Source organism: Paenibacillus pinihumi DSM 23905 = JCM 16419 (genome assembly GCF_000422505.1).
Taxonomy (GTDB): Bacteria; Bacillota; Bacilli; order Paenibacillales; family Paenibacillaceae; genus Paenibacillus_D; species Paenibacillus_D pinihumi.
Map to the genome: position 1 here is coordinate 1,198,691 of NZ_KE383864.1, position 57,671 is coordinate 1,256,361.

General features: G+C 48.2%; 53 protein-coding genes (2 of these 53 running past the window's edge). 13 read left to right on the forward strand and 40 right to left on the reverse strand.

What is annotated here, in order from left to right; translation table 11 throughout:
• Positions 1 to 522: the 3' portion of a zinc-dependent alcohol dehydrogenase family protein gene (locus tag H583_RS0119690; RefSeq protein ID WP_028561977.1), read on the forward strand. Its footprint begins 480 nt before the window's first position; only the last 522 of its 1,002 coding nucleotides appear in the window; its start codon lies off the left edge, out of view; the stop codon is at positions 520 to 522.
• A gap of 79 nt (positions 523 to 601) precedes the next feature.
• Here H583_RS0119690 and H583_RS0119695 read toward each other — a convergent pair whose 3' ends face one another.
• Together H583_RS0119695 and H583_RS35450 are read right to left on the reverse strand one after the other, a co-directional pair.
• Positions 602 to 904, reverse strand: a complete 303-nt coding sequence (locus H583_RS0119695; protein WP_028561978.1) for a YunC family protein — start codon at positions 902 to 904, stop codon at positions 602 to 604.
• Positions 905 to 1,088: 184 nt separating this feature from the next.
• Entirely contained in the window at positions 1,089 to 1,529 is a 441-nt protein-coding gene (locus H583_RS35450) for a phage holin family protein (protein WP_051236662.1), read from the reverse strand.
• A 375-nt stretch (positions 1,530 to 1,904) separates the two neighbouring features.
• On the opposite strand from H583_RS35450, the gene H583_RS0119705 reads away from it, so the two are divergent.
• Complete coding sequence (locus tag H583_RS0119705; RefSeq protein ID WP_028561979.1) at positions 1,905 to 2,417, forward strand: hypothetical protein; 513 nt, start codon at positions 1,905 to 1,907, stop codon at positions 2,415 to 2,417.
• A 152-nt stretch (positions 2,418 to 2,569) separates the two neighbouring features.
• Here H583_RS0119705 and H583_RS33550 read toward each other — a convergent pair whose 3' ends face one another.
• Complete coding sequence (locus tag H583_RS33550) at positions 2,570 to 4,468, reverse strand: putative bifunctional diguanylate cyclase/phosphodiesterase (protein WP_245585943.1); 1,899 nt, start codon at positions 4,466 to 4,468, stop codon at positions 2,570 to 2,572.
• Between the two features lie 218 nt (positions 4,469 to 4,686).
• Positions 4,687 to 5,067 carry a DUF423 domain-containing protein gene (locus tag H583_RS0119715; protein WP_028561980.1) on the reverse strand — a complete coding sequence of 127 codons (381 nt, stop codon included), beginning with the start codon at positions 5,065 to 5,067 and terminating at the stop codon, positions 4,687 to 4,689.
• A 69-nt stretch (positions 5,068 to 5,136) separates the two neighbouring features.
• On the opposite strand from H583_RS0119715, the gene H583_RS0119720 reads away from it, so the two are divergent.
• The gene (locus H583_RS0119720; RefSeq protein WP_028561981.1) at positions 5,137 to 5,541 is read left to right on the forward strand and encodes a hypothetical protein; all 405 of its coding nucleotides are present in this window, start codon (positions 5,137 to 5,139) and stop codon (positions 5,539 to 5,541) included.
• Positions 5,542 to 6,003: 462 nt separating this feature from the next.
• On the opposite strand, the gene H583_RS0119725 is transcribed toward H583_RS0119720, so the two are convergent.
• Both H583_RS0119725 and H583_RS0119730 read right to left on the reverse strand, forming a co-directional pair.
• The gene (locus H583_RS0119725; protein ID WP_028561982.1) at positions 6,004 to 9,099 is read right to left on the reverse strand and encodes an AAA family ATPase; all 3,096 of its coding nucleotides are present in this window, start codon (positions 9,097 to 9,099) and stop codon (positions 6,004 to 6,006) included.
• Positions 9,096 to 10,259 carry an exonuclease SbcCD subunit D gene (locus tag H583_RS0119730; protein WP_028561983.1) on the reverse strand — a complete coding sequence of 388 codons (1,164 nt, stop codon included), beginning with the start codon at positions 10,257 to 10,259 and terminating at the stop codon, positions 9,096 to 9,098. Before H583_RS0119730 ends, H583_RS0119725 begins: the two co-directional genes overlap by 4 nt.
• Positions 10,260 to 10,571: 312 nt before the next feature.
• Between H583_RS0119730 and yhbH the strand changes: the two genes are divergently transcribed.
• Complete coding sequence (gene yhbH / locus H583_RS0119735) at positions 10,572 to 11,720, forward strand: sporulation protein YhbH (RefSeq protein WP_028561984.1); 1,149 nt, start codon at positions 10,572 to 10,574, stop codon at positions 11,718 to 11,720.
• 102 nt (positions 11,721 to 11,822) lie between these two features.
• Here the strand turns inward: yhbH and H583_RS0119740 are convergent, their stop codons facing one another.
• Complete coding sequence (locus H583_RS0119740; RefSeq protein WP_028561985.1) at positions 11,823 to 12,602, reverse strand: class I SAM-dependent methyltransferase; 780 nt, start codon at positions 12,600 to 12,602, stop codon at positions 11,823 to 11,825.
• A 236-nt stretch (positions 12,603 to 12,838) separates the two neighbouring features.
• Here H583_RS0119740 and H583_RS0119745 point away from each other — a divergent pair, with 236 nt between their 5' ends.
• Together H583_RS0119745 and H583_RS0119750 are read left to right on the forward strand one after the other, a co-directional pair.
• A complete protein-coding gene (locus H583_RS0119745; RefSeq protein ID WP_028561986.1) occupies positions 12,839 to 13,747 on the forward strand; it encodes a hypothetical protein in 909 nt (302 codons plus the stop codon).
• Complete coding sequence (locus H583_RS0119750; RefSeq protein ID WP_028561987.1) at positions 13,744 to 14,373, forward strand: hypothetical protein; 630 nt, start codon at positions 13,744 to 13,746, stop codon at positions 14,371 to 14,373. The genes H583_RS0119745 and H583_RS0119750 overlap by 4 nt, the downstream gene beginning before the upstream one ends.
• Before the next feature lie 154 nt (positions 14,374 to 14,527).
• Here the strand turns inward: H583_RS0119750 and H583_RS0119755 are convergent, their stop codons facing one another.
• A complete protein-coding gene (locus tag H583_RS0119755; RefSeq protein WP_028561988.1) occupies positions 14,528 to 15,118 on the reverse strand; it encodes an NADPH-dependent FMN reductase in 591 nt (196 codons plus the stop codon).
• A gap of 19 nt (positions 15,119 to 15,137) precedes the next feature.
• On the reverse strand, positions 15,138 to 15,989 hold the full coding sequence (locus H583_RS0119760) for a VOC family protein (RefSeq protein WP_028561989.1): 852 nt from the start codon (positions 15,987 to 15,989) through the stop codon (positions 15,138 to 15,140).
• A 332-nt stretch (positions 15,990 to 16,321) separates the two neighbouring features.
• Between H583_RS0119760 and H583_RS0119765 the strand changes: the two genes are divergently transcribed.
• Positions 16,322 to 16,897, forward strand: coding sequence for an RNA polymerase sigma factor (locus H583_RS0119765; protein WP_028561990.1), 576 nt, complete (start codon positions 16,322 to 16,324; stop codon positions 16,895 to 16,897).
• Positions 16,894 to 17,664: a DUF4367 domain-containing protein gene (locus tag H583_RS0119770; RefSeq protein ID WP_028561991.1), complete on the forward strand. Its 771-nt coding sequence runs from the start codon at positions 16,894 to 16,896 to the stop codon at positions 17,662 to 17,664. Before H583_RS0119765 ends, H583_RS0119770 begins: the two co-directional genes overlap by 4 nt.
• 122 nt (positions 17,665 to 17,786) lie before the next feature.
• Here H583_RS0119770 and H583_RS0119775 read toward each other — a convergent pair whose 3' ends face one another.
• From H583_RS0119775 to H583_RS35455, 4 genes are all read right to left on the reverse strand, one after another.
• A complete protein-coding gene (locus H583_RS0119775; protein WP_028561992.1) occupies positions 17,787 to 18,260 on the reverse strand; it encodes a hypothetical protein in 474 nt (157 codons plus the stop codon).
• Between the two features lie 29 nt (positions 18,261 to 18,289).
• On the reverse strand, positions 18,290 to 19,477 hold the full coding sequence (locus H583_RS0119780; RefSeq protein ID WP_028561993.1) for a hypothetical protein: 1,188 nt from the start codon (positions 19,475 to 19,477) through the stop codon (positions 18,290 to 18,292).
• A gap of 65 nt (positions 19,478 to 19,542) precedes the next feature.
• Positions 19,543 to 20,280, reverse strand: coding sequence for a C39 family peptidase (locus H583_RS0119785; protein ID WP_051236664.1), 738 nt, complete (start codon positions 20,278 to 20,280; stop codon positions 19,543 to 19,545).
• 478 nt (positions 20,281 to 20,758) lie between these two features.
• Positions 20,759 to 21,841, reverse strand: a complete 1,083-nt coding sequence (locus H583_RS35455) for a glycine-rich domain-containing protein (protein ID WP_028561995.1) — start codon at positions 21,839 to 21,841, stop codon at positions 20,759 to 20,761.
• A 224-nt stretch (positions 21,842 to 22,065) separates the two neighbouring features.
• Here H583_RS35455 and H583_RS0119795 point away from each other — a divergent pair, with 224 nt between their 5' ends.
• Together H583_RS0119795 and H583_RS0119800 are read left to right on the forward strand one after the other, a co-directional pair.
• Positions 22,066 to 22,647 (forward strand): nucleotidyltransferase family protein, encoded by a 582-nt coding sequence (locus H583_RS0119795; protein ID WP_028561996.1) that lies wholly within the window; start codon positions 22,066 to 22,068, stop codon positions 22,645 to 22,647.
• 117 nt (positions 22,648 to 22,764) lie between these two features.
• Positions 22,765 to 24,204, forward strand: coding sequence for a SpoVR family protein (locus tag H583_RS0119800; protein ID WP_028561997.1), 1,440 nt, complete (start codon positions 22,765 to 22,767; stop codon positions 24,202 to 24,204).
• A gap of 159 nt (positions 24,205 to 24,363) precedes the next feature.
• Here the strand turns inward: H583_RS0119800 and H583_RS0119805 are convergent, their stop codons facing one another.
• Both H583_RS0119805 and H583_RS0119810 read right to left on the reverse strand, forming a co-directional pair.
• Positions 24,364 to 25,386, reverse strand: a complete 1,023-nt coding sequence (locus H583_RS0119805; protein WP_342663539.1) for a protoglobin domain-containing protein — start codon at positions 25,384 to 25,386, stop codon at positions 24,364 to 24,366.
• 151 nt (positions 25,387 to 25,537) lie between these two features.
• Entirely contained in the window at positions 25,538 to 27,433 is a 1,896-nt protein-coding gene (locus H583_RS0119810) for a PrkA family serine protein kinase (protein WP_028561999.1), read from the reverse strand.
• Positions 27,434 to 27,966: 533 nt separating this feature from the next.
• On the opposite strand from H583_RS0119810, the gene H583_RS0119815 reads away from it, so the two are divergent.
• Entirely contained in the window at positions 27,967 to 28,710 is a 744-nt protein-coding gene (locus tag H583_RS0119815) for a DUF2161 domain-containing phosphodiesterase (RefSeq protein WP_028562000.1), read from the forward strand.
• Between the two features lie 15 nt (positions 28,711 to 28,725).
• Here H583_RS0119815 and H583_RS33560 read toward each other — a convergent pair whose 3' ends face one another.
• From H583_RS33560 to serC, 4 genes are all read right to left on the reverse strand, one after another.
• Entirely contained in the window at positions 28,726 to 29,976 is a 1,251-nt protein-coding gene (locus H583_RS33560) for an aminotransferase-like domain-containing protein (protein WP_051236666.1), read from the reverse strand.
• Between the two features lie 563 nt (positions 29,977 to 30,539).
• On the reverse strand, positions 30,540 to 30,791 hold the full coding sequence (locus H583_RS0119830; protein WP_028562001.1) for an AbrB/MazE/SpoVT family DNA-binding domain-containing protein: 252 nt from the start codon (positions 30,789 to 30,791) through the stop codon (positions 30,540 to 30,542).
• A gap of 210 nt (positions 30,792 to 31,001) precedes the next feature.
• Entirely contained in the window at positions 31,002 to 31,466 is a 465-nt protein-coding gene (gene trmL / locus H583_RS0119835) for a tRNA (uridine(34)/cytosine(34)/5-carboxymethylaminomethyluridine(34)-2'-O)-methyltransferase TrmL (RefSeq protein WP_028562002.1), read from the reverse strand.
• A 311-nt stretch (positions 31,467 to 31,777) separates the two neighbouring features.
• A complete protein-coding gene (serC, locus tag H583_RS0119840; protein ID WP_028562003.1) occupies positions 31,778 to 32,869 on the reverse strand; it encodes a 3-phosphoserine/phosphohydroxythreonine transaminase in 1,092 nt (363 codons plus the stop codon).
• Between the two features lie 126 nt (positions 32,870 to 32,995).
• Between serC and thpR the strand changes: the two genes are divergently transcribed.
• Positions 32,996 to 33,556, forward strand: a complete 561-nt coding sequence (thpR, locus tag H583_RS33565) for an RNA 2',3'-cyclic phosphodiesterase (protein WP_051236669.1) — start codon at positions 32,996 to 32,998, stop codon at positions 33,554 to 33,556.
• 80 nt (positions 33,557 to 33,636) lie between these two features.
• Here the strand turns inward: thpR and glnA are convergent, their stop codons facing one another.
• The 17 genes from glnA to ytxC all read right to left on the reverse strand — a co-directional run bounded on the left by glnA (position 33,637) and on the right by ytxC (position 52,090).
• The gene (gene glnA, locus H583_RS0119850; protein ID WP_028562004.1) at positions 33,637 to 35,061 is read right to left on the reverse strand and encodes a type I glutamate--ammonia ligase; all 1,425 of its coding nucleotides are present in this window, start codon (positions 35,059 to 35,061) and stop codon (positions 33,637 to 33,639) included.
• Between the two features lie 363 nt (positions 35,062 to 35,424).
• On the reverse strand, positions 35,425 to 36,486 hold the full coding sequence (gene aroF / locus H583_RS0119855; protein ID WP_028562005.1) for a 3-deoxy-7-phosphoheptulonate synthase: 1,062 nt from the start codon (positions 36,484 to 36,486) through the stop codon (positions 35,425 to 35,427).
• Positions 36,487 to 36,673: 187 nt separating this feature from the next.
• Entirely contained in the window at positions 36,674 to 37,624 is a 951-nt protein-coding gene (locus tag H583_RS0119860) for a 4-hydroxy-3-methylbut-2-enyl diphosphate reductase (RefSeq protein WP_028562006.1), read from the reverse strand.
• Between the two features lie 31 nt (positions 37,625 to 37,655).
• A complete protein-coding gene (locus tag H583_RS0119865; RefSeq protein WP_028562007.1) occupies positions 37,656 to 39,152 on the reverse strand; it encodes a sensor histidine kinase in 1,497 nt (498 codons plus the stop codon).
• 4 nt (positions 39,153 to 39,156) lie between these two features.
• A complete protein-coding gene (locus H583_RS0119870; protein WP_028562008.1) occupies positions 39,157 to 39,849 on the reverse strand; it encodes a response regulator transcription factor in 693 nt (230 codons plus the stop codon).
• Positions 39,850 to 39,959: 110 nt separating this feature from the next.
• A complete protein-coding gene (locus H583_RS0119875) occupies positions 39,960 to 41,591 on the reverse strand; it encodes a S1C family serine protease (protein ID WP_028562009.1) in 1,632 nt (543 codons plus the stop codon).
• A 554-nt stretch (positions 41,592 to 42,145) separates the two neighbouring features.
• On the reverse strand, positions 42,146 to 42,664 hold the full coding sequence (locus H583_RS0119880) for a DUF3231 family protein (protein WP_028562010.1): 519 nt from the start codon (positions 42,662 to 42,664) through the stop codon (positions 42,146 to 42,148).
• Positions 42,665 to 43,048: 384 nt separating this feature from the next.
• On the reverse strand, positions 43,049 to 43,462 hold the full coding sequence (locus H583_RS0119885; RefSeq protein ID WP_028562011.1) for a YugN family protein: 414 nt from the start codon (positions 43,460 to 43,462) through the stop codon (positions 43,049 to 43,051).
• Between the two features lie 56 nt (positions 43,463 to 43,518).
• Positions 43,519 to 44,184 carry a response regulator gene (locus H583_RS0119890; protein ID WP_028562012.1) on the reverse strand — a complete coding sequence of 222 codons (666 nt, stop codon included), beginning with the start codon at positions 44,182 to 44,184 and terminating at the stop codon, positions 43,519 to 43,521.
• Complete coding sequence (locus tag H583_RS0119895; RefSeq protein ID WP_028562013.1) at positions 44,171 to 45,217, reverse strand: sensor histidine kinase; 1,047 nt, start codon at positions 45,215 to 45,217, stop codon at positions 44,171 to 44,173. The genes H583_RS0119890 and H583_RS0119895 overlap by 14 nt, the downstream gene beginning before the upstream one ends.
• A gap of 8 nt (positions 45,218 to 45,225) precedes the next feature.
• Complete coding sequence (gene liaF, locus H583_RS0119900; protein WP_028562014.1) at positions 45,226 to 46,221, reverse strand: cell wall-active antibiotics response protein LiaF; 996 nt, start codon at positions 46,219 to 46,221, stop codon at positions 45,226 to 45,228.
• Positions 46,222 to 46,355: 134 nt separating this feature from the next.
• On the reverse strand, positions 46,356 to 47,234 hold the full coding sequence (locus H583_RS0119905; protein WP_081667352.1) for a PhzF family phenazine biosynthesis protein: 879 nt from the start codon (positions 47,232 to 47,234) through the stop codon (positions 46,356 to 46,358).
• Between the two features lie 77 nt (positions 47,235 to 47,311).
• Complete coding sequence (locus H583_RS36710) at positions 47,312 to 47,452, reverse strand: hypothetical protein (RefSeq protein ID WP_154665922.1); 141 nt, start codon at positions 47,450 to 47,452, stop codon at positions 47,312 to 47,314.
• A gap of 82 nt (positions 47,453 to 47,534) precedes the next feature.
• The gene (locus H583_RS0119915; RefSeq protein ID WP_028562016.1) at positions 47,535 to 48,041 is read right to left on the reverse strand and encodes an RNA polymerase sigma factor; all 507 of its coding nucleotides are present in this window, start codon (positions 48,039 to 48,041) and stop codon (positions 47,535 to 47,537) included.
• A 156-nt stretch (positions 48,042 to 48,197) separates the two neighbouring features.
• Complete coding sequence (locus H583_RS33575; protein ID WP_051236725.1) at positions 48,198 to 48,662, reverse strand: 3D domain-containing protein; 465 nt, start codon at positions 48,660 to 48,662, stop codon at positions 48,198 to 48,200.
• Positions 48,663 to 48,809: 147 nt separating this feature from the next.
• Entirely contained in the window at positions 48,810 to 50,747 is a 1,938-nt protein-coding gene (thrS, locus tag H583_RS0119925) for a threonine--tRNA ligase (RefSeq protein ID WP_028562017.1), read from the reverse strand.
• Between the two features lie 377 nt (positions 50,748 to 51,124).
• A complete protein-coding gene (ytxC, locus tag H583_RS33580) occupies positions 51,125 to 52,090 on the reverse strand; it encodes a putative sporulation protein YtxC (protein WP_051236673.1) in 966 nt (321 codons plus the stop codon).
• Between the two features lie 442 nt (positions 52,091 to 52,532).
• On the opposite strand from ytxC, the gene H583_RS0119935 reads away from it, so the two are divergent.
• On the forward strand, positions 52,533 to 53,030 hold the full coding sequence (locus H583_RS0119935) for a hypothetical protein (protein ID WP_154665923.1): 498 nt from the start codon (positions 52,533 to 52,535) through the stop codon (positions 53,028 to 53,030).
• Between the two features lie 344 nt (positions 53,031 to 53,374).
• Here H583_RS0119935 and mqnC read toward each other — a convergent pair whose 3' ends face one another.
• From mqnC to metA, 4 genes are all read right to left on the reverse strand, one after another.
• Positions 53,375 to 54,508 carry a cyclic dehypoxanthinyl futalosine synthase gene (gene mqnC, locus H583_RS0119940; RefSeq protein ID WP_028562019.1) on the reverse strand — a complete coding sequence of 378 codons (1,134 nt, stop codon included), beginning with the start codon at positions 54,506 to 54,508 and terminating at the stop codon, positions 53,375 to 53,377.
• 346 nt (positions 54,509 to 54,854) lie between these two features.
• Positions 54,855 to 56,018 carry an aminotransferase class V-fold PLP-dependent enzyme gene (locus tag H583_RS0119945; RefSeq protein WP_028562020.1) on the reverse strand — a complete coding sequence of 388 codons (1,164 nt, stop codon included), beginning with the start codon at positions 56,016 to 56,018 and terminating at the stop codon, positions 54,855 to 54,857.
• 7 nt (positions 56,019 to 56,025) lie between these two features.
• The gene (locus tag H583_RS0119950; RefSeq protein WP_028562021.1) at positions 56,026 to 57,186 is read right to left on the reverse strand and encodes an aminotransferase class I/II-fold pyridoxal phosphate-dependent enzyme; all 1,161 of its coding nucleotides are present in this window, start codon (positions 57,184 to 57,186) and stop codon (positions 56,026 to 56,028) included.
• 32 nt (positions 57,187 to 57,218) lie between these two features.
• Positions 57,219 to 57,671, reverse strand: partial view of a homoserine O-acetyltransferase MetA gene (gene metA, locus H583_RS0119955; protein WP_028562022.1) — the 3' end only. The gene runs 465 nt beyond the window's last position; 453 of the gene's 918 nt are visible here — the last part of the coding sequence; its start codon lies off the right edge, out of view — the gene reads right to left on this strand; the stop codon is at positions 57,219 to 57,221.

Genomic DNA, 57,671 nt, shown 5'->3' on the forward strand with positions numbered 1-57,671 from the left:
CAGCTTGCCAGTGTACTTGGAATCCGGCTGATTGCAATTGTCCGGCAGCACTCACGGGTGGAAGAGCTGTACCGTCTGGGTGCCTGGAAGGTCATTAGCGAGGAAGCAGGTTCCCATTGCCTTCAGGACATAGTACTGGAATGGACAGAAGGGAGAGGCGCAGACGCCGCTGTTGACTGTATAGGGGGCACCTCCGCTACCTCCCTGTTCTCCTGCATTCGTTCAGGGGGAAGGGCTGCCAGCATTGGCTTGTTGTCGGGGAAACCTTTCACAGATTACCGGCTTGTTCAGAATCGCCGGATTCAGTATTTTGTGTTTCATCTCCGGCACTGGCTGTCAGCAGTCTCAAGTGAAGAATGGCATGCTGTCTTCCGGCAGCTCATTGAACTTGTGCAATCTGGCCGGCTTGTACTGCCATCTGTTAGCCGTTATTATGATCTCGATAATTTCCGGACTGCACTGACTGATGCAGAACGTCCAGGGCATAGCGGAAAAATTGTACTGGTCAGCCGGCTGATTTAAGATTTGGCCGATATATTACAAAACAATAAAAACGGCTGTGCCTCCGACCTGAACAGGATGAAGCACAGCCATATTTGTTTTATACCATCAGCGCCAAGGCTTCATAACCCGGCATTCCCGCCTTAATTCCATACTCCTCTGCGGTAAGCGTTACCGACTCCAGTGGAGCATTGAGCAATTCATCCAATGTCTTCACGCCGACAGCCCTGCCGGCAATAATGCCCCTATCCTTCAAGCGGTCATTAAGCAAACTGACATCCAGAGCGCCGCACATAATGTATCCTTTATCCGTAGACAGGGTGAGCAATGTTGTCTTGGGCAGCTTGACCTCCACTCCCAGTACCGTCATGTTCCCGATTGTATAAGGAACCATTCGAATCATCGGTTGATCTCCCCTTTACACCTGAATAGTCATCGATGCGAATTAAACCTGCTGCGGACAGCCGGGCCTTGAACTGGTGAAGACACCGGATGCATCAGCCATGCTGTCCTTAGCACTATATGCATAGGGACATCTATTCCGTGTGGGTGGGTATCCTGCCTGCCGCCGCTCTCGGGGTGACTGTTTATTTTCGCATGCGCCGATCTTTATCCCCCTCATCTTCACCAAGCGCAGTCTTTGTCCTTACTGCCGAAACAAGCTTGTTCAGAAATCCCAGATTCAGCCCCATCTTGTTGCCATTTTCAATAATGCTGATAAACTCGATCACACAAAAAGCACCTGAAATGCTGTCTGTGATAACTCCTCTGCTTTTCAGCACTGCAATTTCAATGAGCAGCACCGAGCCAATAAGCAGCATTGTATATACTTTCTTCAGCAGGCCCTTGTACCCCTTGGAGCTACGGAGCCCTTCTGTCACATAAGCTGCGATAATCCCGGTAATGAAATCGAGCGCCATCAGCGCCAATAATATTGTAAACACAACTCCGAATAACCCTGTAAAAACAGACACAATCCCGGCAAGAATGCTGCCAATGGTCTTAACAATAACGTCGGCTCTTTCCATAAATGCAACCCCTATAATTCATCTATACCTTCCTTTTCTCTCCGCTGCAATCCCGGCAGGCCGGATTATTATGATAACTGCTTCTAGCTGCTCCCTGCCTCCTTTTTCGTTCCTTTTAGGAACTTTTAATTATATTATACGAACAAATGTTCCTTATGTCCACTATTTTTGCTAGAATCATCTGATCGAAATAACCTGAAATCCAGTATCCAGCCTCTGCACATATGGAGCGGCACTTGTTTCAGAAGGACGGGCAGATTGATGTTCTAAAAAAATTTATCAACACAAACTGGAGAACTGGTTATTTCGGACTATGTGTGAAGTCCGTTTTAGTGATATAGTAGGATTAGTTTTTTTAGAGGAGCGGATATAACCATGACATTATTTCAAGAAAAGGGACCTAATGCCCACTTGTTTAATGTAGACATATTGATTGAAGACGAGACCAATGCCAAGGCATTCGAGAAGCTCCTGCACATTCTGAATGAATCCGGAGCTGCAGATTTCAGAATAAATTCCGGTGTGGAGCTTGGAAAAATGATTGAAAAGCTGACGGAATCCCCAACCGGGCAACCAGTTAAAGCACCTGTACCTGCAACAGAGAAGGATCCTCAGGCCAAGCCTGTCCCTTCCTCCGTGCAATCTGCATCAACAGCCAAAAGAAATACAAGCCAGGAGCAGGACGAGGTCACCACGCGAATTCTGAAGTATATTCAAGAAAATCGCCTCATCCGGCTTAATGTTAATAAAGGACTGGGGAAGCAGCTAAGCATCCCTTGCCGCATTATTAGTCTGGACCAGAGCAATCACATATTGACGGTCTATCACGTTGATGAAAAACAGGTCTATACATTTTCACTCTATGAAATTGATGATTTTATTGAGTAGTAAAAGTAAGGCCCGGCGGTACAACCATTCCCTATAATCACTCTATCGTCCCATGCCGGATAAGCTGGATTCAGACAAAAAAGAGCCGATAGCTGGTGCTGCAAGCACCTGGCTGTTGGCTCTTTTATATAATTGTGGTTTTGTGCTCCTGTTCAATTACGAACAAGAATTTGTGTAATTTGTTCACTCGGCAGTGGAGGGCTCCAAAAGTAGCCCTGAATTTCGTCGCAGGCATGCTGCTTCAGAAAGTTCATCTGTTCTTCCGTCTCTACGCCTTCAGCGATGACCTGCAAATTCAAATTATGAGCCATCGCGATAATGGCGGCCACAATGGCAGCATCTCCCGGGTCCTGCTGGATATCCCTGACGAAGGAACGGTCAATTTTCAGCCTTCCGATAGGCAAGTTTTTCAAATAATTTAGAGAACTGTAACCGGTCCCGAAGTCGTCAATGCTGATGCTTACTCCAAGCCGTGTCAACTCCAGCAAGCATTGTGTCGCATACTGCACATCCATCGTCATCGTCTCGGTAATTTCCAGCTCCAAATATTGCGGAGACAGCCCGGTCTCCCGCAGAATCGTCGCGATCTTGTCCTTCAGATTCTGCTGCATGAACTGCCGGATCGACAGGTTGACGGACACAGGAACAGCCAACAAGCCATCATCCTGCCAGCGCTTGTTCTGCCTGCACGCTTCCTCCAGCACCCATTCGCCGAGCTGCACGATCATCCCGCTCTCCTCAGCCAGCGGAATGAATTGTCCGGGCGGAACCAGCCCGCGGTCCGGATGCTGCCATCTGACCAGCGCCTCCAGCCCGACTACCTTGCCTGTGGACAAGTGATACTGCGGCTGGTAATGGAGAAAAAACTCATTGCGCTGGATGCCCTGCTTCAGCTCATGCTGCAAAGTGAGGCGTTCCAGCGAGGAATTGTTCCAGTCCTCGGAGTAGAGCAAAATGTCGTTGCGTCCCTGCTCCTTGACTCTGCCAAGCGCCATATCGGCCTTCTTGATAATGCTGCCCGCATCGCAGTCTTTGCAGTTGGTCGCCATTCCGATGCTGGCTGTAACATGAAAAGGGAAGCCCTGCATCTCAAAGGGCTCTTCCAGTGTCGTAAGCAGCGCTCTCGCCTTCTCTACTAGCTCCTTCTCCGAATGCAGCGACACGAACATGATGGCGAATTCGTCCCCTTCCATCCGTGCACCCATATCCTCTCCGGAGAGGCCTCTTGTAAACCGCTCCGCCACCTGCAACAGCAGCATATCGCCAAATTCACGCCCGAAAGAATCATTAATCAGCTTGAACTGGTCAATATCCAGGTAGAGCATTCCAATAAACCGGTCCCCGGCCCGCTCCAGCACTTCATTAAAATGCATCATGAACATGCGCCGGTTAGGAAGGCCTGTCATATCGTCGTAATAGGCCATATAGCGAATCCGTTCATTATTGCGCTTGCGGTCACTGATATCTTGTCCGATTGCAAGCGCTCCTGTAACGTTATTTCCTTCCGAAAGCGGAAGAAGAACCAGCTGGATTTCCAGCGGAAAGCCTGTTTTATGTATGATTGTCGTCAAAGTTTGCTGCATGGCTCCCTGTTTAACCAGTTCCAGCTTTTCGAGCACCGACTGCCTGTTTCCGTTATCGAGCAGAGTAAAGAAATCCTCGCCCATCAGTTCCCCTCTCCTGTAACCCATAAGCTGGGAAGAGGCATCGTTGATAGTGACAAAGCGGCCTTCATGGTCTAATACGGCCATTGGGAACGGACTGTACGTGATGATGGACTGGGCAATTTGAGCACTTAAGTCTGAGGCGTAGATTTGGCCGCTTCTGTGAGCATATTGCTGCTTCAGAAGCAAGGCCATGCCAATAAAACCTCCGATACATACTGCGATGGAGGCTCCAGTGGCATACAAAGGGGATAGGAGACGGTCAGCAAAAATGATCCAGCCTGCGACAGCGGCTCCGATTCCAATGACTGCCATCCAGACGGTTCTCGGTGAAAGCCTGTAAACAGCCCGCCGACCATCTCTCGAAGCGATTCCTGTTACCGGCACAAGCGAAACATCCCTTCCTCATTCAGACTTGCAAAACTTCATGCCTAATAATGAACTCCAGGCCAAAAAATTGCTAAATTTTGAGAAACCCTTATTATTTCAATTATAAACGAAATCAGTTATCTGGTCATTGTTATTTTTATATTTTCTGCCTTCATTCTGTCAATTTCGTCATAACTCGCCATAAAACGACAGCAATCTGCGGTTAAACGAAACATTTAGGAAGTTTTGCCCCGTTTGAGCGCAGCTGCGATCAATAATCCCCAGCCGGCAATGAAGGCAACCCCGCCAAGTGGCGTAACGATGCCAAGCTTGGTAAAGCCGGTCAGACTCAGCACATACAGGCTGCCGGAGAAAATTATAATTCCGGCCTGAAGCAGTCTGCCTGCCCAGGCAACCAGCCCTGTATGACCGAGACGGTCAGCCACGGCTCCGATCAGAAGCAGGCCAAGCGCATGATACATCTGATAACGGACGCCAGTCTCATAAACCTCCAGCATTCGTTCTGTTATTTTCCCCTCCAGTCCGTGAGCGCCGAATGCTCCCAATGCTACTCCCAACAGCGCATAAATTGCGCCATAAGCGATAAATTTTGACATCATACAGGTATGCACTTCCTTTTGTTTGGTGTATAATTTTACAAAGCAATTCTCAAAGGAGACTCAACTATGGAACATGAGGAACAGAACCAGCTAAACAACGAGCTTGCCCCCGTCCAAAAGCAGTCCGGTCTCGGAATCGCTTCCTTCATTATCGGACTAATAAGCATCCTTGGGGTAGTGGGAATTGTCCTGCTGCTCGCATCATTCATTCCGGCCATCCTTGAAACTGGCGGCGGCATGCCGGCAATTACACCGGAGAACGCCGGAGAATACATGCCCCTTATTTTCTCTTCTTTGCTGCTGCTGCTTGTCCTCGTTCTCGGCTTCGTTGGCCTTGTACTGGGGATTGTCGGGCTCATCAGGAAGAACCGCCGCAAAACCTTTGCTATTATTGGTGTCGTATTGAATGGTTTGTTGCTTATCGGGTACCTGCTTTTGATCATCACATCCAGATTTTTAACCGGCATGTAGCATGCTTAGCGAACAACAGGACCGTGTCAACGTATTTCGTTCCGGTCCGCCCTGTTCTTGCTCTGCATAGTCCCTGCTTTATTTGCGACTCGCCCTTCCTTCCTCATAAAGGTGAAATTATAAAATAGTGCTCGCCTATTGTCCCCCTAAACCTGAATCCTCGGTTCTTCATCGTATTTCTTGATTTTCATAATTCTTACCCCAAGCCTCTTGACTTCCATTTTTCCAAGCTCTCATCCACCCTCAACCCTTTTGCCTTCTTTTCCACCCTCTGTACCCTCCTTTATTAATTATAGCCCAGAATATGCTAAACCCCAACAGCTCCAAGACGACATTCACAGCTTCTCCACAGAAAAATACCCCCTGCCGTTGGCATCGGTCGCGTGTTCTGTGCTTCCAATGCTCATTTGCTGAGGGGGCGCTTTATTTATTATTGCTTTAGTAAGAATTTTCGGGATAAAACTACCCTTTGAGTTTTAAGCGGGCACGGCTGTAGCCCTCTCTCGTCTTGGTAATTTCCAGTACCGCCGGAGAAGCCTGCTTAAGTTCCGGCACGTGGGATATGACCCCGATCATGCGCCCGGACTGCTGCAATCCAACAAGCGTATGGATCGCCTTGTGCAGCGACTCTTCATCCAGTGAGCCGAAGCCCTCGTCGATGAACATCATCTCAATCGATATGCCGCCCTGATGCGATTGAATAACATCGGTCATGCCAAGTGCCAGACATAATGAAGCATTGAATTTCTCTCCGCCTGACAATGTTTTGACATCCCGGTTTTGACCGGTGTAGGCATCATAAACGTCCAGCCCGAGACCGCTCTGGCGGCCGCGAATTTCCAGCCGGTCACTGCGCTGGAGCGAGAACTGCCCGCCAGTCATCTCATGCAGGCGTTCGTTGGCAGCAAGCAATATCTGCTCCAGAAATTCGATGAGAATGTAGCGCTCAAAAGATATTTTCAGCGAATTATCGCCCTTGAGCATCTGGTAAATATCAAGCAGTTGCTCCAGACTCTGCTCCAGCTCGGCGGTATGTTTCGCGGTATCCGTAATCGCCGCAGCCAGCCGCTTGGAAGACTGTCCATGCTGAACAGCCTCGGCAATTGCTGTTGCCTCTTGATCCTGCTCCTGCTTGAGTCCGGAAATCTGCTGCTCCAGCCCTTCCAGTGCAATTTGCTGCTTTCCTGCAAGTTCAACCTGAAGCTCGGCCAATTGCTGGGCCAAATACGACAGCGTATCCGCGAAAGTTTTCAGTTCTGTCTTGAGCCCGGAGAGTCTCTGCTCAGACAGCTTGGCTTCGGTATAATGCTCTCGTTGATCAAAGCCTGCCTTAAACAGCTCGGCCTCAAATCTTGTTGCCGCATCCAAGCTTGCAGCTTCTGTTTCCTGAACCTGCAGGGTCAACTGCTCACTGCCTGCCCGCTGCTCCGCCGCCGCCGACATTGCCCGGGCGAGGCTATCCTGGGCATGCTTCCATGCGGCGGACAGCTGCGCTTCACGCTCTGCGAGCAGACGGCGCTGCCCTTCAAGCCGTTCCGGAGACGCCAGCTCCTGTGGAATGCGCGCCAATTCCTGCTCCAGCTGCGACTGCAAACGTCCAGCCTCAACTGCGGTACTGCGCTGCTCCGCGTCCTGCCGCCCGCGAAGCGCCTCCAGCCGCTCCAGTTCGTGGTCCAGTTGCTGCGTTTCCTTGCGCAGTTCGCCCAGATGGACTGCCTTCTGCTTCAATTGGTCAGTATCTGCGCGCAGCCGTTTTCCTTCTTCCTCTGCACGTGCCAATTCTGCAGTATCCGGCTTCCGCTCCAACCCAAGCTCTGCGAGGTCCGCATCCTTGCGGGCCAGCCCAAGCTGTGCCGCTGCCGCCTCAGCCTTCGCCTGGCTAAATTCAGATTCCGCCCGGCGCAGCTGCTCCTTCGCATGCTCCAGCAACTCGCGCGAAGGCAGCTCCTGCGCATGCTGCGCCTTGTGTGGGTGGTGTTCGCTGCCGCATACCGGGCACGGCCTGCCATCCTCCAGATGCATCGCGAGAAAACCGGCCTGTCCTTCCAGCCACAGGCTCTCCAGCCGGTCATGGTCTTGCTTGACCTTGAGCAGCGCCTGTTTTTGCTGCGCCTCCAGCCTGCTATGTGCCTGATGCCGCTCGTCCAGCTCCAGCAGCTCCTTGATCAGCTTATACCTCGAACGCGCCTGCTCAAGCAGGGCAAGCTTTGCAGGCAACTCGTCCACCGCCTGCTCCTGCTCCGCAATCAGCACCTGCAGCTCCTTGCGGCGATGACGGAGCGCAGCCTGCTGCTCCTGCGTCCCGGCAAGCCCTGCGGCCGCTGTACGCTCCGCAGCAAGCAGCCGCTCCAGTTCTTTGCGGCACTGCCCGAGCGTCGCCACGATCGGCGTCCACTCCGCAAGCCGCTCCAGCTCGATCGCAGTCTGCCGTCTCAGCGTCTCCTGCTCCTCCTCGCGTTGATACAGCTCCCGCGCCTGCTTCTCGGCGAGCTGTGCAGCTTCAAACTGTTGCTGCCGCAAGGCTGCTTCCTGCCGCTTCTGTGCAAGCTGCGCTGCGAGCCGGACTGCCTGCTCCTCGTACGGCTCAAGCCGTGCCGCCCTCTCTGCTGCTGCAACCCGCAGCTCCTGCTGTGCCATTTCCGCCTGCCGCAGCAGCAGGTCCTTTTGCTGCTCCTGCTTGCGGGCCAACTCCGCAAATCGCGCATTCACCGCAGCAGCCTGTCGGAGCGCCGACTCCTGCTCCTCGAGGCGGCTCGCCCGCTCCTGCTGGCGCTGCTTTCCAGCCTGTGTCAGCTCCTCGTAGTACCCGGTCTCCTGACGAAGGCCTTCAAGCACCTGAAGCGGGCTGTGATGCTCCTGCATCAGTGTTGCTGCCAGCAGGCTGCCCTCGCGCATTGGCAGCGCCTCCTGTGCCTGCTTTGCATACACATGAAGCTGAAGCTGCGCATTTTTATGCTGTTCTCTCAGTTCCCGCGTCTTCAACTGGAAGTCATCCTCCAGCTTCCGGTACAGACCGGTGCGGAACAACCTGCGCAAAATTTCCTCTTTGTTTTCCGTATCTGACGTCAGCAGTTTGCGAAACTCGCCTTGGGGCAGCATGACGATCTGGCTGAACTGATCTTTGTTAAGCCCGAGAATACCCTCCAGACGGCCCCCTACATCTCCCACCGTAAAACGGTCAACAGCAGGCACTTCCTGGCCGCTCGTCAACTCGTACAGTTCAATTTTGCCTCCGGTCTCGCTCTTATTGGAACCCTTCCGGTGCGGCATCTGGCGGAATACACGGAAGATCCGGCTTCCCGCCTGGAACATGAAGTCTACAGCGGTATGCTGCTCCTCTGCAGCAAAGTGGCTGCGCAGCATCCGCGGCTCCGAGCGGTCCTCGCCGCTCGCCGAGCCGTAGAGCGCATAGCAGATCGCATCAAATATCGTCGTCTTCCCTGCACCCGTGTTGCCTGAAATAACGAACAGCCGATGTTGTCCCAACTCGCGAAAATCGATCGTCTCTGTATCCCGGTATGGCCCAAAGGCCGTCATTGTCAGCAGCAGCGGCTTCATACGGCACCTCCGTCCTCACGCAGCACCCGGTCATACGCCTCGGCAAAGAGCTGCTTTTTCCCACTGCCAAGCTTCATGCCCTTAACCTCCTCATAGAAGGCTTCAAACAGTTCTACAGGGTCCGCCTTGCGACGCCCTACGGAAGCAGTCCGCTCCTGTTGCGCAGCAGCAGCCTCAGCCTGCGCCCGGCGTTCTACATGAAGCGCATTCGGGTAGAATGCACGTACCTTCTCCATCGGGAACAGCACCGGATTATCGCTGATCAGCGTTACAAATACATAATCTTCGCAGCGGGAATGCGTCTCCAGCTCTTCCAGCGTGACCGCAACCCGGCGCATGTCACGCCGCGCTGCAAGCTCCCTCTTCTCCACCTGAACCGCCCCGTCAGCCGCTATATGTACCATATAATAGCCCTTGTTATGATTTTCTTCGGATATCGAATATTTCAATGGCGACCCCGCATAGCGGATATCCTCCCTGGACACATAGTGTGCCTGATGGAGATGGCCCAGCGCCGTATAATGAAACGGATGAAAATATTCCGCCCGCACATGCTCAGCTCCCCCAATTGACAGCGGCCGCTCTGATTCGCTTGTATTGCTCTGCGGTTCCCCCCCCGGCGTAACAAAGGCATGCCCGACCAGCACATGCCGGGCCGCGGGATCCAGCTTCTCTGTAATTCGGTCAAGAACAGCCTTCATCGCCTCATCATGCGTACGAATCGACTCATCCTCCAGCGCATACCGCACCTGGGCCGGATCGGCATAGGGCACCAGATAGAAGTGTACCTCCCCTGCTTCATCGCGCAGCACGACAGGCTCAATCTCCTGCTTGAGCTGGCCTGCCAGATACAAGCCCTGCCGCTGCATCATCCGGGTGCCGAATCCGATTCTATCCGGGCTGTCATGATTCCCAGATATTGCCATAACTGGCGTTTCCAGCTCGATGACGAGCCTTTCCAGCACTTCATTCAACAGCTCCACCGCCTCGGTAGGCGGAATCGCCCGGTCATACAGGTCACCTGCAATGATGACGGCATCCGGTTTTTCCTGCTGCACGACCTCAATAAGCTGTTCAAGCACATAACGCTGATCTTCTGTCATATAGACGCCTTGAACCAGCTTGCCGAGATGCCAATCCGCTGTATGCAATAGTTTCATCTCTATAAACTCCCCTTTCTCCTCGCATCCCTTGCTGAACGATTTGTATTTAATGAAAGAGTCTGCACCTGGCAGCACAGCCCCGTAATCGAACAATTGAAACCCATCATCAACACCAGCATGGACATCTTTTCTTCCCTTTAAAATTCGCTCTGGACACGTCTGAATCCTATCTGAACGGGAAATTCAGCCGGGAGTAACATCTTCCAGCGGATGCTCTCTATCCCGCCCTGGACAGACGACCTCACATAACTGGCCGCAAAATGAATATATTGATTACAATACTTTTATTTTCACGGGAGGGAATCACCCATGGCAGAGCCGCTGTTTATTGTATCGCGCGAGGACTGGTCCTTGCACCGCAAGGGCTACGAGGATCAGGCCCGGCATCAGGAGAAGGTGCGGGAGGCCATCAAGCAGAATCTTCCCGATATTCTCACAGACGAAAGCATCATCATGTCCGACGGACGGCAAATTGTCAAGGTGCCGATCAAGAGTGTCGATGAATACCGCTTCATATACAATTTCAACAAGCAGCAGCATGTCGGGCAGGGCGATGGGGATTCACAGGTGGGCGATGTGCTCGGTGTCGATCCGCAAGCGAAAAAAGGACCCGGCAAAGGGCAGGGGGCGGGCGATCAGCCCGGAGAGGATTATTTCGAGACAGAGGTCAGCATGGCTGAGCTGGAGAATCTGCTGTTTGATGAGCTGGAGCTGCCCAATCTGGAAAATAAGCAGAAGGAGCAAATGCAGGCCGAGGATATTGTCTTTCATGACATTCGCAAAAAAGGCATTATGTCCAACATCGACAAAAAACGGACGATCATGGAAAATTTGCGCCGCAACGCAAGCCGCGGCATCTCCGGCATCTCCGGCATCTCCCCCGATGATCTGCGATTCAAGACATGGGAGGAGGTCGTGCGGCCCCATTCCAATGCTGTAGTGCTGGCGCTTATGGATACATCCGGCAGTATGGGGTCATTTGAAAAATATGTCGCACGCAGCTTCTTCTTCTGGATGACCAAGTTCCTCCGCCGCAAATACGAGCATGTGGAAATCGTCTTTATTGCCCATCATACGGAAGCGAAGGAAGTTACGGAGGAGGAATTTTTCACGCGTGGGGAAAGCGGGGGTACCATCTGTTCTTCCGCTTACCAGAAGGCTCTCGAAATTATAGACAGCCGCTATCCGGCTGCCAACTGGAACATTTACCCTTTCCACTTCTCTGATGGCGATAATCTGACTTCTGATAATGAAAAATGCGTCAAGCTCATTGAGAAGCTTATGCAGCGGACGAATCTGTTCGGCTACGGCGAGGTGAACCAGTATAACCGCAGCAGTACCCTGATGTCAGCCTACAAACATATCAATAACAAGAAATTTATGTACTCCATTATCCGCGAGAAAGGCGAAGTCTATAAGGCACTGAAAACTTTCTTTTCCAACCCGGCTCAGGCCTGACTTCCCCGCCGCTGAATGAATTTTGGTTATAAACCCTTTATCTCAACCCAAAAACCAGCCCGATACCCGGTATCAGGCTGGTTTTTGCATGTCATGGCCTTATTAAGGACGAATGGCTTGAATAAGTACGGATTCTCCTGTAAAAGCGGAAAGCCTGCCTGATTCATCCGTTTGAACAGAGAAGAACTCTTTCACATCGCCGGATGCATCCATCAGCTTGGCTTCAAGAACAGACTTCTCTGCTTCAGCCATCCCGGAACGTTCACACCAGTCCTGGAATTTGAACGGTTTAGCGTAAGCAGCCAGCAATTCAATGCGAAAGCCCTTTTGTTCGAGCAGACTGATCCATTCGGTCTTTTTCAATGCACGGACATGGCTGGGATCACGATGCTTTTCCACGTCATTATAAAATTCATCGTAAGCATCGTTCTCAGGTGCAACATTGTCAATAAAAAGCAGCTTGCCTCCCGGCTTGACAACCCGGAACGCTTCCGCTGCGAATGCCGGCACATTCGGGAAATGGTGGGCTGCAATCCGGCATGTGACCAAGTCAAAGGAAGCGTCGGCAAATGGCAGCTGTTCGGCATCACCCTGAACAAAGTCAACATTGGCCAAGCCGTTCCCCTGGATAAATTCCGCTGCCTTCGCCAGCATTTGTTCTGTCAAATCATAGGCAACTACACGGCGCACCAGAGGCGCCAACGCATTGGCTACGTGCCCGCCGCCCGTTGCGATGTCAAGCACCTCCATTTCCTTGCCGGCCCTGGATTGGCTTACTAGCATCGCCAAATCCTCCCCCTTGGCATGGCGGGTGCTGGTCACATATTTGGCTGCGTGCTTGCCGAATTGCTCCTGGACTTGATTTTTTACGGAATCGCTCATACGTTTACCTCCTTTGTAATATAGAATTCATGTATTTGTTTCATCTAATGAAACACATTTTCGTTTTATGAAACTAAAATCACTTTATCATAATTTTTAATGGAAGTAAATGCGTCCTGTAAGAAGATCCACGTGCATTCAGCATCATGTATTGCCACTTCATTCCATCTTCGTTAAACTGTTCATATTGTCCTGAAATTGAAATTTCGCAACGGAACAAGGAGGGAGATTAGACCATGCCGCTGTTACGGCCGCGCATTATTATAATTGCTGCTGCTCTCATTCTGCTAAGCTGGATAGGAAACTACTGGTATGCCGACCGTCAAAAAATAGGCAAGCCGATCCTGCTGAATCATTATTATGAACTTGGCGGCTCAAATGGAGAAACCTTCGACATCTACTATTTGGAGGACCGGAATCCGGATATCCGCGTTCAAAGAATCGATATGCCGGACGCCTTAAGTTATCATTTGCGTCAATACGATCGTTCACCGAAGCAAACTTACCAGCATCACATCCTGTACCATGTCATGTTTCAACTGCAACCATCCGATACGATGGACACTTACGGCGAGGATATGGAGACAACTTTACTCCATGTCTACTACAGTGATGGCACACGGGAAACCGTCCCTTTCGGCCGCCTGTTTATTGAGGGCAACGGGAAACAGACACCAAAGAACGATGATTCGAACGAAAGCATTGTGAACTGGTACAGTACAGGAGGCTCAAGCAACTACTCAGGGTTCACCCAGGCCAAGGCTGAAATGCCTTTTAAGCTGACCGGAACCGACAGCATCCAGGCCGGCAGGCTGGGGTCATGGCTGGAGCTTAAGCTGCTTATGCCGGACGGGTCTGATGTCAGATCTCCGTCTGAGGAATTATTATCCGGGGAGAAAATTAGAGGGATTCCGCTGCCACAAGTTGATTATCCGCTTGATGTTGCACAGGATGATATTCTTCAACTCAATTACCAGTTCCGCTTTCCCGACAAGAACAAGCCGCTGGAAGCATTGACACCGATGGTATTCCCCGTCCGTTTTCAGGCTGACTCCGGTTCCTTCAAGACGAGAGTTCAATACAGGCCAAACTTCAACGAAGCGGATATTCGCAGGCTGATTCAGTTAAGGGGGGAAAATGGTTGAGACGTGAGCTTCGTCAGATCGCATGGGGGTACATCCTGATTTTGTTCGATTTCAAGGTAATGGGCTTTGATCTGCTGCCGGATTGGCTGGGCTGCCTGCTCATTATTTTTGCCTGCCTGAAGCTTAGCGCCTGCTCCCGCTTCTTTGTCCTAACCGGCTGGCTTGGAGTTGCTAATCTGGTTCTTCAACCCGTTATCTATCTTTATTTAGTTTTCCCCCCTTCACTCATTACAAATGAAGGCATTCTCCCGCCCTTAACCCTGTCTTACCTGCTTAACGGACTTAGTTCCCTGCTGATGCTTGTCATGTTTTACGGGATTTGCCGCGGCCTGCTTGAATGGGCAGAGCGGCCGGAAAACCGCAAGTCCAGGCCTCTTCTTACTGCAAGCATTCATAACCGCTGGAAGCTGGCCTTTGTTATGATAGTCCCTTATTTATTTGCATTGCCGTTCGGATACAACCTGCCCGAAGATTTTGCCCTTTTCTTAATCGTATGGGGGGTCATCAACTGGCTGATTTGGCTCATTCTTATCCATCTGTTGTTCAAAGCCTCGAAGCTGCTTGCCGAACCGTTGGAACCATCTGATTCCGATGGTGCGCTCCAAAGAATAGATTTAACAGTGTAGCTGAAAACAAATCAAAACACCCCCTGAAATGAGACAGTGGAAGCTTCCGCTGATCTTCATTCCAGGGGGTGATATATTAACGCGAAACCTTATATGGGTTCGCTGGCGGGTGTTAAGTCCAACCTTCCAAATACTTGTTGCTTCAACCTCTGACTTATGGTCTTAATGTCTTCAATGCGCCGCTCCATGCCGCCACTTCATCCAGCATGGCGTTCACATTATTCAGATGGTGATCTTGCGGCTTGAACTCAGAGCCATTCACAAAATCCGTGAACAAGGATAACGTCGGGTGCGTGCGGACATCCGCCACCTTCAATTCACCCAAAATTCCGCGCAAATGCTCTGCCGCTCGGGCTCCGCCCGCTGCTCCATAGCTGACGATGCCTGCTGCCTTGTCATTCCAGGCTTCACGCGCCAGATCAAGCGCATTTTTCAATGCTCCGGTAATGCTGTGGTTGTACTCCTGAACGATGAACACAAAACCGTCAAGGCTGGCAAGCTTCTCATTCCATGAAGCAATGCCAGGCGCATCCGCCTCCCCAAGGAACGGCAGTTTGAAATCTGCAATATCAATAATTTCATAATTGGCATCCGCACGATGTTCTGCGATCCCCTTTACCCATTCACCCACCTGCGGGCTAAGCCGCCCTTGACGTGTACTTCCCAGAATAATTCCAATATTTAATTTAGCCATTGGTTGTTCCTCCTTGGATGGTTTTCCAAATAATTTATCTAAAAAGCCCATGTCACACACACCCTCTGATTTATGAAATGCTTAGCAAAATACGATTTCCTGACGGATCGGCCGCAAAGACCGAATCCTCTTCTATTTCCAGATCAGCTCCGAGCTGCTGCAATTTAGCAATTACCCGCTCTCTGGCTTCTTTATCCGGCAAAACCAAGGTGTAAAATGAAAGCCCAGCACTATTGTTTGGAGGCTTGGGAGCCCCTTCGCCATTCCATATATTCAAGCCAATATGATGATGGTACCGGCCTGCCGAAATGAACAACGCTTGTGCCCCGTAGCGGCTGACAACCTCAAATCCCAGACCTTGCGTATAAAATTGCTCTGCCGCACGCAGATCGGACACATGAAGATGAATATGGCCCATAACTGTGCCCGGAGGAAGGCCCTGCCATTCCGTCTGTCCTCCATCTGCAAGGAGGTTTTCAAAATCGAGCGGATCAACTGCCATCTCCACCTGCCCGCCATTCCAGCTCCAATCCGCATCATCACGATCGGCGTAGACTTCAATGCCATTCCCGTCAGGATCAGACAAATACAAGGCTTCGCTGACCAGATGGTCGGAAGAACCAAACCGTTGGTTCAGAGCTGCAAAGTGACGGACAATTCCCGCCAGATCCTGACGGCTGGGAAGCAGCAATGCGAAATGATAAAGTCCTGTCGTTCGTCCCTGCTTCGGTATGACATTGTCAGGCTGTTCTACAGTCAGCAAAACCGTTCGGCCATCGGCAGTCAGATCCGCCGCTTTGGCTGTGCGATTCAATACTTTGAAACCGATCACCTCTTGATAAAATGCCAGGGAACGCTCCAAATGCTGCACCTTGAGATGGACCCGGCTGACGAACTTATTCGGCTTTTGATGAAAGTTCATGCTCATATCCCCTTTACAATTGAAGGAAACATCCCTCCTTCATGTTGGCTATCTAAATCAAACTAAATTTCTATAGTTAAAGTTAATTACTTTATGTAAGTAATTATATATACATAACTTTATTTCGTCAAGAAAGTTTATTTTGAAATTTTTGCACTCGTTGAATCACATTATACTAATGGACTATTTTGCAATTGATGTCCTACAACTCTGAAGGAAATAAATTAAATAAGATGCGATACTTTGATTTATTGGATATAATAGGGATAAAAAACATATTATTTATCTATTCACATTTAAGAGAAGAATATAACGGGGGGAAATGGGGGCTAATGCAAAGCAAGATAATTTTATTAATAGATTGTGAATTTAATACTCTTTCAGAAAGGGTACAAAAAGAAATCTATAATGAGTTTTATAAATTTGTTTATGGAGCAATTATTTTCATTGTTAAAGAGCATGCGGCTACAGAGGATATCATACAGGAGTCATTTTTAAAAATTATCAGGAGTGTTCCTGAACTAGATGGAGAAAACAAACTTAAAGCTTGGATTAAAGTTGTTGTGAGAAATACGGTTTTCAATTACTTAAAAAAACAAAAAAAAATTCGAAATGAAGTTGATGTGGATAGTATTTTCATTAACGATAGTATTAACTTTGCTACAACGACTGATACCATTCATACAGAGATTGAGCTTAAGGAAATGATCAATGTAGTAGAAAAATATCTAAATCAATTAAAACCGGAATATAAAATCCTTATTGAGTTAAGATGGAAAAAGGAAATGAGTTATAAAGAAATAGCCGCTTATTTAGAAATAAATGAGCCGCTAGTAAAAGTTAAACTTCATAGGGCAAGGGAATCTATTAAACAAAAAATGATTACAGAATGGGGTGATGTAAAATGAATAAAGGAAAATTTAATCAGATGTTCGATGAATCTTTTGAAATAGCTGCAAAGCAATTTACAGTGACACCCGATCCGACAAAATCTTGGGAAAATATAAAGCCTAGAATAAATAAAGGAAGAAAACAAAAATTAAGCATACTACCTTATATTGCCGCTTCATTTATTTTGGGTGCATTGGCTTTCGGAACTCCTCTGGTAACCAGTGCAATTCATCCCATCTTTCAAACCATAAAGGAAATTCAATCAGATGTAGTCACTTTTATTTTTGAAGATCGTGGAGACAACGCCAACATAACACCTAAAACTTCCCCGCCAGATTTAAATAGTATTGAAACTCAAGATATTAGTACAGAAATCAAAATGAATAAGAGATTCACATCATGGAAAGAAGCGCTTCCATATTTATCTTTTGATCCATTATATGTAAATTTTATCCCTGAAGGCTATACTCTACAAGATACTCGTTTGTTTTTTCACGATAATCAAAAAAAATCAAATGAAGCTATCCTTTTATTTTCCAATGATAAGAATAACAAATTTAGAGTAGTTATGCGCCTTCTTAGAGGAAATGAAACTATCACTTCTGCACATCACAAGGATGAAAGCGCAGTTGAAAAAATAATAATTAATGGCACAGATGCTTTTCTTATTAATTTTCCTGAAAAAACATTAAGTATCGAATTCATGTTTAAAAATATGTACGTGTCTGTGTCTGGGGAACTAGAAAGAAATGAAGCAATAGAAATTTCAAAAAATATTAACTAAGATAATTGATTAAATACACTACAAATAAACAAAGGAAACCGTTCATATCCCACAGTAGTTGTACTACTCATGCTACAGAACGGTTCCTATTTCTATTTTGATTTTACTTATTATAAAATCTGCTACCCTACTAATACGTAATCTGTTGTTGTTTGCCCTTGCTCATAAACCCCATTATGACTAATCCAATGGGTAACGTTTGCCCGGAAATAGAAACCACTTTCGGCTTTTTTGGTGACCTCCCCTGAAAAATACCAATCTTTAGATGTATTAATTGTAGTACCTGATCCTACTTGAACCCATTTAGTACCGTTCCACTTTTCCAAATAAACAGTCGCGCCAATCGAGTTTACTTCAGACTTCGATTCCGTATTAACACTTATTGTAATGGTTTGATTTTTATTGTTTTTTATGAATACTCGTCCTTGGTCCAGATACTTGTTTTTCGGATCAAATAGCCCTTGGGTTTGAAACTCAATTGGAGGTGCAGGTGTTAAAGCTTTACCGTTACTACTTGCAAATAAGATCTCAGAACTTGATGAGAAAAAGAATAAAAGTAAAAGATTTAGAAAAATAATAACTTTTATTAGTTTCACTTAGCTTCAGCCTTTCCTGTATCATATAATTATTTGGAAATATCTATGATTGTAAATTCAGCCTCGTCCTCCGGCTCAATAGCCTTCATAAAGGAAAAACCAATATACCCTTTACTATTGAATATTTTAGACATAACTGCATCGTATTGCGTAATGTCCTTTTTTGACTCTGTTTCAAAATCAAATGCCATAATTTGCTCCATTGAATAGCGATAGTACAGGATGTCATTAAAAATAAATGGGGAATCATAGCTCAAATCTTTACCATCCTCATGAATGACGAATTTTACATCCCCGGTTAACCGATCCATAACATGGATTCTTTCATCCTCGGTATAAACAAACCATTTCTTATCCCCATTAAAGTCAATAATGCCTTGCTTTTGTATAACACTAACAGGATTTTCCGACTGGCTGTAAGGATAAAATACAATTTCAAATGTTTTGTCTGTCCCAGGCTTAAATACAGATTGATAAATAAGCAGTCCATCCTCAATAGGTCTTTGAATAATGAAAAATTCTCCTTGTCTCTCTTTTTGCTGCTCATTAAGACGGACTGTGGATAATTTTGTATTTGTCTGGGATATCGGATCATAAATAATTGCGTTACTGTAAACAATTTGATTTTTAATTTCTTTTTCAATCCATGTTACTTTATTATCATAGACCCTTAATACCGGCGGATCTATCTGATCTTCGCCAACGCCAGAGGCAACAGTATTTGTTTCGCCTGTTATAATATCGTATGATTTTATTATCCAAGGCATATCCTTCTGTCTGTATCTGTCATATTCCACCCAGTATAACCATTTATCCACGCCTACCAGAGAGTTAATGATTTTGTTTTTATCTGTTTGGTAGATTATCTTTACCTCTTCATTATCCCGTGCAACTGTACCAATATAACTTAACTCCTTGTCGCTATGATCCATTTCAAATGCAATGAGGTCGTCATTCATAAAACTAGGCGCAATAAAAGTTTCACGCAAATCTTCAAAACTGAGCGTTATTTTTTGTATTGGAGGATCAAAATCAAAAGGCTTTTCATCTGGTTCATGTTCAGAAATTGAATGATTCGGACTATTATCCAAATTAGGATTCAACTTGTTTGGCTCACTGACCGGCGTTTCATTCCCTACCCTGTTTAAAACAAAAAGTACGCCTACAGTTAAAATAATGAAAGCTAGTCCCGCAATTACAGGTTTAAATTTAAACATAAGCACTCCTTTCAAATCAAAGGAACAAAAGGGATTTATCCCTTTTGTTCCTTTTTATTTCTATATTACCACAAAACAGCTTTTCTGAAATGCGCTTGGTTAGCATCCCATACACCTTTCATTGAATACCACTTGTTACCGAGCGTTTCCCCTCTTCCTCCCTGATCAAACGGGTCTGTGACTCTAACTCTATAACTACTGGTATCACTAGTATTTCTGGCATCATAGCCTGAAGTATTTAAAATATGTCCTGCTACATTAGATTTGTAATAAGGCATGTTCTGAGGAGTAATTTTCAAATCCAGAACTGCAGGGTATCCCCAATCCGTTGTCAGTATCATGACAGATTGCCATGTGACAAACTCATTAGAGTCAAATGAACGATAAGAATAAGTATTGCTCGTTTGATAATCATTCAATACTTTTGGAATTTTCGAAAAGTCTGTCCCATCGGTTGTCGTTCCAAGCTTTCCAGCATAAAAGGTTTGATTTTGGGATGAACCATTGAGAAAGTGCACTACTTGTTTAACTGTAGCCGGTCCACACCAGTAAGATGTTTCCTGCTTAAAGTTAGCAACATTGAGGGTTTTCATTTCACCTTGAGCAAATGTTCTTAAACCATATGCATGTTGTTCAGCCAGTAAGTTCTTTTCCTGTAAGGCTTTGGACTCTGCCGCAGTAGGAACGTATGTTGTTGGTGTAGGATCATCACCTGTACCTGCAGCAAACATAGCTGTCGGGAATAAAAATGTTGCCAGTAAAACTCCCGCAAAAGTTTTCTTTATAGATTTGAATCTTTCCATTTGTATGACCTCCACTAATATAATTGGGTATAATTAGGCGACCGGGGTATTAATTTATCCTCCTTATCTGGCAATAAGTTAACTTTTTCTTTTATGTATAATATCTATATCTGTTTATTCGAAAAAGTCATGCCCCCCTTTTTCAAGATTTCCAAATTATCGGAATCTATTGTTTATATTAACAATTCAAAACTAGAGTTGGTTACAAAAAAAAATAAAAAAATTTAAACAAATCCCCTCTTTTTCCATTCTAAAAATATTAGATGCTTCTTCTGATAAATTAGTAAAAACCTCAAGGCTTATTATATTTATTAACTTCAATTACTTAATAAAAAAAGTTCATGAATGGTTTTGAGTAAAAATGGAAGTCACTACAATACCATCTTTACAAGGAAACCATACATGAACTTATTCTTATTAATGAAATCTGAAAGAGGATAGCTAGGGAGCCTGAACTGGTTTCACATGCTTCAAATCATTAGCTGCTGCATGAAGAACTGCAAGATGAGCCGCCATCTGAACTACATGAGGAACCCCCGTCAGATCCGCTGCTGCAGGAGGAGCCATCTTGTGGATGGTCATCATGCCAGATACTTGAGTCAGAGCTGTTCACAATCGTTTGCGCATCGCCACTGGCCTCTCGCTCCTTATCTGTCATAGCCGAATCCATTTGCTCCTGAAATTGACCCGAACCGGAGAGCGTATTGAAGATCAGCAAGCCGGAAAGGATGCCTGCCGCTCCCATCGTCGTGTCATAGCTGCTGTTGAAGCCTGGCTGCCGTACTGCGTCGATATCCCGATTTCGCGAGGCATGCAATTGGGATTGAGCGCGGCTGATCAGATAATCCACTGTCTCCCTTACATCCGTAAAACGATCGACCGCCTTCTTGTGGAACCACTTCTCCCGCAACTCTGCATTGCTCGCCCCCTCCAAATCTGCAAGCCGCTGCGCAGAAAACGGCGTTTTGAAGAATGCTCCCCATACCTTTCCGCTGACCGGAGACAAAATGAACAATTCATTATACAGCCAATCAAACCATGCCCGGTCACTAGGTGAAGGCCTCGATTGTTCTCCATGCGGCGCATGATGAATCATTTCACCGCAAAAACGGATACAGAATTGTTCGTAATCCCTTGTGAACATCAACATCTCATGCCAGATTTCATCCGCTTTTTTGCTATACATGGGGACGTTCGCACAGATAGAGCTCATTAGGAAAAATCGTTTCAACTCCAGCCAGGTCCAGCTCCACTCCTGATCGCTGAGCCGGGCATCCTGCTGTTGGAGCCTGCCCTTTATACGCTCCTCAAAACCTGAATCAAGCGCCGCTTCAAGCCGCTCTGCTGCCGGCCGGGCCGGGTGTCCCAGCGGTACGCCAAGCGCTTCCGGCTGCCCGGAGACTTCAGGCCATGCTGAATATCTGTTCCCGCTCCCGTTGCCAACCAGGGAATTCGTAAGATTGCTGCTGCCGCTTGTGAACATCCCGCTTCTTCTGGAAATCAGAGAATAAATGATAAATCCGATCCCGGCTAAGAATAATATCATCGCAAGAAATCTCATGTCACCCTCCTGATTATCGTTAATGTTTATAATCTTATCTTGTGTATTTCACGTTGTCTGAATCTATTTTAACATAGCGTAAGCCCCGTTTACCTAAGGTCAAAGACTTTTTTAGGCCTTTGATTTTAAAAGCAAAGCGAGATTCTCTATTTCCATATGTTTGAAAACGAGATATAATCGGAATATATGTTCGTATTATATTGTGAATTAAGGGAGGATTCTTCTTGAAGCTAAAGACTGAGGCGGATATTATTCAACTTGTTCAACAAGACAGATGGATGATGAATATACTGAAAGCTGCGCAATCGTTAAATCTGCCTGACTGGTGGGTATGTGCGGGGTTCGTACGCTCCAAGATCTGGGATGTCATGCATGGGTTTAACACTAGGACGCCGCTGCCAGATATCGATGTCATTTACTTTGACCCCGGCAATCTGGAGGAAGCAACAGAGAAGCAGCTGGAACAGCAGCTGAGAACGATATCTCCCGATGTCCCCTGGTCCGTGAAGAATGAAGCGAGAATGCACCTTATCAATCATATCCCGCCTTATGCTTCATCTGTAGATGCAATGTCCAAGTTTCCGGAGACGGTAACCGCACTCGGCCTGGCACTTGATGACCTTAATCAGCCATTACTTGCAGCACCTCACGGGTTGGCAGATGTGCTGGATATGGTTGTTCGTCCAACGCCGCATTTTAAAGACAACGAGATACTCGCCGGCATCTACGAGGCACGCATCAGCAAAAAAAACTGGAAAAGCATCTGGCATCAAATTGAAATTATGCCGATTAGGCCTGTTTCGTAGTTTGTTAATCATACCCCGGCATACAGCTTGCTGCTAATTGCTTGCTCCACACCGCATATTCCCTCTGCGAATCCCATACATATATAGCAAAAAGCTTCACCCGGAGGGATGCAAAAGATGAAGCAGGACGAAATACACCAGTTGGAGAGAGCCATTAGCGAGATTACAGAAATCGCCACCGGTTTTGGATTGGATTTTTATCCAATGCGATATGAGATTTGTCCATCAGATATTATCTATACATTCGGAGCCTACGGCATGCCGACCCGATTCAGTCACTGGAGCTTCGGAAAGACGTTCCACAAAATGAAAATGCAATACGATCTGGGTCTAAGCAAAATTTACGAGCTTGTCATTAACTCCAATCCCTGCTACGCCTTTCTGCTCGACGGCAACTCCCTCATCCAGAACAAGCTTATCGTTGCCCACGTGCTCGCCCACTGCGATTTTTTCAAAAATAATGCCCGCTTCTCCCGCTCCAACCGCAATATGGTGGAGAGCATGTCGGCCACCGCAGAACGGATTGCCCGGTATGAGATTGAGCACGGGGCCGAGAAGGTTGAGCGTTTCATTGATGCGGTGCTGGCCATTCAGGAACATGTCGATCCTACCCTGATCAAGCCCTATCAGCTAGACAAGAAGCGTTATATTGAAATGCTGGAGAAAAGAGTGGAAGAACGTTCTAACCACTCTCCGATTGAAGGCCCCTATGAAGACTTATGGGCGCTGGATAATCAGCAAGAGGACACTGACAAAGACAAAGTAAAGAGCAAACGGTTTCCTCCTTCCCCGGAGAAGGACCTCGTCTGGTTCATTCAGGAATACTCGCCTTCCCTTGAGGACTGGCAACGGGATATTATGTCCACCATGCGGGACGAAATGCTGTACTTCTGGCCGCAAATGGAGACAAAAATCATGAATGAGGGCTGGGCCTCCTACTGGCATCAGCGGATTTTACGTGAGATGGACCTGACCAGCGAGGAAACAATTGAATTTGCCAAGCTGAACTCTTCTGTCGTCCAGCCTTCCCGCAACAGCCTGAACCCTTATTATTTGGGCTTGAAAATATTCGAGGATATTGAGAAGCGCTGGGATAATCCAACCGAGGAAGAGCGCCAGCGGCTGGGACGCAAGCCGGGACTCGGGAAAGAGAAAATATTCGAGGTGCGTGAGGTGGATTCGGACCAATCCTTTATCCGCAACTATTTAACCAAAAAGCTGGTGGAGGATCTCGACCTGTACGTATTTGAAAAGAAAGGCCCTGAATGGAAAATTACCGATAAAACCTGGGAAAATATTCGCGACCAGCTCGTCAACTCCCGGGTTAACGGAGGCTTCCCGAATATTAATGTTGTCGACGGCGACTTCAACCGCTCCTCTGAGCTGTACTTAAAACATCACTATGAGGGAGTCGAGCTGGATTTGAAATATGTGGAGCGCACACTTCCTTATGTCGTCCGGTTATGGGGCAAAAATGTCCATCTGGAAACAGTAGTTGAAGACAAACCCATTGTGTTCAGCTGTGACGGCTTCAAAACAAGCCGGAAATTCATATAATCATACGTTCAAATGAAAAGCTTAACAGAAAGCGGAGCCCGCACAGGCGGGATGCGATCTGTTAAGCTTTTTTTACTCCATTGTTTTGCTACGATCTGTAACCGTTTAGCCCGTACAATTGGAAGCATTACGGTCATCCGTATCTCCGCTTCTGTCCAACTAGGAAGATATCGCCGATTCTTTAAGCCCCTCCAGCTCCTTCGTTACCCGGTCAATCATTTGAACGAAGGAGGCCAGCTCCTGCGAGCTCGCGGCCTGCTGGCGCGCCTGGACACTCGTCTTCTCGGATTCCGAACGTACGCCTGTGACCTTGTTTTCCACCGCATAGAGCTTCTCTTGAATCTCCTCCAGCGTCAAGCGGGAATTAGCCGCAAGCTTGCGCACCTCGTTCGCTACGACTTCAAAGCCGCGTCCGTGCTCCCCGGCCCGCGCAGCTTCAATGGCCGCGTTCAGCCCGAGCAGATGCGTCTGATCTGAGATTCCTTTAATCAAGGTTCCCATCTCGGAAATTTGCTCGATTTCATCTTTTAATTCACCAAGCAGCCGGTGGGAGCTTTCCTGAGACTCAGCCGTGCTGGTCGCCGTCTGCGCAATGGATTGCGTGCTGGTGTCCAGTTGAACAATCATGCCCGCCAGTTCCTGCACAGCGGAAGTAACGGTCTGCAACAAATGCTGCTGATTATCGGCAAAGGTCTGCAATTGCTCCTGTTCCTTTAGCTGGTACGCTTCCAGCACCAACTGCGAGTCAAAATTGAACATTTTGCTTAATGTGAAGACAACTTTTTGCCATCCCTGCGGCAATACACGGGCAAAGACTTGCGTCGCAATATCCAGATAAATCATGTAGGTGCCCAGATACCATTCTGTCGTTAATCCGATCCGGGAGTGGACTTGTCCGATTCTAATCCGGTTCTCGATGAAAGATTGATCAATATGGCCATCCGTCAAGGACAGCCAATATTCCTTCTGGGTTCCCTTCAGACGCTCAACCGTACTGACCCGATTGATGATCGCTGCCAGTTCCGGCTCCTGAACGACCCGGTCGTAAAACCGGTCGATAACCTCATCCACCACCTCTTTAAAGATTTCCTTGTTGCCCGCAAGCAGTTTTAAATCCTCCTCAGATATGCCTGTATATTTTAATTGTTTTTCACGGTCTGCTGTTACATTAATCATTGACATAATTCATGCCTCCCGGGAAGACTTTGGAATTAGATAATACTGGAATTGTGCCCTAGAGATCGGAATCTGTCAATAGATGCAATACTTTAGACCTATCCTTACAAAAAAGAACGGAGCGTCTGCATCCGCAAAAACGCCCCGTTGGTACCTATTACCGGTTCAACAGACTCCCTACATATTTCAGCAGCTCGTTGGAGCATACCGGGCAGTATCCGTGCTCATCCATCAGCCGCTTCGTGACTTCATTAATACGCTTCAACTGGCTTTCATCAGGTGTTTTAGTTGAGGTGGTGATTTTTACAATGTCCTTCAAATCGGTAAACAGCTTCTTCTCAATCGCTTCACGCAGCCGGTCATGGCTGGCATAGTCGAATTTTTTGCTTTTGCGGGAATAAGAAGATATCCGAATCAGGATTTCTTCACGGAACGCTTTTTTCGCATTTTCGGATATCCCGATCTGCTCCTCAATAGAGCGCATCAGCCGTTCATCCGGATCAAGCTCCTCTCCGGTGAGCGGATCTTTGATCTTGCTCCAATTGCAATAAGCCTCGATATTGTCCAGATAATTTTCGAACAGTGTACGGGCAGACTCCTCAAAGGAATAGACAAACGCCTTTTGGATTTCCTTCTTCGCCAGGCCGTCGTATTCCTTGCGCGCTACCGAGATGAAATTTAAGTATCGCTCCCGTTCTTCCTTTGTAATCGACGGATGCTGATCCAGACCGTCTTTAAGCGCCCGCAGTACATCTAATGCGTTGATGCACTGCAAATCCTGCTTAATTAAAGCGCTGGATATGCGATTGATGACATAACGGGGGTCAATGCCCGTCATCCCCTCTTCAATAAACTCATTTTGCATTTCCTTCAAATCAGCTTCCTTGTAGCCCTCGACCTCCTGGCCGTCATACATCCGCATCTTCTTGACCAAATCCATCCCCTGCTTCTTCGACTCCTTGAGACGGGTCAAAATCGAGAAAATCGCGGCGGAGCGAAGCGCATGCGGCGCCACATGAATATGCTTCATATCGCTTTGGCCGATCAGCTTGGAATAAATCTTCTCCTCCTCCGACACCTTCAGGTTGTAAGGCACCGGCATGACGATCATCCTGGACTGGAGCGCTTCATTCTTCTTATTGCTGATAAATGACCGGTATTCCGTCTCATTTGTATGTGCGATAATTAATTCATCCGCCGAGATCAAAGCAAAGCGCCCGGCCTTGAAATTGCCTTCCTGGGTTAGAGACAGGAGGTTCCATAGAAACTTCTCATCGCATTTGAGCATCTCCTGAAATTCCATCAATCCCCTGTTCGCCTTGTTCAGTTCCCCGTCAAACCGGTATGCCCGCGGATCAGATTCCGAGCCGTACTCGGTTATGGTAGAGAAATCGATGCTGCCGGTCAAATCGGCAATGTCCTGCGATTTCGGATCTGACGGACTGAACGTACCGATTCCGACCCGGTTATCCTCCGATATTAATACCCGCTCGACCCCGACCCGGTCGATCTGGCCGTCATATTCTGTCTTCAGCCTCATTTGGCAGGACGGGCACAGGTTGCCCTCAATTCTGACTCCCAGCTCTGCTTCTATATCTGGCCTCAGTTCATGGGGAATGAGATGCAGCGGCTCCTCGTGCATCGGGCAGCCCTGGATCGCATATACAGCTCCCTGCTCGGTCCGGGAATACTTCTCCAGCCCCTTCTTCAGCATCGTGACCAGCGTCGATTTGCCGCCGCTCACCGGCCCCATCAGCAGCAGAATCCGTTTTCTCACATCAAGCCGCCTGGCTGCCGAATGAAAATACTCCTCGACCAGCTTCTCAACCGCACGGTCAAGCCCGAATATTTCCTGTTCAAAAAACTTGTAGCGTTTGACGCTTCCGGATTCCTCAACTCCATAAGACTTGATCATCTCATAGACTCTTGCGTGTGCTGTCGTGGCCGGAGTCGGGTCATTTCTCAACAGTTCAATGTAGTCTTTAAACGTCCCCGTCCAAGCGAGCTTCTCATTCTCTGCTTTGTACGCCGATATGCGTTCGAAAATATCCATGCGCCTTGTCTCCTCCCATCGCTCCCGCTCTTGCATCCATGTGTCTGATAGCTCCCGGATGCCATCTACAGGCTGCCTGAATGCTTGATGCTGTCCCCTTCCTTAGATGGCTCAAAAACTTGTAGTCCACTACACCGCCGCCACAATGCTCTTGCATTCCGTCTGTATCGCAATAAACCTCACATCTAATCAGGCTGATGCCCAAATTGTTCTGAGTAATACATAACTATGCATTCAACTGGGGGAAGTTGCCCCATTTTTTCAGCTTCATTTCAGCAATATTCGACACTGCTTCCTGCTCTTGCCTTTATTATGCCTATGTAAACATGCTCAGTGCTTCTTACTCATGCATATACACAGCCATTTCCCCTGGCAGAGCTGTGATATAATAGGATCAACTATTTCAGCATATGATGCTGCCCATGCCTGCATGCAGCATGTAACGTAAACGTAAAGATAACGTATCGGGGCTTCAAGCTAATTCATAAGCAGCGGATTATCAGAAATTCAACATGGAGGGAGAGAAGTTTTCATTGGCAATCAAGCAGGAAGCCGAGCTGTACGGGCCGGTGAAGCAATTTTTTGAACAACGGGGATATGGGGTCAAAAGCGAAATCATGCATTGCGATCTGGTTGCCATCAAGCACGACAGCACCGGAGAAGAGGAAATTCTTATTGTGGAAATGAAAAAGACATTCAACCTGGCCTTGCTGCTCCAGGGCGTCGAGCGTCTTCGGCTGGGTGGTCATGTTGTACTCGCCGTAGAACGCAACCGCAAAAAAAGCGGCGCCCACAACCAGCGGTTCGGTGATCTTACGGAGCTGTGCCGGCTGCTGGGAATCGGACTGATGACCATCACCTTTTTCAAAACGAAAGCCCCGCTAGTGGAGATGCTGTGCGAGCCTGGGGAAGCCCCCCGCAGAACCATGCGCAGGAGCAGGCAAGCCCGCATGCTCACCGAATTTCACGAACGGACCGGGGATTACAATACGGGAGGGGTCACAGGACGCAAGCTGATGACCGCCTACCGCGAGCGGGCACTTCGCTGCGCTTGGGCACTTCAGCAGAACGGTCCCTCAGCGCCCCGGACGATTACCGCGCTAACGGATGTCAGGCAGGCGGGAGCTGTGCTGCGTGACAATTATTACGGGTGGTTCGAAAAAAGCAGCAGAGGCATCTATCAGCTTTGCGAGCCGGGCATTGCCGCACTTGAGGAGCACGCTGACATCGTCGCCGCCTGGCTTACTGCCTCAGGCCGCGATAGCGGGCCCGCCTAACCAAGATAAGCAATTTTAGCTGCGGGCCGTGAATTCGCCGACAGCCTCTGCAAGCCGACGGATTCCCTCCTCCATCTCCGCATCCGTGATCCCGCAAATATTCAGTCGTACTGTATTGCGGGGACCATCTCCAGCATAAAAAGCCGAGCCCGGCTGAAAGTCCACGCCCTGCCGGATTGCAGCCCGCTGCAGCGCCTGTGCATCCAGCCCCTCTGGCAGCTCCAGCCAAAGGAACATGCCGCCCTGCGGCTCCAGCCAGCCTGCTTCAGGCATGCAGCTTGCCAGCAGCTCCTCCGCCCGTTTAATCCTTGTGCGGCAGGCAGCTGCAAGCCGTTTTATCGCCTCATCCAGCGTATCTCCCTTCAGAAGCCGGCTCAACTCCAGTTCTGCAGCAAGGAGCGGCGTACAGTCATTGACTGCTTGCTGTGCCTTTACAATCATCCCGATTGCCTTAGAATCCGCAGCAATCCACCCTGCCGGCAATCCCAGACCAGCAGCTTCCATACCTGGAAGAGCTCCAAGATAGATGACCTGCCCTCCTTCAATACGCCCCTCAAGCGACAGCAGGGAATCGGATTGCTCCGTATCTCGTTCACCCGCTCGTTCAAATTCCCTCCCGGCCGTCATATCCTCTTTATAGATCAGCTCCCGGCAGGTATCGTCCTCAATAACGGGAAGGCCGAATTCATGGGCGAGCCCAAGCAATCCTTTCTTGCGATCTCTGCTCCACACATGGCCTTCAGGGCCGCTGCATGTTGGCATGACATACATCAGCCGCGGCCTGCAAGCTTCAAGCTGTGCCCTCGCAGAAGCAATGATTACTCCATCCCGGTCACACGCTGCCGGAATAGCTTTGAGACCATGCTTTTCAAACATCCGGAGACGGTCCGCGCTCGCCGGATTCCCGACAAGCACCGTATCTCCGGGCTCGGTCAGTATGCGAATGACCAATTCCAAAGCAGTGAGAGAACACGCGGCAGGCAGCAGTTGTTCCGGTTTTGCTGTTAAGCCGGTTAACCTGGCCATCCTTCCGCATAACTGTTCTCTTAGAGGCAAATACTCTCCAAATACAGCATGTGCTGTCTGTTCTACGCTCCATGAAGGCTGTATCTTAGAAAGAGCCTTGTGAATACCTGACAGCTCAAGCAGATCACTTGCAGGCTGTGAACCGGCAAATGAAATGACGTTCTCAGGCTGCACGGAACCCGGCCACCCGGGACCTGTCAATGGGAACGGCCGCAGCCGGGACGAAAAACGTTCGGACATTTGCAATTCGCCTCCTCGCTCTATACGCTATCTTACGCATTGTTTTACGAAAAGGAACGTGGCAAGCGTAAACGGTTGTGCCAGCTTTTGCAGGCACAGCTTCGTTTCGCGTAGAAATAGAAGACGTTGATTAAAAGGATACTATTAACGCTTCTATTTCAAGCGTAAACGGTTGTGCCGGCTTTTGCAGGCACTGCTCATTCGCGTAGAAATAGAAGAAAAAAATGATCGCTGTAACAATCTGTTCACATTTTAATGCGTTTTCTTTTAAAGCCCAATTGGGTATAATAAAGGCAATGATCTGGAGGTGTGCAGGATGAAATTTGAAATTACATTGAATTTCATCATTGTCATGACTATTATGGTGCTGTTTTTGACCGCCATGTTTACAGCGTCATACAATGATGACAAAACCAAAGGTCTCTAAGAAAAAGGAGCCTTCCATATGGAAGGCTCCTTTTCTGCTTAGATCAAGGCTATTTTTTTCAACAACACTGCGCAAAAATACCTAGCTCATCCGACAACATCGGACAAATTGCCAGCATCGTATCCACAGGCCCAAATTATGCCCGACGGAGCTGAGTCATATCATGAATGCATGAAGCACACAAATAACGCTCTTTAAATTCCCGGACATCCTCCATAGAACTGCAAAATACGCATCTTGGACGATAGCGCTCCAGAATGATGTGGTCTCCCTGAACCAAAATTTCAACAGGGTCTCCTTCATTCATCTGATATCTTTTGCGAAGCGATTTGGGCAGTACAATACGTCCCAATTGGTCAACTTTTCTTACTACTCCTGCTGGTTTCACCGATTTCACCTCTCCTGTGTCTAGAATTGCAAGCCATTTCTGAGAAACCATTGCTTTATTAACATTCGATGGCTCTATCTATTTTCCTTCTGTTAAAATTTTTTTCTTAGTATTCTGCAACTTTACAGAAAGAAACATATCTAATTACCCCGTTTACACTCCGATGAAACAGCCTTATTCAAAATTTCATAAACCATAACATTTGGAATGTTAACGCAAATCCGCAAATCCGGTTTGTCTAAGCGCCTCATAGACAATAATAGCCGCGGAATTCGACAAATTCAACGAACGAACTTTATCAGTCATCGGCATTTTTATCAGACTGCCCGGGTTTGCATCCAGCAGTTCCTGCGGAAGTCCTTTCGTCTCTTTTCCGAACACGAAAAAGTCCCCATCCTGAAAAAGGAAATCAGCATAAAGCTTGTCCGCTCTCGTGCTGGCATAAAAAAAACGAGCCTCGCTATGCTTGTCCATCACCTCCTGAAAAGAATCATAATAATGAACCTGAACGGCATGCCAATAATCAAGCCCCGCCCGCTTCAGAGTTCGATCGTCGGTGTCAAATCCCAGCGGTCTGACCAGATGCAGATGCGAGCCTGTAGCCGCACAAGTTCTTGCTATATTTCCGGTATTCGCCGGGATTTCCGGCTCGACCAGCACAATATGAAAAGCCACATCAACATCTCCTTGTCAAAAGTACAGCTGCCGCCATTTCTGCAAGAGATCGCATTCGTTCCCCGTTATGATTCTGATGAATCAAAGCACTAAAGTGCGATTACATATCACCGTGCCTTTTGGGTTTCGTCAAACGAATTACAGCCGCATGTTTAATTTCTATTTCTACTTAATGAATAAACTCAACTTGCGTCAAAAAGTTGCGTTATACAAACAACTAACTGTCTTAACATCACCATACCACAGTTTAAGGCCCCAGAAAAAGCCGCGATCCTCTTTTGCATGGGATCAGCGGCCTTCTGGTAGTCGTCTTAACCGTTGCGACGCTGGAAGTCCTGCATAAATTCAGCCAGCGCTTTGCAGTTCTCATGAGGAACAGCATTGTAAGTGGAAGCGCGAAGCCCGCCTACGCTGCGGTGTCCCTTCAGGCCGATAAATCCTTGCTGTTCGGATTCCTTCACGAACAGCTTCTCCAGCTCTTCGGTCTGCAGACGGAACGTAATGTTCATCGCCGAACGGCTTCCTTGCTGTGCGAACCCGCGATAGTAGCCTCCGCTTTGGTCAATCGCATCGTAAATCAGGTTCGTCTTGTCACGGTTGTATTGCTCGATCGCTTCAACCCCGCCCTTGGATTCAATCCATTTGAGCATCAGGTTCACCATATAGACGGAGAAGGATGGCGGTGTATTGTAGAGTGAATCTGCCGCTGCATGCGTATCATAACGGAGCATGGTCGGCACATGCTTCAGGCTGTCGGAAACCAGATCCTTGCGGATAATCACGATCGTTACGCCAGATGGACCAAGGTTCTTTTGGGCCCCCGCATAGATGGCGCCGAATTTATTAATATCGACCGGTCTGGATAAGATATCACTGGACATGTCTGCGATGAGCGGAACATCAGCGGGAACAGACGGATACTCGGCAAATTGCGTTCCTTCAATCGTCTCGTTCGATGTAATATGAAGATAGGAAGCATTCTCCGGCACCTCGATGCTGCTCAAATCAGGAATCCGGTTGTACTTGTCCGATTCAGAGCTGGCTGCAATCACGGTCGCTCCGACCAGCTTCGCTTCCTTGAGCGCCTTGCTCGCCCAGCTTCCTGTCATCACGTAAGCAGCAGGCTTGTCTGCTTGCAGAAGATTCATCGGGATCATTGAAAATTGTGTACTTGCTCCGCCCTGCAGGAATAAGATATGATACGAGTCCGGGATGCCATACAGCTTGCGCAGCAAAGATTGCGTTTCGGAATTGACCTGTTCAAATGTGGCACTGCGATGGGACATCTCCATGATAGACATGCCTGCGCCGTGATAATCAACAAACTGTTCTTGCGCCTGTTGCAGTACCTCAAGCGGCAAAGCTGCCGGTCCGGCATTAAAATTTAATGCTCTGTTCGTCAATCGAAACACTCCTGTCTTTTCATTAAAATTATGATATGGCTATGATAGCAAGTTTAGCGTGTTGCATCAAGTAACTGTTTCAATACAATCCGCGCAGCGGCAACATTTTTTGACGGAGGTTTGAACATGAATCATCCCACAGAACGGCTTTTTCTTGCTCTGCCCTTTGATAGCCGTGAACAAAAAGAATATTTACACGCAACCGATTCCTGGAAGCAGCAAGCAGATTTCCGCAAGTGGACTCATCCCGACGATATGCATATTACCCTCCACTTTCTCGGGGACACATCGGCCGGGCATCAATCCCGGATTCGGCCAGCAATCGAACAGGCTGTGAAAAGCATCTCCACATTTACCCTTTGTTTGGACAAGACAGGGTGGTTCGGACAGCCTGCACACCCCGCTGTCCTCTGGCTCGGCCCCCAGCATCCGCCGTCTGTACTTGGAAGGCTTCACACTCTGACTGGGCAGCAATTGAACCGGACGATCGGCTATAAACCGGAAACAAGACCGTACAGCCCTCATTTGACGCTGGCACGAAAATATTCAGGTGAGGTTCCCTTCCATCCCAACCGGCTTTCTCCCTTGGAACCTTTCTGCTGGGAAGTCCGGGAGGTTGCCCTCTACCGCTCAAAGCTTGGACATAGCCCGATGTATGAAGTTCTTGAACGCATCCCTTTTGGTTAAAGACACAATTGCACCTTTCCCCCTAAGAAACACGAAGTAGGCCCCCTCTGGAGGCCTACTGAATAGCTTTGTTTATAAAATTAGCAACCGAAATAAAGGCTGTACTCATGTGGGTGAATACGGATCGCTACTGCTTTAGCCTCATGGCGTTTTACAGCAACATAGTTGTCAATGAAGTCTTGGGAGAATACGCCGCTTTCAGTCAGGAAGCCGGAATCTGCTTCCAAAGCGTCGAGCGCTTCGTCCAGTGTTCCCGGAACGCTGCGGATTTCTTTTTTCTCTTCATCAGACAGGTCATAGATGTTTTTGTCATATGGACCATAGCCGAGTGCAGAAGGATCAAGTTTACGCTTGATACCATCGATACCAGCGAGCAGCATAGCTGCAAATGCCAGGTAAGGGTTCGCAGTGGAGTCCGGTGTACGGAATTCGATACGACAGCCTTTTGGCGTTACAGCAGCAACCGGAATACGTACTGCAGCGGAACGGTTACCTTTGGAGAATACGAGGTTAACCGGAGCTTCGTAGCCAGGAACCAGACGTTTGAACGAGTTGGTGCTCGGGTTGGTCAACGCGATCAGCGCAGGAGCGTGATGCAGAACTCCACCAATGTAATGCAGCGCCATTTCGCTCAGGTTGGCATAGCCGCCTTTTTCATAGAATAAAGGTGAATCGCCGTTGAAGATGGATTGGTGTACGTGCATTCCGCTTCCGTTATCGCCGAAGAGCGGTTTTGGCATAAATGTAGCAACTTTGCCGTACTGGCGCGCTACATTATGAACGATATATTTATATTTCAACAGGTTGTCGCCTGTTTTAGTTAATGTGTCAAAGCGGAAATTGATTTCGCCTTGTCCTGCAGTAGCAACTTCATGGTGATGACGCTCTACGCGAAGACCGGTTTCTTGCATCAGGCGAACCATTTCACTGCGGATATCTTGTTGGGTATCTACTGGCGCTACTGGAACATAACCGCCTTTTACGCCGATTTTAAAGCCCAGGTTTCCGCCCTCTTCCTTACGGGAAGTGTTCCATGCTGCTTCTTCTGAATCAACAGAGAAGAAAGAAGTGTTCATGGAGCTCTCATAGCGGACATCGTCAAAAATGAAGAACTCGGATTCAGGAGCGAAAAATGCCGCTGTACCCAGACCAGTGCTTTGCAGGTACTCTTCAGCCTTTTGCGCGATGCTGCGCGGGTCACGATCATAGCGGACACCGTCAGGTGTATGAATGTTACACATAATATTCAATGTAGGATGAGCAGTAAAAGGATCAATATAAGCTGTTTCTGTATCTGGCATCATTACCATGTCAGATTCTTCAATGCCGCGGAACCCTTCAATGGAAGAACCGTCAAAAGCTACACCGTTTTCGAACGTTTCAGCTTCCACCTCTGTAGAAGGAAGAGAAATGTGGTGCGCGCGACCCGAAAGGTCTACAAAACGGAAATCGACAAACTGAATATTATTTTCTTTAATTGTGTCTAAAACTTTTTGAACTGACATCTAATATTTCCTCCATTTCCGAACGTTAGCATTGATATGAACAGTTATTGTTCAAGTTTTGCTTTAACCATGACGTTATTATAAAACTCTGCTTGAACCTTCGTCAATAGCTATGTAAGGTATTTTTTGAACTCATGTTAGGTATTCTCACACTTTTATAAATTATTTCACAAAATAGTCAAATACACAACTTGACTTTCGTTACACCATTCATTTTGGTAGCGATTACATGACATGAAGAACACTTTCGCTTCCTTAATTATAATAAATTGGTATTATTTTTGCTTTTCCCGAATGTTCGTTAATGACAGAAAAAAAGCAACCCGCGCGATTTCATTCGCTTCAAGGTTGCTTTTTGTCGAATTAAATTTTCCAGTTTGCGAAAGCTTCGGCAGGAGCTTTCTCCGTATCAAACCGCTTGCCGACGATTGCTCCCAACTTCTCCAGATCTTTGAGCAAAGCAGCGAACTGATCCGGGAACAACGATTGAACCCCGTCGCCAGTCATCGAATTGTCAGGATCGGTATGCATCTCCACAATCAATCCGTTGGCTCCGGCTGCAACAGATGCCTTGGACATTGGCTCTACAAGCTCTCTACGGCCTGTGCCGTGGCTTGGGTCAGAAATGACAGGCAAGTGGCTGAGCTGCTGAAGGACAGGGATGGCTGTCAAATCCAGCGTGTTGCGGGTATATTGCTCGAAGGTACGGATTCCGCGCTCGCAGAGCATGACATTCGGATTGCCGCCTGCCAGAATGTATTCCGCAGCATTCAGGAATTCATCATAGGTTGAACTGAATCCGCGCTTTAACAACACAGGGGTCTGGATCGTACCCAGCTTGCGCAACAAGTCGAAGTTCTGCATGTTGCGGGTACCAACCTGCAGAATATCCGCGTATTCAGCGCACACATCCACGTATTCCGGTGTCATGACTTCTGTAATGGTCAGCAGGCCGTGTTTCTTGCCGGCATCTGCCATCATCTTCAGACCTTCTACACCGACTCCCTGGAAGCTGTAAGGGCCAGTACGTGGCTTGAACGCTCCACCGCGCAGCACCTGACCGCCGGCAGCTTTGACCAGACGGGCAATCTCGTCTATCTGTTCCGGGGACTCTACAGCGCAAGGCCCGCCCATGATGACGAGGTTGTCGCCTCCGATTTTAACGCCTTTAATATCAATGACCGTATCGTCCGGGTGAAAATCACGGCTGGCAAGCTTGTAGGATTTTGAAATTTTGATGACATTCTCCACGCCATTGAGCTGGCGCAAATGCTCGGACAGCGTCGGCTCCGCCTTGCCAATAATTCCGATTACCGTCCGGTCCGTCCCTCTTGATACATGTGCCTGAACGCCGGCATTTTCAATCTGCTGAACAATTTCCCCAATACGCTCTTCTGTTGTTTCCGGTTTTATAATGACGATCATAATATACATCTCCTTTTCACTTCAACGCTTGTTCGCTTTTAAGCTTTTATGCTTCTATGCTTTTTGGCTTTTATGCTTTTACTTGTTAAAGTAAATATACAAGAAAACACCGCCCCCGTCAACACCAATTTCTCCTAGCGGACAGAAATCATGTATCAGAAGCGGTGCCATGTGTGTAACGCAACTTTTAAGCTTGTGTCTTGGTACGTAATTTCGGAAGCAGCTTCTGCGGATCAATGGTCCGCTTCAGCTCCCAGGTAGACGGTACAAGCGGATTATATTGCTCCAGATAAGCAATAACCTCCTTGGTGATCGGGGTTGGCGTTGACGCGCCGGATGTTACGGCGACACTCTTCACACCATCCAGCCATTCACGCTTCAGTTCACTGAGATCGGAAATCCGGTATGACCTGACGCCGGCAATTTCTTCGGATACTTGTGCCAGGCGGTTGGAGTTGTTGCTGCGCGGATCGCCGACAACAATACACAGATCAGCCTGTCCGGCCTGCTCGGCTACGGCTTCCTGCCGCACCTGGGTAGCAAGGCAAATTTCATTATGAACCTCAGCTTGCGGGAATTTCTCCAGCAAACGGTTAATCAAATGCTTGATATCCCATTGCGACATCGTCGTTTGGTTCGTAATGAGAATACGGCCTGCACTGACCTCCAGCTTGTCGATTTCCTCTTCCTTCTCAATCAGGTACACATCATCCGGCGCAATCCCGATTGCACCCTCGGGTTCGGGATGTCCCTTCTTGCCGATATAGATGATCTTGTAGCCTTCCGCGGTCTTCTCGCGAATGAGGTCATGCGTCTTCGTTACATCCGGGCAGGTCGCATCTACAACAGTCAGCCCTCTGTCCCTGGCCCGTTTGCGCACTTCCGGAGATACGCCATGGGCGGTAAAAATGACGGTTCCCTGCTCAATTTGCTCCAGTATTTGCAGACGGTTCTCCCCGTCCAGCGTAATGATGCCCTCCTTCTCGAAGGCATCTGTCACATGCGAATTATGGACAATCATTCCCAAAATATAAATAGGGCGCGGCAGTTCAGGATTTTTGGCGGCCTGAAGCGCCAGCACCATCGCATCAACGACACCATAGCAGTAGCCGCGCGGCGATATTTTTACAATTTCCAAGCTTGCCACCTGCTTTCTGACCGGACTTCCATTACACCAGCTTCCGGTCTGATGGCTCCATTATACCCGAATCCGGCGATCCAGGAAAGGTAACCGGCAGCCAGATAATGAATGTCGTGCCGTCTCCCTCCCGTGTTTTCACCTCAATGGAGCCGTTGTGCTCATCAATAATCCACTTGGCAATCGACAGGCCAAGGCCGGTGCCGGCCGTTTTGCCGCGGGACAGATCAGCACGATAGAAACGTTCAAAGATATGCGGAATTTCATCCGAATTCATCCCGATCCCGGTATCCCGGACCGAAATACCCGCCTGCTTGCCATCCAGCATGGATTTGATTTCTACATAGCCCTCAGGCGTGTACTTAAAGGCATTTTCAATAAAGATAAATAAAAGCTGCCGCAAATAATCCGCATTGCCGTGTACATTCACACCCTCAAGCGGAGAAAGGTCATCAATTTGCAGCTCTACCGTCCGCGGCAGAAGCTGAGCCCGGCGGGCGACTTCTTCAACAAGCGGAAGCAGCTCAACAGAGCCCTTTTCCATGACATAACCGGCATCGGCGCGGGCAAGTGACAGCATATCGCTGACCAGCCGGGTCATCCGCTTGGCTTCATCGGAGATATCCCGCATCGCCTCCAGCGACATTTCCGCCTTGCCCTGATGCAGTACAACCAGTTCCCCTTCGCGATGCGTGCCGCCAAGTTCCGGCTTCCACATTTTCTCCAGCAGATCAATATTGCCTCGAATGGTCGTCAGCGGGGTCCGCAGCTCATGGGATGCATCAGAGACAAAACGCCTCTGTGCTTTATAGGCATCATCCAATTCATTGTAGGTCGTCTCCAGCCGCTCAAGCATCCCGTTCAACGTATCTGTCAGACGGCCCATTTCATCGTTGGGATTCCCCCTCGGTATTCGTACGCTCAGGTTGGAGCCGTTCTCGATTGTATTGGTTGCCTGGATGACACTCTCAATCGGCTGCAGCGCCTTGCGGGCAAGGAACAAGCCAAAGGTAAAGGCGATAAGCAGCGCAGCAATCGAGGAAGAAACCAGAATGGTCTTCAAATGATTGAGCAGCCGGTCCTCGCGCCCCGTATAGGCAGCCACTTGCAGCAGGCCAACCATCTCCCCCGACTCCCGTAAAACCAGCGGGCGTTGATAGACAAGGAAGGAATTTCCCTGCACTTCTTCATTGATATACCCCTCTTGAGGGCGGCTTTCCTTCTGCGGGAAAGGAAAATCAACACCAGCCAGATTAATCGTTGTCGTCCGGTCATTAGTCTGATAATTGATGACCTGAATATACAGCTCCTCGCCCTTGATCGTGCTCGGGTTGACATTGAGCCGCAATCGCTCCCAAAAATCCTTGCTTGGGGAAATGACGATACTGCTCACCTGCTGCTCAATTTGCCCTTTGACCGTGCTGAACGTAAAGTAATAAACAAACAAGTAAATCGATACCCCAAAGCCGATCAGCGTAATTGCCAACAGCCCGGAATACCACAGTGTCAGCCTCAGGCGAATCGACATGTTGTTACCCGACCTCCCCTTTCAGTACATAGCCTGTGCCGCGTACCGTTTGAATCAGCCGCTTGCCGCCCCCATCCTCTGTTTTTTGCCTGAGCATGGCAATATAGACTTCAAGGACATTGGATTCACCGCTGAAATCATAGCCCCAAATTTTTTCCATAATCGTTTCGCGAGTGAGCACCCGGCGCGGGTTCTGCATAAACAGATTCAGCAGGTCAAATTCCTTGCTCGTCAGCTCGAATGCCCTTCCGGAGCGAATAGCCTCGCGCGAATCCAGGTCCAGCACCAAATCCTCGTAGGCAAGCCGACTTGTACTTTCCTCGGTCTTGTCCGATTTGCGGCGCAGCAGCGCCCGCACCCTGGCAAGCAGCTCCTCGAGTGCAAACGGCTTCACTAAATAATCGTCCGCACCCAGATCAAGTCCCTTAACCCGGTCCTGCACATCATCCTTGGCGGTAAGCATTAGAATCGGAACCGCACTGCCGCCCTCCCGCACCCGTTGTGCCACTTCCCAGCCGTCTACCTGCGGCATCATGACATCAAGAATGAGCAGATCAGGATCTGCGCTGATCATCAGCTTCAGCCCTTCAATCCCATTCGCTGCTGTAATGACTTCATAGCCTTCGAAAGCGAGACTTCTGCGAAGCAGGGATGTAATTTTTTCATCGTCATCAACAACCATTATTTGCGGTCTCACAATCGTGTTCCCCATTCCCGTTTTTTCATCATTATATAAGAGTCCAAAAATTATTTCAAAAGAAAAGCAGACAGGTCGTAACCCTGCCTGCTTATTTCGCATACAACTTGTTATTGCTGCGGCTGCTGTGGTGCATTAAAGTTGCTGCCGTCACCAATTTCAACTTCCAGATCCATCGCTTTCCCGCTGCGGATAATGTTCAGGTTAATCTTGTCTCCCACTTTATTTTTCTTGATCTCGGCAATCAGATCCTCTTTGTTCTTGTATTTGGTTCCGCCGATACCGACGATAACGTCAAACTGGCGCAGATCACCTTTATAAGCAGGAGAGTTGTAGTAGACGTTGGTAACCAAGGCTCCCTCTGTTGTTTCCAGACCCAGTTGCTTGGCATAATCATTGTTCAAATCCATTAATACAGCTCCGATGAACGGTTTTGGAATATCCTTGTTCGCTTTCAGGTTCTCCAGCACATCCTTAATCGTGCTTGTCGGAATGGCAAATCCGATTCCTTGGGCCGACGAACTGATTGCGGTATTGATTCCAATAACCTCGCCGCTTGTATTCAGCAGCGGTCCGCCGGAGTTACCCGGATTAATTGAAGCATCTGTCTGCAGCAAGTGCTCGTAGTTTCGCGTACCATCATCATCTTTAATGCTAATCGGACGCTCCTTGGCGCTAAGGACCCCGACAGTGACCGTATGATCGAAGCCTTGCGGGTTTCCAATTGCCACAACCCAGTCCCCGATGTTGATGGAGTCGGAGTTGCCGAGCTTCAGGCTTGGCAGATTGTCGCCTTCGATTTTCAGAACAGCCAGGTCAAGATTGTAGTCGGAACCTAGCAGCTTCGCTTCGAACGGCTTCGCATAGCCCTGAACGATAACTTCAATCTTGGCTGCATGAGCGATAACATGCTGGTTCGTCAGGATATATCCGTCTTTCTCGAAAATAAATCCGGAACCAAGACCGCTCTCTACGAGCCCGCCGCCATTGTTACTTCCGTTGCCATTGTCACTGCCGCCGCCCTGGCTTGAATCCGGCCCATTAAATCCGTCGCCGAAGAACTGACGGAAGAACGGGTCAAGCGAGCCGTTGCCGCCGGAATTGGATTTTGCATTGACATAAGTATTTATTTTGACTACAGCAGGGCTTGAGTTTTTAAAGATTGCTGCAATATTATTCGGTCTTGTGCCATCCAACGAACTGGATGAATTCCCGCCAGGTCCTGCACTGACATTTACAGCAGATTCTGTCCCGGGTCCGGATACTGCCTCATGTCCGCCAAAGGTAAACCAGTTGCGGTTATCAGCTACAGCCATCAACCCCCCGATTACGACTACCCCTGCCATAAAGGAAGCGAACATCGCACGAAATGAAGTTCTGCGCTTTTCCTTGACCTGCCAGTTGTTCTTAGGCGGCTGTGATGGTGCTGCCGGCGAGTATACTCTCGAATGATCCGGCGGTGTCACTTGCACCTGTGAAGGCGAAATCGGCTGGGCATGATCTGCGAACCGGGAAGAGGAGCTTGTGCTGAAGCTGTCCGTCCGCTCCTGGCCTTGATCGTCAGATGCTGCACGCTTGAACGGGCCGTAAGTATAGTAATACGATGGCTTCTCCTCATCCGGTGAGCCGGAATGCTCTTGTGAGCTGTCATTGCGCTCCCGCTCGTTCCCATCGCCGTTATTGCTATCTGTTGGACGTTTGCCGAAGAAATCATCGTAAGAATTTTTGTTGTTGTCGTCCATCTTTCATTCCTCCTCGATCTATTTCAACCATGATTGCGTTTTGTTTATGCTTCTATGATGCACAATTTACCTTAAACGAATCTTAAACAACCATAAAAAAACAATAAGTCTTCAAAACGCGAAACCCTTGATCATATTGGGTTCCGCTTTTTGTAGCGTACCTGATAAGTTCAATGAAGTGTGTTTGTGTTTTTGGGGGCCAAATGAGGGCAAAAAGCGACTTTTATTAACAGCTGAAAAACTGCCAAAGACGAGTTGAATTGTACGGGGTTCATGGAAAGTTACCATAGTATTCCCAACAAAATATAACCTTATTCCATTAACACGCATTTTTATACGCATCATTAATCAATGCTGGTTCATTAAATCACCGAATCACGGTCATTACATTTATAATCGCTACCCGGCTTTGGCCTACTAGATCCTGGTTGATGATGTAACCGAAGCTATTAACGATCTGGAGCCGGCTGGCCGGGTTGTGTTTGTAGGTGATTCATGCCGCTACCCCTTAACTAAAAAAAACTCCCGCTTGAAAATTAGCGGGAGTTTTAGAGTTAAGCTTTGACTGGTTCTGGGCGCTTCAATTGAAGTGGCGGAGGAACAAGCCAGCCTTTTTCTTTACTCATATCCATAATTCGAACACCCAGAGCAGCTTTAGTAATATGATATTTACCAAATAAAGCTCCAATATCCACTCTTAAGGATTGGCCCATTGCCTGACTACATGCCACAAGCCCTATCGAAGTATCAGCAGCAATTTTCACAGCAATTTCAGGATCCGTAAATCTGGCCCCCGCAGGAATATCTTCCAGCTTTACCGGTGGTCTCTCAGGCATTATTGGCGCAGGGGTAATTCCGTTATGAGTGAGCAAAGTATCAAGCTCTTTAACTTCCAGTTTAGCCTGGTCGATCAAATCATCTAAGATGTTCTTTAGGTCTTTGTCTCCAGCATGGTAGAAATACGCCTGATAGCAGGATATAGCACTTCTTGCAGTTGTAGAAGCCTGCCAAACCGCAAAAATCTCGCCATAGTGCATCGGCTCATCTTTTGGATTTCCGCCTAGAATGCCCATTCGTTTTTGCTCCTCTTCATTTTTTTGTTTACAACAAACTTTAATATACTCAATGTACAGAAAAAAATTCTGCAATAGAAATTTAAAGAAACTCTCATTTTAGCGTGAGGGTTGTTGCATTGATTCCATTACATTTAGAAACGTTCACGATTGCGCCTCTTTAATCCAATCAGGCTTGCTAAACCCAGGAGCCTTTCCGTCCCCAATCAGTATCATTATTATCAGTATTGCCACTGGGGCTCTTGTCGGCATTCCCCTCGTCAAATCTGATTTACCTTGAATGAATCCTGAAAAGCGATTAAAAACGAAATAAAAAAGAATTTCCTGTGCAGACAGCAGGGGCTCCGCCTGTCTGGCTGCACAGGAAATTCTTCACGGACAACATTAGTTTGGAAAAAGCCGCTCTACCTGCGCGAGCTTGTCCTTGGCTTCATCCAGCCAATGCTGCTCAATCGGAGCGTCCGGGTCAACCGGTGTCTGAAACTGGTTCACCAGTGCGCCCAATGTCTGTACCTGGGCTTCCGGATCTAATCCTTCGTTATATACATGCTTAAGCACATAAGGCTGGCCGAGCCGGATTTTTGCGTCATTCTCCTCTGTCTGGTCATCCAGATTGCCATTGATGACATCAAACGGAATACGAAGCCAAACTTTATGCGCTTCATCCAGATAACGGTCAAAGGAGCCTTGATGATAATCCCAGTTTCCGCCCAGGGAAAATTGATGCTCCTCCAGCATTTTCATGATTTCAACAAATTCCTGCTCACGGGACTCCAGCTTGGACGATAACGGGATCATAACGGTTGTTCTCCTTTTCACAAGGTTTTTACCAGTATGCCCATGATTGTCCCTTCTTATGTGTTGCGCACCCATCCTTTTCTGTGAGCATAGACTGCAAGCTGCGTACGGTCCTCGACCTCGCATTTCATCAGCAAATTACTGACATGCGTTTTGACCGTTTTGATTCCGATATGAAGCTCCTCGCCAATCTCCTTGTTATTGCGCCCCTCGGCAATGAGATAGAGCACTTCCTTTTCCCGTTCCGTCAGATTCTCATCCGAACCCTGTGCCGTACGCTGTCTCAACCCCCGTGTCAAAGCCTGGGATACGTCAGAAGTCATAACCGGCATTCCTTTAACCGCTCCGTTCAGCGCGTAAATCAGTTCCTCTGCGGATACAGTCTTGAGCACATAGCTGACTGCTCCGGCTTCAACCGCGGCAACAACCTTCTCATCCTCCAGAAAGCTCGTCAGCATGACGATTTTCAGCTCCGGATACTGTGCAATCATTGCTCTCGTCGTCTCTACCCCATCCATGACCGGCATCATAAGATCCATAAGTACGACCTGCGGACGCTGTTCCTCCGGACAATCAGCCAGCCATTTAAGCGCTTCCTGTCCGTTCGAAGCTTCCCCAACCACATCAAAGCGGGGCTCCAGCATCAAATACGTCCGAAGTCCCGCTCTGACCATATCATGATCATCTACGATTAAGATTTTAGATTGCTCATTCTGGCTCATGCAAACTCTCCTCTTTGCGGGCTAATTTGGGTATTGTCACGCGTACCTTCGTTCCTCCGCCCGGCTTGCTAATAATCTCGGCGTCTCCTCCGAGCCGCTGTGCTCTTTCTCTCATCGTTGATAGCCCGTAAGACCCCCGCTCTACCTGATCCGGCCGGAAACCTGCACCATCATCCTGGAGGTTGAGAATGAACTGGCGTTCTGTCTCTGTAATGGTCAAAGTAGCTGTGTCGGCCTCGGCATGCTTAACGATGTTCGCCATCCCCTCCTGGATAATCAGAAAAAACTGATGCTCCTTTGCCTCTGACAGCTGCTCTTTAAGTTGCCATTCCAAAACGCCTTGAAGGCCGTTTTGCCGGCAGTAATCCGGAAACCACTTGTCGAGAGCTTGTTGTAATGAACGTCCCTCCAGTTCCAAAGGACGGAGCTTGGCAATGAGGCCGCGCATCTGCTTCTGGGCCATTGAAGACATATGGATAAGCTGGTTCATGACTTCTCCGGCCCTATCCGGATTTAACTCCAGCAGTTTGGGAAGCGAGGAAGCGGACATATGAATGGCAAATAGCTGCTGACTGACCGTATCGTGCAAATCACGACCCAGCCGCTTGCGTTCTTCCATTACGGCTGCTTCGACTGAAGCCGCCCCTTGCATCACCTGCTCCTCCCCCACCTGCTGAATAAGCTGCAGCCTCTCTTCCATCGCAGCAACCATGACATTAAATTCCCGGTAGGCTGAAACGAAGGAGCTTGCCTGATCCTCCGGCAGCCGAACGGCCAGATTGCCATTAGCCGCCTGCTTGAGCGCCACATGAAGCGTATCGATATGCCTGTGGACACGCTGGGCGGCCCAGTAGCCCGCTCCGATATTCAAAGGCAAAATAAGCAGGATGGAGATGAGGTGCTGGTCACTGGCCTTGATTGTATCCGGCAGCCAGTAGGGCAGCCCGTTAAAAAGGAACAATGATACTCCCGCTGTTATGATAAAGAAAAGAATGAGCTCCCATTTGGAGCTCCTCAATAGACGGACAACCACGAATCTTCTCACCCCACCTTAGTCGCAGTGACATCTCCGATAAAGCTGCTGACGACCAGCCGGATTTTTTTATCACACTCTTCATAAGCTGGACTGTATACATTGCTGCTGCGGAACATGCCGCCGTCTTTACGATCCATTACCCGTGTGTCCCCGATAAATGTGCTGGTCACAACATTAATTCCTACATCGTAGTCGTTCGGCAGAAAAATTTTCACATCTCCGATAAACGAGGAAATATTCAGCCTCGTCTCCCCATAAGGAATTTGAGCTTTGGTCAGGTCAATTACGGTATCTCCGATGAAATGGGAGATATTCATCGGACGGAGCTCAAAGTAATCAGAGCCAACGTACACATCTCCGATGAAGCCGGAGCGGTTCTGCGCTCCCGGATCAGAGTTCCACCACTCGGTGCGTCCATGATGCTGATGGTGGTCATGATGGTGATATTTTTTATAATTTTTAAATTCTTTTTTGTAATGCTTATACTTTTCTTTGTAAGACTTATAATCATTCTTGTTCGGTTCTTCGTTATAAGGCTCATAAAACTCCTGCTGCGCGGAAGTATCCGCACCCGGCCTGGTCGGATCAGGATGAAGCGGCGGCGCCGGAGGAATCGGCGAATGCTTCGGATAGGATTGCCAGTCATCTTTTTCTTCAGGCTTACCATGGCGTTTAGGCTTGAAGATCATTTTCAGTCCAAATAAAATGACGACAACCGGAATCGCATAACGGATCAAATCCCCGATTGAGAAATAGTTATAGCCGAAGTTTCTTGAAAGGAAATAAAGGCCGAGTCCAATCATGATAAGTCCCCACCATCCTGAACCGTCACGCTTGAACATACCATCGATTCCAATCAGAATTAAAATAACCGGCCAAAAGTTGGAAATGAGATGACCAATTGAAAAGCCGCCCCAGCCGAATTGTCCCATCAAAAGATTAAGCCCGACAACAACAATGACAAGTCCCCATAGGAAACGTCTAAAGAAATGACTGTTCATAAGATCTAGCCTCCATATTACTCGACTCTATATTGATTACTTGTAGTATAGCCGATAGGATGGCTTGCCTAAAACGGACGCAGGGTTGAAATTGTTCTCCGTCTCCAGACGGAGAAGCTGTAAATCGTATCCTTTTAGCCCTCAACCACGCTCTTGCCAAGCTGCCCTTCCATCATCATCACAGCTTGCCCCGACAGCAGCACCCGCTCTCCCGCAAGCTCTGTACGGATGAATCCGCCTCTGGAAGAAGCCTGATAACCTGTCAGTACCGGCTTGCGCAGTCTCTTGCTCCAATAAGGTGCGAGCGCACAATGCGATGATCCCGTGACCGGGTCCTCGTCAACTCCAATCGCCGGAAAGAAAGCCCGTGAGACAAAATCATAACCGCATTCCGGGCTTGCTTTCGCGGTGATGATGACCCCTCTCGTATCCAGACTTCGCAATAGCAAAAAATCCGGCTGAAGCTCCCGCACCGTCTGCTCACAGTCTACTTCCACAATATAATCCATCCGGTTCCTGCCTGTGTATCGTGGAATCAACCCAAGCCCCTGAATCAGTGCTTCAGGTGCTTGAGCTGGTATCGGCGCCTCTGCCGGAAAGTCCATCTTTATCCAGCCTTCGGCTTCATCTGAATCTTGAAACACAGTCAACACTCCGCTTCTTGTATGGAAGACGGCCGGCTTGTCCTTACCAAGCCTTCCTGTATGCCACAGCACGAAAGCTGCCGCAAGTGTGGCATGTCCGCACAAATTAACTTCGGAGATTGGCGTAAACCAGCGCAGCACAAACCCGCCTTCTGTCTCTGTAACGAAGGCCGTTTCAGACAAATTTATTTCTGCAGCCATCTTTTGCATCCACTGTTCATCCGCCTGCTCAAGCAATAGACAGACCGCAGCGGGATTGCCGCAAAAAGCGGCAGAAGTAAACGCATCCACAAAATAAACCGGAATCAATGTATATTTCAGCCCCTTTATATTATCTATCAGAAATCCTTTTTTTGGAATGCCTTTCATTATAGAACAGACCTGCCCAAATGAAAAGGGGCCAAGTCCAAAGACTCGGCCCCTTCCAGTTGCAGGTAAAAACTTCATTATTTATTTACATTCTCAGTAGCTGCATTTGCAGCTGCTTTGTTAGCAGTGCTTTGTTGTTGATTTGCCTCTTCTGCAAATTCAGCATTATATTGATTGTTGTTTGCGTTGTTCAATTTGTTGTTTTTGTTTTTAGCCATTATTCATTCACCTCCCCTTCCTTAACTAGTATGGAAGGACGGGGAGGCTTTTATGTAACAACAAAGATACAATATATGGGGATTAGGTCCAATGCTTTAACCGTTCACGACTTCGATGAATACGTGCCTTGACTGTTCCAAGCGGTAAATTCATTGCATCTGCAATTTCCTGATCTTTAAACCCGTAATAAAATTTATACAGCATCATCGTTCTGGAACGAGGGTCCAGTGCTCCCAAAAGCTCAGAAATTTCCAACATTAGCTCCGCCTCAGTTGGGGAAGATGATGAGGGTTCCTGAGGTTCAAACCACCCTGTGGATGACTTGCCATAACGGCGGTTCACATTATAAGCTACATTTGCTGTAATGGTCTTGGCCCACGCGGTCAGCTTGCTCTCTTCTCTGAGCGTTTCCTGCTTCGACAATATGCGCACCCACGCCTCTTGCACAACATCATGGGTATCCGACTTGTTACGGACCTTGGAATAAGCCACACGCATCATCTGATTATACAGTTCGCGCAGCAAAATCTCGTATTGTTCAAGTTCCGTGCCCTTCGGATCATGACTTTGAGACAACCATTTCTTCATCTCTACCGCCTCACAGCTGATAACGTTTACAATTCAATATAAATTATACCACAAAAAACCAGAAAAAAAAAGAAGATTTGTCGTTATTTGTACGGACTTTTTGAGCGACAATCTTCTATAGTTACTTTGACATCGTAATCGTTTCAACCAAACCCGTCAACTGGCAAACATCGACTGCGGGATACGCTGCTCTGCTTTTACAACCTTGTTGATCTGCTGAAGCCAGGCTTCCGTCATTTTTCCATTTCCTTGATGGATAACTAGCACTTCAACGGAACGCTTGCCCCATTCTCTATAAACCTGCTTTATCGTTTCAAAATAGAGATCGATTTTGTGTCCCTTAATAGCTGATCCGGTATCCGCAACGACTCCATAACCGTAGCCGGGAATATACAAAATGCTGCCTATCGGGAATACTTTGGGATCGGCTGCAATGGTGGATACATAATCACGTCTTACTTTGACTCCGCTATAGGTAATGCCGTACTGAGGATGTCCCGGTTTTTTGCCCGTTGATTCAACTCCGGCAGTATAACCGGTAGCAACAACCTCAACTGTCTCCACATTGCCATGATCAGGGTTATTGTCATAGGGCAGCAGCTTCCCATCCAATGAAGCCATCACTTCAGAAGGCTGAACTGTAATGAGCCACGCCGCAAGCAGCAACAGGTGCATACTTTTCAGTGCTCGAATTCTCATGCTTCTCATTCTGGAGAGTCCCCCCTGTACAGAAGGTTCCCCCCAGAAGAGCACAATTATACCGCCAAATTAAATCTCTTTGTTGGTAATTTCCTTTTGCAACAGCTCGGCCAGTTCGTCTACCGGTTTGGAACCGATATCCCCTTCGCCCCGTTTGCGGATGGATACGGAGCCGCTATTCGCTTCATTTTCACCGACAATCAGCATATACGGCACCTTCTCCAGCTGTGCTTCCCGAATTTTGTAGCCAAGCTTCTCATTGCGCAGATCGGTTTCCACACGAATGCCTGCAGCTTGAAGCTTTTCTTCAACTTGCTTCACATAGTCCACATAAGCAAGCGATACCGGAATGACGCGTGCCTGAACCGGAGACAGCCACAGCGGCAGAGCGCCTGCGAAGTTTTCCAGCAGGAATGCAGTCATCCGCTCCATCGTGCTGATGATACCGCGGTGAATAACGACCGGACGGTGTTTTTTGCCGTCATCTCCGACATATTCTAATTCAAAACGCTCTGGCAAAAGGAAATCCAGTTGTGCAGTTGACAGCGTTTCTTCTTTGCCGAGCGCTGTCTTGATCTGTACGTCCAGCTTCGGTCCATAGAACGCGGCTTCGCCTTCCGCTTCGAAGAACGGCAATCCGAGCTCTTCGACAACCTCGCGAAGCATTCTTTGAGACATTTCCCACATCTCATCATTTTGGAAGTATTTCTCTGTATCCTTAGGATCACGGTAGGACAGGCGGAAACGGTATTCCTTGATGCCGAAATCCTCATATACTTTGCGGATCAACTGGATTACGCGGGAGAATTCCTCCTTGATCTGATCCGGACGGCAGAAGATATGGGCATCATTGAGTGTCATGGCACGCACACGGTGAAGTCCGGTCAGTGCTCCAGACATTTCGTAACGGTGCATCGTTCCAAGCTCAGCAATACGGATGGGCAGATCCCGGTAGCTGCGCATGTCGCTCTTGTATACCATCATATGGTGTGGACAGTTCATCGGACGAAGCACAAGCTCCTCATTGTCCATCTCCATTTTAGGGAACATATCCTCGGAGTAGTGCTCCCAGTGACCGGAAATTTTGTACAGTTCGACGTTTGCCAGTACAGGTGTGTAGACATGGTCGTAGCCGAGTTTTTCCTCCAGATCCACGATGTAGCGCTCCATAGTGCGGCGCAGTTTGGCACCGTTAGGCAGCCAGAGCGGGAGACCTTGCCCTACTTCGCGGGAGAAGGTAAACATTTTCAGCTCGCGTCCGAGCTTTCTGTGGTCACGCTTCTTTGCTTCCTCCAGGAAATGCAGATGCTCATCGAGCTGCGCTTTTTTCGGGAAAGCTGTACCGTAAATCCGCTGCAGCATCTTGTTCTTGGAATCGCCTCTCCAGTAAGCGCCGGCAACGCTCAGCAGCTTGAATGCTTTAATTCGTCCTATGGACGGCAAATGCGGACCGCGGCAGAGATCAAAAAATTCGCCTTGATCATAGATTGTCAGAACCGAAGATTCTGGCAAATCACGGATCAGTTCCAGCTTAAGCGGGTCCTCCAGCTCTGTATAAATCGCGAGCGCTTCGTCACGGCTGACAATTCTGCGGCGGATATCCAGGTTCTCCTTGGTGATTTTGTCCATTTCCTTCTCGATCTTCGCCAGATCATCAGGAGTCAGCGACTGCTCCATATCGATGTCGTAGTAGAAGCCATCTTCAATGACCGGACCGATTCCGAGCTTGACGGTCTTCTCTCCGTAGATGCGTTTGATTGCCTGGGCCATCAAGTGAGCGGTGCTGTGGCGGTAAACCTCCAGTCCGTCTTCTGAATCCAGGGTTACGATCTCAACCTTGCCCTGATCTTCAATTGGTGTATACAGATCAACCACCTTGCCGTTGATTTTCCCGGCAATCGCGTTTTTCTTCAGACCGGAACTGATGGATGCAGCAACATCCTCAATTGTTGCACCTGCCTCATATTCGCGGACTGCGCCATCGGGCAGTGTAATTTGAATTGACATTTTTATAATCCTCCCTGTGTGCAAATGCAAAAAAGCCCCCGCCCCGTAAAGGGACGAGCGCTTGAATACTCTCGTGGTTCCACCCTCATTCGATACAAAAGAACCTTGAAGCAGCTTTTGTACCCTTGAGCCATCCATTAACGGAGATGAACCGTTACAGCTTACCCACTCTATCCAGGAGCTTCAGCCGTACAGCTACAAAGGGGTAGCGTTCTGCCGTGTCATCGGGGGGAAATCGCAGCCAAGTTTCCTCTCTCTGAGCCGTGTCTCCGGCAAGCCATGTCTTTGTCCATGCTGTTGCAAGTCTCACACTAAAGTGCAGACATTTTATGCTTTAATTATACTTGGCTGCTTTCCATCAAGTCAATAGCGGGATGTCAGATTTCACTGCGGTACGGGGCTTCTCCGGTCATTGGGCTGGCGGCCGCATCCATTTGCTCAAAGAATCTGCTGCAGTTGCCACAACCGCTGCACACCTGCACCCTGTCCCCGAAAATCGACTCAATCGTACGAATGACTTGCTGGTCGGAGCAACGGGTATGAATAAGGATTTGTCTCGGTGAAGCGGCGATCAGGGAACTGACCACCCGATCCTCCACATTCATCTCAGCCTCCAGCATATCCGCTACAATGCGGTCGGAATGACGATACTCGAGGGGAAGCAGCTGAGAATTGCACAACTGGAACTGGCCGTCATCCATCTGAAAAAGATGGACCACACTCGTTTTCGTATCCTGCATCCCGACAAAATACCGAAGCAGCGAAATAAAATCCTGATATTGCTTCTCCATGACATACTCGTCGACCGCGTACTCGACGGTTTCTCTAAGTGTATTCCAATAAGCCGAAAGACGGAACGTAATGAATCCATGCACATGAACGGTCTTGTTTAAGGTCAGAAATGCGCTGATTTCCTCAGATATTTTGCTATGACGCTTGCGCCAGTCAGCAAGCTGCTCATCACCGATAGACAGCGGCTCACGATGCTCACCGTACAGAAGCTCCCTGCCGATACGCTCAATTTTTTGAAGCTCAGCCGCATCCGCATAGCCGGATTCCTTTTGCATCAAGGTGCGCAGGAGCGCAGGCTCCAGCTCATACAAAATGAAGTCGGCGATGCCTTCGGCCGCCTGGCGGATGACATCGGCTCTTGCCAGCGGCGGCGAGGATATCCCGGGCAGCTCAAAGCAGCTTATACGGCCTTGCCCGGCATCAATGTCCCATTTCAAAACATCCGATCCTGCAGCCATATGTAATGGTGCGAAAGCTTCGCTTAAATAACGGGACAGCTTCCAAACCTCCTGCTCATTGGAGGGCAGCAGGCAAACCGTAAAAAGTTCCATATCCACACACTCCCCTTCTTCATACTTAAGTTTATGTTCCGGGGATGCGGGATATACGATGAAGGATGTGGCAGCGGGAAGGGAGTTATTGCAATTAACATATTTTTTAAGATAATATAGTTTTTCAAGAGGAAATCAGACAAATTGTAACGCAAATGAGAATCAATCGATACTGTCCTAAAATTTGAAATTTGAATATAGAAGGAGGACATTAAAGTGAGACTGTGATAAATCCAGTAGAAAGCATACCGTCCACAAAGTGTTTGATGTGATGAAGCACCGGCTTTGAGAAGTACAGCGAAAGTTTGCTCCATTTAACCAAATAAAGGGTTAGTGAGGCATGGATATATTTTATCATATAGATAATGCCTTATTTTACTTCAAATGTAAAATCGTCAATCGTGACAGCATCCATTAATTTATTTAACCGGAGTGATGGTCTATGTTAATTAGAGTTGCTATTCTTCTGACTTTATGTAGTATGCTTCTTATCTCTTGTTCGGTTTCTAAGGAGACAATAGAGAGCCAATCTTTACAATACCCAATGTCAGTAAATGTATCTCTCTATCGGAGTGACTCGATAAAGCCGCAGCCGGAACTTATAGATGTTATATCGGATGCTAAATTGCTGGAAACTGCGACTAAAGAGATACAAAATGCTGATCCTAATGCAACTATTCCTATGGCCGAAAAAATAAATTCAATTTCTTATCTCCAGTTTTCATACAAAACAGAGGGAATCAACACGAGAACGGAAGATTATATGTATGTTAGTGATATGAACGGTAACTACTTCATTAAAAGATTCAAAATGATGACGCAATACTCTTTTGACAACTATAATACGAGTGAAAAAGAGTTGCTGTTACAAAATATCGGATATAACGATTGGAAGCCTCTTTCTTCGCCATTATTAAATTTAACGAGCCCGGCGAGGTAAATCACAGACTGAAGTATTTACAAGGTTGATAGTAAATACAAACCTCTATATAATCGAAACCCTTCTCATAACCAAAAACCTCATATATTTTCAATACATGAAGATTCATTTGTTGTTCTTCGAACTTATAAGCGTCCTTCTCAGAAGGTAACCTTAAATAATTTTCAAAATTTACATCAACATTCAGTATTTTTGGTTCGCTTTCATATCGATGATTGGCAGCACTTTATTTTCCTGTAATCAACACCTCTTTGCCTGACATCAGACAAAAAAACTTGTCTATTATTTAATAATAGACAAGCCTTATAGTTACTACCCTGAAAGTCGAGTATGCCTAGTATTCCTTAGTTCTGCATCACAAAATCCTGCTCCACACTATCACTTTCGTGATACGTCTTCAGAATCTCATAGCGCGTGTTGCGCTGTGCAGGAACTTTACCCGCTTCGCGGATAAGCTTGAGAATCAGTTCAATGTTGACCTTATGCGTCGTTCCCGCCGCGGATACAACATTCTCCTCAATCATCGTACTGCCGAAATCATTACAGCCGTAAGACAGCGACAGCTTGCCAACCTCAGGTCCCATTGTGACCCAGGAGGATTGGAAGTTAGAGACATTATCCAAGGTTATCCGGCTGATCGCGAGCGTCTTGAGGTATTCCTCCGGCGTAGCCTTCTCCCGCTTCATATTCGTGTTATCCGGCTGGAACGTCCATGGAATGAAAGCAAGGAAGCCCTTGGAGTTATATCCGTTTGCGATACACTCGTCCTGCGCATCACGCACGCGGTGCAGGTGAAGCGCCCGCTCCTCCATCTCCTCTCCGAAGCCGATAACCATCGTTGCTGTCGTATTCATGCCAATCTTGTGGGCGATCTTCATGACGTCCATCCAGTCCGTCCAGGAGCCCTTCAGACGGCTGATTTTACGGCGCGTACGGTCATCCAGAATCTCTGCTCCGCCTCCAGGCAGCGAGTCGAGCCCGGCCTCATGGATTTGGCGGATGATTTCCTCCAGCGACAGTCCGTCAGACACTTCCTTCATCTTATGAATCTCCGCAGGAGAGAAGGAGTGCATTGTAATATTCGGGAACCGCTGCTTGATTCCGCGCAGCAGGTCTGTATAATAAGAAAACTTCAGGTTCGGGTTCGTGCCGCCCTGCATCAGAATTTCCGTTCCGCCTACATCGATGGTTTCCTGAATTTTGTTGAAAATCACTTCATCCGGCAGCACATAGCCTTCAGGCGAGCCGGGTTTGCGGTAAAAGGCACAAAAACGGCAGTATACGTCGCACACATTCGTATAGTTTACATTCCGTCCGACGACGAACGTCGTAATCGGGTCCGGATGATGCTTCAGCATAATCTGGTTGGCCACATGGCCCATCTTTTCAATCTGGTCCGATTCAAACAGGGTGGTTGTGTCTTCCAATGTCAGCCTTTGGCCTTGCAGCGCTTTATCTAATATACCGTCAACGGTCATTTGTACAGCACTCCTTTCCTTCAATACAGCTCTTACATATTATAAAGATAAGTCAAATCATTCGGCTCTTTCTTGTTTCTGCCAAGCGGGCTGGCGGAGAGATGAAGGGTTTCTGGAGAAACGGCAGCGTTTGCCTTTAAGGACCGGTTTCTTACCTATGAAATCTTAATTGAAAGAAACCGGTCTTTAACAGCAATCGGAAGAAACCCTTCGTCTCGCAGCCTTTTGCCTGAAATCAGCATTAAAAAAAGCCGAAAGTATAATTGACGTTTGCTTAATAACCCATAAAATCAGTGTAACACAAATGGCGAATCCCCGTCACGCGCAGGGATTCGCCATTTAAAGCCTAGGAGCGCAAGGATTGCGCCAAATCATGAATAAGATCGTCGATATCTTCAAGTCCCACGGAATACCGCAGCAGACCGTCGGTAATCCCCCGTTCATGGCGTACTTCCTTCGGCATTGCAGCATGCGACATCATCGCCGGATAAGAGAGTATGCTCTCCACCGCACCCAGGCTGACGGCAACGATCGGAATCTTGACCTTGCTCAGCACTTCCTTGGCGCGTTCTCCGCTTCCGACGTCAAAGGATACAACCGCACCATAGCCGCGGGACTGCTTCTCATGGATTTCCCGTCCCGGATGATCATCCAGTCCAGGGTAGAACACCTGGCTGATTTCCGGCTGCTGGACGAGCCAGTGGGCAAGCTTATGCGCGCTCTGTTCGCTATGTGCCATACGGGCTTGCAGTGTCTTCATTCCGCGCATCAGCAGCCATGAATCCTGTGGTCCAAGCACAGTACCCAGCCCGTTCTGAAGCTGCTTCACACGGCGGCCCAGAGTGTCGTCCGCTGTTACGATCAGTCCCGCCAGCACATCACTATGCCCGCTAAGGAACTTGGTAGCGCTATGCAGCACCAGATCAACACCCAGCTCAATCGGCCGCTGATGGTAAGGGGTCATGAAAGTATTATCCAGCATGGTCAGCAGCCCATGCTCCTTCGCCCAGGCTGTGACGGCGCCAATATCCGTAATTTTCAATGTCGGGTTGGATGGCGTCTCCATCAGCACCGCTTTTGTGTTTGGCTTGAGCGCTGCCTTCACAGCGTCCAGATCGGTCATATCCACAAAGGTAGTCTCGATATTAAGCCGGTTCAGCACAGTCGTCAGCAAACGGTAAGTTCCCCCGTAGACGTCCTCTGTGACGATGACATGATCGCCTGCGGAAAGCAGCAGGAACGCTGTCGAAATAGCAGCCATACCGGAAGCAAAAGCAAATCCGCGCGTGCCGCCTTCGATCAAGGCAATATAGTCTTCCAGCGCTTGTCTGGTCGGGTTGCCGGAGCGGCTGTAATCAAACTCCGGCGGATTGAAAATATCTTCATGATGGAAGGTTGAAGCCTGATAGATCGGCACGCTGGAAGCGCCCGTCGCCTTATCGATTTCTCCTCCGAAATGGATCAGATTGGTTGCAAATTGTCTGTCACGGCTATCTCCTGTATGGCTCATCTCCTGGTTATGCCCCCTCAATTTCACGTCTTGCTGTCTCAAACGCCTGCTCCAGATCCGCAATGAGATCGTCTACATGCTCGATGCCGACGGAGAAGCGAAGCAGACGCTCGTCCACCCCGATCTTTTGCCGGATTTCCAGCGGAATATCCGCATGTGTCTGAACAGCCGGATATGTCATCAGCGACTCTGCACCGCCCAGGCTTTCTGCAAAGGCAATCAGTTTGATATTGCACAAAATCGGCTCAACATACCTGGCATCCTTCAGGCGGAAAGAGAATATTCCGGTATTGCCGGAAGATTGCCCGTTTTGAATCTCATGGTTCGGGTGCGTCTTGAGCGCCGGGTAATAGACCTCTTCCACCGCTTCATGCTCCAGCAAATATTCAGCGATCCGTGTCGCATTGTACTGGTGACGCTCCATCCGCAACGCCAATGTCTTCATTCCGCGCATCAGCAGCCATGAATCCTGCGGTCCAAGCACAGCGCCGATCGAGTTGTGCAGGAAAGCCATCTGTTCAGAAAGCTCTGCACCTTTCGTAACGATAAGTCCGGCAAGGACGTCATTGTGACCGCCCAAATATTTGCTAGCGCTATGGATGACGATATCTGCCCCAAGCTCCAGAGGACGCTGGAAGTATGGCGTGAGCAGCGTATTATCCACGATAGTCAAAATGTTGCGGCTCTTGGCCCAGCTGCATACCCGCTTCAAATCGGTAATCATCATGAGCGGGTTGGTCGGTGTCTCAATAAGCAGCGCTTTCGTATTATCTTGCGTGGCTGCTGCAATCGCGTCCAAATCATTTGTATCCACATAGGAAGCTGTTACCCCAAAGCGGGACATGATCTGCTCCAGCAGACGGTATGTTCCACCGTACAAATCCAGGGATACCACCATATGATCTCCCTGGCTAAGCAGAGCAAAAATCGTTTGCAGTGCTGCCATGCCGGAGCTGCATGCAAAGCCCCTGTCTCCAGACTCCAAATCCGCTGCCGCCTCTTCCAGCACAGCACGGGTCGGACTTTTCGTACGCGCGTAATCAAATCCCGTACTTTCTCCCAGCTTCGGATGCCGGAATGCAGTTGCTTGATAGATCGGGAAGCTGACCGCTCCCGTAACAGGCTCCTTTTGGGAACCGATTTGCGCCAAACGGCTTTCAATTTTCATAGAATTGAAGCTCTCCTTTTTCCTTTAAAAGTTTAAATTCCGCCCCCAAGCTCGTACGGGGTTTCTTGATACACATAGTAATTCAGCCAATTGGAGAAGAGCAGGTTGGCATGGGCACGCCATGTAGACAATGGCTGTCTGGATGCATCATTGCCAGGGTAATAATTTTTCGGCACATTCACGCGCAAGCCTTTGGCAACGTCCCGGTCGTATTCGAATTTCAAGGTCGTTGGGTCGTATTCTGAATGTCCGGTGACAAAAAATTGTCTGCCGTTCTTGGAAGCTACGATATATACGCCGGCCTCCTCAGATTCGGACAAAATCTCAAGATCAGGGATTCCCTCTACATCCTCGCGTCTGAACTCGGTATGACGGGACTGTGGTACATAGAACATTTCATCAAATCCCCGCAGCAGCTTTACATTCCGCTTCTCAATCGTGTGCGGGTAGACGCCGAAGATTTTCTCGGACAAGTCATATTTTTC

Coding starts and splice junctions, on each gene's coding strand:
- H583_RS0119695 (WP_028561978.1), bottom strand. CDS start 904: ATGATTCGAATGGTTCCTTATACAATCGGGAACATGACGGTACTGGGA.
- H583_RS35450 (WP_051236662.1), bottom strand. CDS start 1,529: ATGGAAAGAGCCGACGTTATTGTTAAGACCATTGGCAGCATTCTTGCC.
- H583_RS0119705 (WP_028561979.1), top strand. CDS start 1,905: ATGACATTATTTCAAGAAAAGGGACCTAATGCCCACTTGTTTAATGTA.
- H583_RS0119715 (WP_028561980.1), bottom strand. CDS start 5,067: ATGTCAAAATTTATCGCTTATGGCGCAATTTATGCGCTGTTGGGAGTA.
- H583_RS0119720 (WP_028561981.1), top strand. CDS start 5,137: ATGGAACATGAGGAACAGAACCAGCTAAACAACGAGCTTGCCCCCGTC.
- H583_RS0119725 (WP_028561982.1), bottom strand. CDS start 9,099: ATGAAGCCGCTGCTGCTGACAATGACGGCCTTTGGGCCATACCGGGAT.
- H583_RS0119730 (WP_028561983.1), bottom strand. CDS start 10,259: ATGAAACTATTGCATACAGCGGATTGGCATCTCGGCAAGCTGGTTCAA.
- yhbH (WP_028561984.1), top strand. CDS start 10,572: ATGGCAGAGCCGCTGTTTATTGTATCGCGCGAGGACTGGTCCTTGCAC.
- H583_RS0119740 (WP_028561985.1), bottom strand. CDS start 12,602: ATGAGCGATTCCGTAAAAAATCAAGTCCAGGAGCAATTCGGCAAGCAC.
- H583_RS0119745 (WP_028561986.1), top strand. CDS start 12,839: ATGCCGCTGTTACGGCCGCGCATTATTATAATTGCTGCTGCTCTCATT.
- H583_RS0119755 (WP_028561988.1), bottom strand. CDS start 15,118: ATGGGCTTTTTAGATAAATTATTTGGAAAACCATCCAAGGAGGAACAA.
- H583_RS0119760 (WP_028561989.1), bottom strand. CDS start 15,989: ATGAACTTTCATCAAAAGCCGAATAAGTTCGTCAGCCGGGTCCATCTC.
- H583_RS0119765 (WP_028561990.1), top strand. CDS start 16,322: ATGCAAAGCAAGATAATTTTATTAATAGATTGTGAATTTAATACTCTT.
- H583_RS0119770 (WP_028561991.1), top strand. CDS start 16,894: ATGAATAAAGGAAAATTTAATCAGATGTTCGATGAATCTTTTGAAATA.
- H583_RS0119780 (WP_028561993.1), bottom strand. CDS start 19,477: ATGTTTAAATTTAAACCTGTAATTGCGGGACTAGCTTTCATTATTTTA.
- H583_RS0119785 (WP_051236664.1), bottom strand. CDS start 20,280: ATGGAAAGATTCAAATCTATAAAGAAAACTTTTGCGGGAGTTTTACTG.
- H583_RS35455 (WP_028561995.1), bottom strand. CDS start 21,841: ATGAGATTTCTTGCGATGATATTATTCTTAGCCGGGATCGGATTTATC.
- H583_RS0119800 (WP_028561997.1), top strand. CDS start 22,765: ATGAAGCAGGACGAAATACACCAGTTGGAGAGAGCCATTAGCGAGATT.
- H583_RS0119805 (WP_342663539.1), bottom strand. CDS start 25,386: ATGTCAATGATTAATGTAACAGCAGACCGTGAAAAACAATTAAAATAT.
- H583_RS0119810 (WP_028561999.1), bottom strand. CDS start 27,433: ATGGATATTTTCGAACGCATATCGGCGTACAAAGCAGAGAATGAGAAG.
- H583_RS33560 (WP_051236666.1), bottom strand. CDS start 29,976: ATGTCCGAACGTTTTTCGTCCCGGCTGCGGCCGTTCCCATTGACAGGT.
- thpR (WP_051236669.1), top strand. CDS start 32,996: ATGAATCATCCCACAGAACGGCTTTTTCTTGCTCTGCCCTTTGATAGC.
- glnA (WP_028562004.1), bottom strand. CDS start 35,061: ATGTCAGTTCAAAAAGTTTTAGACACAATTAAAGAAAATAATATTCAG.
- aroF (WP_028562005.1), bottom strand. CDS start 36,486: ATGATCGTCATTATAAAACCGGAAACAACAGAAGAGCGTATTGGGGAA.
- H583_RS0119865 (WP_028562007.1), bottom strand. CDS start 39,152: ATGTCGATTCGCCTGAGGCTGACACTGTGGTATTCCGGGCTGTTGGCA.
- H583_RS0119875 (WP_028562009.1), bottom strand. CDS start 41,591: ATGGACGACAACAACAAAAATTCTTACGATGATTTCTTCGGCAAACGT.
- H583_RS0119880 (WP_028562010.1), bottom strand. CDS start 42,664: ATGGGCATTCTAGGCGGAAATCCAAAAGATGAGCCGATGCACTATGGC.
- H583_RS0119885 (WP_028562011.1), bottom strand. CDS start 43,462: ATGATCCCGTTATCGTCCAAGCTGGAGTCCCGTGAGCAGGAATTTGTT.
- H583_RS0119890 (WP_028562012.1), bottom strand. CDS start 44,184: ATGAGCCAGAATGAGCAATCTAAAATCTTAATCGTAGATGATCATGAT.
- liaF (WP_028562014.1), bottom strand. CDS start 46,221: ATGAACAGTCATTTCTTTAGACGTTTCCTATGGGGACTTGTCATTGTT.
- H583_RS0119905 (WP_081667352.1), bottom strand. CDS start 47,234: ATGAAAGGCATTCCAAAAAAAGGATTTCTGATAGATAATATAAAGGGG.
- H583_RS36710 (WP_154665922.1), bottom strand. CDS start 47,452: ATGGCTAAAAACAAAAACAACAAATTGAACAACGCAAACAACAATCAA.
- H583_RS0119915 (WP_028562016.1), bottom strand. CDS start 48,041: ATGAAGAAATGGTTGTCTCAAAGTCATGATCCGAAGGGCACGGAACTT.
- H583_RS33575 (WP_051236725.1), bottom strand. CDS start 48,662: ATGGCTTCATTGGATGGGAAGCTGCTGCCCTATGACAATAACCCTGAT.
- thrS (WP_028562017.1), bottom strand. CDS start 50,747: ATGTCAATTCAAATTACACTGCCCGATGGCGCAGTCCGCGAATATGAG.
- ytxC (WP_051236673.1), bottom strand. CDS start 52,090: ATGGAACTTTTTACGGTTTGCCTGCTGCCCTCCAATGAGCAGGAGGTT.
- H583_RS0119935 (WP_154665923.1), top strand. CDS start 52,533: ATGTTAATTAGAGTTGCTATTCTTCTGACTTTATGTAGTATGCTTCTT.
- mqnC (WP_028562019.1), bottom strand. CDS start 54,508: ATGACCGTTGACGGTATATTAGATAAAGCGCTGCAAGGCCAAAGGCTG.
- H583_RS0119945 (WP_028562020.1), bottom strand. CDS start 56,018: ATGAGCCATACAGGAGATAGCCGTGACAGACAATTTGCAACCAATCTG.
- H583_RS0119950 (WP_028562021.1), bottom strand. CDS start 57,186: ATGAAAATTGAAAGCCGTTTGGCGCAAATCGGTTCCCAAAAGGAGCCT.